We start from the raw sequence: 55,247 nt of genomic DNA on the forward strand, positions 1-55,247 counted from the left end.
ACAGAAGATCTGTGATTGGCAGCATCGTCCGCTACCCTCGCCTACAACGCGGCGCTACTTAACGTGCAAAGCTGAGTCAAGAGATGCACTCGTGGCTCGACCGTCCGGATTTCACCGACCAGCTATCGAGCATCGACGTCCCTGTGCTCTCGGTTCACGGCGAGGAAGACATCTCGCTCGAACCCGAACGCACCGAATCGATGCTCGACGAACTCCCGGACGCCCGTCAGGAGCTGATTCCCGAGGCCGGCCACAGCTCGAATACGGAGAACCCCGAGGCGGCGACCGCGGCCATCCGGGAGTTCCTCGACGAGGTGTACTGAGAGTCAGTCGCTCACTACTGGGCGGCTGACGTCGCGGTCGGTCGTCTCGCCATCGATATCGTAGGGGTATTTTCCGGTCACACAACCCATACAGAGGTCATCGGAAGCGGTGTCGAGCGCGTCGGCAATCGATGCCGGCGAGAGGTAGCCGAGGCTGTCGGCTCCCACCGCGTCCCGAACCTCTTCGATACTCTTCCCGGCGGCGATGAGTTCCTCGCGGCTTGCCATGTCGATACCCATATAGCAGGGCGCGACGATTGGCGGCGACCCGATTCGAAGGTGGACTTCCTCGGCGCCCACGTCGTGGAGGAGTTCGACCAGTTGGGTCGAAGTCGTTCCCCGAACGATGGAATCGTCGATGAGCGTGACGGTTTTGCCCTCGACGGTGGAGGTGATGGGATTGAGCTTGAGCCGGACGGCGCGCTCGCGTTCGTCCTGACTCGGCATGATGAAGGTCCGCCCCACATATCGATTTTTCATCAGCCCTTCGGCGAACTCGACGCCCTCTCCTGATTCGTTCGCGGCCTCCGCATATCCGGAAGCGAAGGCTCGCCCCGAGTCAGGAACGGGCATCACCACATCACTATTGATGCCGCTTTCGGCCCAGAGCTTCCGTCCGAGTTCGCGGCGGGCCTCGTAGACCAGCTTGCCGTCGATGGTCGAGTCCGGTCTGGCGAAGTAGACGTGTTCGAAGAAGCAGCGCGCGGTGTTGTCGAGGTCGGTGAGTCGGTAGCTCTCGTAGCCCGCACCGTCCGGTTCGAGCACGACGAGTTCGCCCGGCCGCACGTCCCTGATGAGCTGCCCGTCGAGCGCGTCGACCGCCGCGCTCTCGCTGGCGAGCACGTAGCCGTCCTCGAGCTCGCCGAGGCACAGGGGTCGGTTGCCCTCGGGGTCGCGCAGGCCGAGCACGCGGTCGTCGTGCATCACCGCCAGCGAGTACGAGCCATGCACCTTGCCCATCGTCTCCTCGACGGCCGTCACGAGGTCCGCATCGAGGAGGTTGCGTGCGAGGTCGTGGGCGATGACCTCCGTGTCGCCGTCGGAGGTGAAGGCGTGACCCAGCCCGGCGAGTTCGTCCCGGAGCGCGCCCGCGTTGACGAGGTTTCCGTTGTGGGAGAGTCCCAGCGAGCCGCTCTTGAACGACACCGAGAAGGGTTGGGCACAGGACGCATCGACGCTCCCCGAGGTCGGATAGCGAACGTGGCCGATACCATTCGAACCGTTGAGTTCGGCGATGTCCCCGGGGTCGAACGCATCGCCGACCAGTCCCATCTCGACATGACTGTGCTGTTGAAAGCCGTCGTGAGTGATGATGCCCGCCGACTCCTGACCGCGGTGCTGGAGGGCATAGAGCGCGTAGTAAAGCGGTCTCGCGGCGGCGCGGCCGGCGAGCGAGACGCCGACGACGCCGCACTTTTCGTGCATCTACTCGCCGGCTTTGTCCTGCCACTCGTAGTCGCGCCGTTTGGCGGACTTGCCGAACCCGCAGGACGCACAGACCTTCTTCGTCTTGTGGTATGAGGCCTCACCGCAGCGGCGGCATTTCACGTGGACGGTTTTGTTCTTCTTTCCTTGGCTCGGCGTTCCGGACCCGGTCATGGTGTTATCGAGACGACGTTGTCCCCGCGGATAATCGTTGTGCTCTCGACCGTCTCCGCCGCCTCGTCCTCGACCGCCGACGCGCCGCTTGCGGGGTCGAGCACGACGTTCAGATGCTGGTCGTAGCCACTCAACTCCCCGGTGTAGGTCGCACCGTCTTTCAGCCGGACGGTGACGCTGTCGCCGAGGGTCGCTTCGAGCACGTCGAGGGGGCGTCCACTCATACAGCCACTCGCCGGTTTTTACCCTTAAGCGTGCCGGCCGAGTGGTCAAATATCGACCGCGAACGTCTCCTCGACGCCGACGTTCGCCACGAACGCCCCGAGCAGGTCGGCGAGCGCATCGAGGTCGGTCGTATCGATGACCTCGACGGGCGTGTGCATGTAGCGGTTCGGCAGGCCCAGATTCAGCGATGGAATCCCGCCGCGCTCGGTGAAGATGGCGTCGGCGTCCGTGCCCGTCCGCGACCCAGTTGCCTGGAGCTGGATTGGAATGTCGGCCGCGGCGGCGCTCTCGCGCATCGACTCCACGAGTACGGGATGATTCGCCCCGCCGCGGGCGATTGCCGGCCCGTCACCGAGTTCGACGCCCGTGCTGCGGTTCGTCGGGGTCTCGGGGTCGTCGGTCGCGTGGGTCACGTCGACGACGATTGCCGCATCCGGCGCGAGGTCGAAGCCGACCATCTTCGCACCCTGCAAGCCGACCTCCTCCTGGACGGTGCTCACGGCGTATATCGTCGCGTCGACACCGGCCTCGCTCGCACGGCGCAACCCCTCGGCGGCGGCCCACGTGCCGATGCGGTTGTCCATCCCGCGGGCGGCGAGCCGGCTTCCGTCGAGTTCTCTTACTCTTCCCTCGACGGTCATCGGGTCGCCGACCGCGACCAGTTCTCGCGCTCGCTCCTCGCTTTCGACACCGATATCGACGTGTTGCTCGTCGATGTCGGCGGTCTCGTGCTCGTCGCGGAGGTGAATCGCCGTCTGGCCGATGACACCCTGTACCGGGCCATCGGCGGCGTGTACCGTGACGTGCTGGCCGCGCGACACAGTTTTGTCCGCGCCGCCGATGCGGCCGAGCCTCAAGAATCCATTACTGTCGATGTCGCGCACCGCGAACCCGATTTCGTCGGCGTGGCCGGTCAGCGCCACGCTTGGGGCGTCATCTGCTCCCTCGTGGACGGCGATTGCGTTCCCGTACGAATCGGTGCGTACCTCGTCGGCGAACTCGCTCACGTAGTCGGCCCAGACGCGTTGGCCGCGGATTTCGAAGCCGGAGGGACTCGGCGTTTCGAGCAGGTCGTCGAGAAACGCGCGTTGGCGTTCGTTCACGCTCGCTGGTCGTGGTTCCGGCGTGATGAACCCCGCGAACAGGACCGGCACTCGAAGCCCAAACGAATAAGGTGACTCGAAGCGAACCCGGCGGCATGGCAGACAAACTGACCCTGCTCGAACTCCACCTGCACGCCGAAGACAACGAGTTCACGAGCGACATGGAACTCAGCTCGGACGTCGGTGGCATCGTCCGCGACCGGCTCGGTCTCGGCGACGAGGACGAACAGTCGACCTTCGGCGAGACCGACTTCGGCGAGTCGAGCGATTCGGAAGCGAGCGCCGACGGCGGCAACACGGTACAGGTCGGCGAGAACGACGAGGACGACGAGGACCATGGCGCTGTCGTCGAGATCGACGAGGCCGCCGACGAGGACGAACCCAGCGACTCCGGCGGCCGAAGCAAGACCAAGGCGCTGTTCATGCTGGTGTTGCTGGTCGGCTTCACGCTGCTCGCCCGTCATTATCTCGGCGATGACGACGAGTTCGAAGACGAGTTCGAGGAACTGTAAGGCCAAAGCGCTTTGGCCGGTCGGCGCTACTTCTTCGTGTGACCCTCTCCGATAGCGTTCGTGCGATCACGGCGGCCTCCGGCGACGGTCTCATCGACTGGGCGGCCGTCACCGAGGCCGCCAAGGCCGCCGTCGACCCCGGCGAACTGTCCCTTTCCGAGACGGCGCGCGCCGGCTATGCCCGCGATGTCCGCGACGCGCGAACGCGCGTCCGTGAGGTCGCCGGCGTCGACTTCGACGTGCCGGACACCATCGAGGTGCAGAACCGCCATCACTGGATAGATGCCAACGTGGCGACCTTCGAGCGCGTGATGGGTACGCTTGAGGTGAGTGGTCTCGGACTGACGGGTCTCGCGCGCGTGCTCAACACCGGCTCGATGAGCGTCGCGCTCGCCTTCCTCGCCAACAACGTCCTCGGGCAGTACGACCCGCTGTTGCTCGCCGAATCGCCCGACGAGGCGCACGCGCTGTATTTCGTCCAGCCGAACATCGCCCGCGTCGCCGACGAACTCGACGTTGCCGAAGAACGCTTTCGGCGCTGGATAGCGTTCCACGAGGTGACCCACGCCGCCGAGTTCGGCGCGGCCCCGTGGCTGCCCGAGCACCTCGAAGCCCGGATGGAGCGAAGCGTCGACGCGCTCGGCGACGGCCGGCTCGACCGCCAGTCGTTCCGCGAACTCGACGCCGCGATGACCGCCGTCGAGGGCTACGCCGAACTGCTGATGGACCGCGCGTTCGACGACGAGTACGAAGACCTACGCGAGAAAGTCGAGGCCCGCCGGCGCGGTCGCGGACCCGTTGCCCAACTGCTCCGCCGACTGCTCGGTCTCGGAATGAAGCGCCGCCAGTACGAGCGCGGCAAGGCCTTCTTCGAACACGTCGTCGAGGCACGCGACATCGAGACGGCGAGTGCCGTCTGGGACCGTCCCGAAAACCTGCCGAGCGATGCCGAACTCGACGCGCCCGAGACGTGGCTCGCCCGTATCGACTAATTCCCACGGAGACCGCTCGGGAAGGCGAGCGCGACGATGACGACACCGACGAGCAGGCCGACGAGCACCGCGAGAAGGGTGAGGAGGAGCGGGACGTCGCCCTGTAGCGTGATGAGACCGCCGGAAATCCCGACGAGGGCGACGAAGCCGAGTTTGAGCCGGCGGGAAGCGCTGCGACGCTCCTCGCGCGTGGTCGGCCCGACCATCAGGGCTCCTCGGGAACGCTGACGTGCATGCCGACGAATTCCCAGTCTTCCTCGCGGCGGAGCGCGCCGCTCCACCGCGTCCGGTGGTCGTGGCGTTCGCTTTCTCCTGTCCACGCCATCCGCACGTCGTCGACGAACCACGCGAAATCACCCTCTTCTGTGACTCGCAGGTCGTGGCTCTCGACCGTCCACTCCTCGGTCGTTTGGGTCTGCTCGCGGAGACCCTCGGCGATGTCGTCATAGCCCACTAAGCGCTCGCCGATGCCGAACTTGGCGAGCGCGTCGGCGGCGAAAAACGGGGCGAGCGGCTCGCCAGCCCGGAGTGCGTCGTAGTAGGCTTCGATGGTGGCTTCTGCGCTCATACCCGGTGGAGGAAACGGGCCGGTTTACGCTTACTGGAAGCCGCGATTCGTTTCGTCCTCCGCGACGAGGTCGTCGAGTTCGGTGTTCAGCAGGCGTTCGGCCTCCTCGAACTCCCCCGAGAGGTCATCGAGCCCATTGGGTCGACCATACCCATCGTGTTCGATTGGCCCGTAGGCGGGGCTGTCGAGCGCGCCCATCACGTCCTCGAAGAGGTCGTTCGAGTTCGTCGGGGCCTCCGAGTGGGCTTCGAGCACACCCTCCAGTCGGTTTGCGGCGGCCTCGGCCTCCCGTTCGTCCTCGACGGGCGACTGGACGCCGAAGCGGCCCGCCTCCTCGTCGGGAAAGAGCGGGTCAAGGTCGTCGTCGATGCGGCGGGCGACTTGCGTCCCGACGCCATGCACCTCGAAGGGGTTCTTCGCGTAGGTCTTGAGCTGGAAGACGCCGGCGGCGGGGTGACCGATGTACATGTCCTCACCGATTCCCTGTTGGCGGTTGCCCGCGACCGCCCGCCAGTCGCCCGCGTCGGCTCCCGAATCGACGACTTCTTCCAGAATGTCCTGCCAGTCACGAACGCGCATACCAACCATACCGGTGCGGTCGTCATCAACCCACCGCTCGCGGCGCTCGGCGTCTCCCGTCCATGTGTGCCGAACGGTTGCTACAACGGTCGGTCCTCGCCGGCCGCAAAGCGAGAGCGAAGACGTAGCGGGATTTTACGCCGCGACGGCCGCCTCGACTTCCCGTACTGTGCGTTCGACGAGCGCGTCGACCCGCTCGCTTTCCGCATAGACCCTGACTTTGGGTTCGGTCCCGCTGGGCCGGACGAGCACCCACCCCTCGTCGAGTTCGACGCGCACCCCGTGAGCGGTCGAGCGCTCGCCGTCGGGAAACGCCTCGCCGAGAGTCGCTTCCAACTCCGCCATCACCACCTCCTTTTGGTCGTCGGGACAGTCGACGCTCACCTTCCGGTAGGGGCGTTCGCTCACGGGTTCGCGGAGCGCGTCGAGACCCCTGTCGGCGACCAGTCGGGCGAGGACGGCGGCGCTCGTCACACCGTCGATCCACGGGCCGAGGTCGGGATGGATGTGTTTCCACGGCTCGGCCGCAAAGACGACCTCCGTGTCCTCCTCGCCGCTCTCGCGTGCCGCACGGATGCCCTCGTGGAGCGCGCCGAGTCGCACCCGCTCGACACGGCCGCCGGCCGCGGCCACGCGCTCGTCGATGCGCGAGGAGGCGTTCGGCGTCGTCACCACCACGGGGTCGCCGGCATCGCTCGCACGGACGTAGTGTTCGGCGAGCACCGCCACGACCGTGTCCTCGTGGACGATTTTCCCCTCATCATCGAGAAATACCACCCGGTCGGCGTCGCCGTCGTGGGCAATCCCGAGTTCCGTCTCACTATCCGCGGCGAACTCCCGGAACTCCGCGAGCGTCTCCGGGGTCGGCTTCGACCCGCGGGCGGGGAAGTATCCGTCGACGTTCGCGTTGACTCCCGTGACGTCGGCTCCGAGCGCCGAGAGCACCTGCGGGGTCGCCCGGCTCGCCATGCCGTTGCCGCAGTCCACACTCATGTTCATGCCGGCGAGCGCGTCGCCGTGCTCGCGGGCGTACGCCGCCACTCGTTTGCGGTAGGCCGCGAGCGGCTCGATGCGCTCGGCGCTGCCCCATTCGTCCCAGTCCGCCAGCGCGCTTTCGGCTTCGACGCGCTCGGCGATGCGTGTCTCGTCGTCGTCGCCGTACTCCTGTCCGTCGACGAACAGTTTGAGACCGTTGTCCGTCGGCGGGTTGTGACTCGCCGTGACCATGATGCCATGCCGGCCGCGCGAGGCGAAGGCCAGCGCCGGCGTCGGGAGCACCCCGGCACGGCGAACGTCCGCGCCGACGCTTTCGAGACCGGCTTCGAGCGCCGCGAGGAGTGCGGGACCCGTCTCGCGACCGTCACGGGCGATGACGAACTCGGTAGTCAAGGCGTCCGCGCCGGCCGCACGACCGACCGCGAGCGCGAGGCTCGGGGTCACGCGCTCGGTGGCACTGCCGCGGATGCCCGCGGTGCCGAAGAGGTTCATGGGCGACCCTCGGGTAGCGCCCTATTTAGTGCGGACGGTTCAGAGTTCGACGCCGCCGGGAATCAGGCTGTGCTGGCGGACGAGGTTGCCCTCGTCGTTGTAGACGAGAAACGTCGATTTCTCGTGGGCGAGCAGCTGCTCGCCGTCCTGTCCGACCGTGATGCGATACCGGCCGTCCTCGTCGGTGTGGTCGCCGTAGGCCCGCGCCGCACGGATGAATTCGAGGACGCCCTCGCCGTCGGCGTTCAGTTCGAGCACGAAATCGCCGGTGATGCGGTTGGTGACCGAGAGCACGCCGTCGCCATCGGGTCCATCGGAGTGAAAGCGGTAGTTGACGTCGGTCTCGTCGGCATCGATGACGGTTCCCTCCGTGCCGGCGAGGCGCGACCGAAGTCGTTCGCTCGGCCCGTCGAACTCGATGGCGACCGTCGGCTTGCTGGGTTCGCCCCCGGCCGCGACCCACTCGGTGTTGCTGACGTGAATGTCGAAGTTCTCGCGCCTCATTCGGTTCTACCCCGCCTATGTCCCCTGCCGTCATGAACGTAACGCCGGTCCGCGCTCGTGGCCCGATACGGATTCGAGTACTGCACTCACCGATAGGTTTTACCGGTCGCCGCCGATACCCCCAGTGAGTTTCGATATCATGGACCGCGCACCCGAAGTCGCCGCGTTCGCGGCGTTCGTCGCCGCGCTGGTCCCGTGGTCGGTGTCGTTTTCCGGCGGCGGGTTCGCCGAGTCGGTCATCCTCCGCTTCGTCTTCGGCTCGCTCGAACTCTCCTTCGGCGCGCGCTCAACCGACATGACCCACACGGCGCTTTCGATCACCGACGTCGGCTCGCAGTACGGTGGCGACCTCGCCCAGGTAGGGACGCTCTGGCTCGTCGCCGCGGCGTTGCTCGCCGTCGCGCTGGCGTTGGCGCTCGCGCTCGTCGTGGCCGGCGAACGGCTGGTGGTGGGCGGGTTCGATCCGGTGCGAGCGATGGGCGCGCTCTGTCTCGGGATGGCGCTGTGTCTCTCGGGGGCGGCGTGGCTGCTGTGGCGGAACACCCCCGAAGTGCCGGTTCCGGTCGGGCTGGTCGTGTGCTATCTCTTCGGGGCGGGACTGCTCACCATCGACCGCGCCCGCGCGGGTCGCGCAAGCACCGAGGCGAGCGGGTAGCGACAGGTTCAATCCACCGGCGGCGAACCATTCCGGGATGGGTGACCCGACCCGGCGCGACGTGCGCGAGACCTACGACCGCATCGGCGGCCATTTCGCCAAGACGCGCGCACACCCGTGGCCGGCCGTCGAGCGCTTCGTCGAAAACAGCGAGCGGGTGGCGCTCGGACTCGATCTCGGCTGTGGCAACGCTCGCCACGCCACAGTGCTCGCAACCCGTACCGAGCAGGTGGTTGGAATCGACGCGAGCCGGACGGTGCTCGATGCGGCCCGCGAGCGCCGCGCGGAGAGCGATTTCTCGGTGGCGCTCTGTCAGGCCGACGCGACCCACCTCCCGCTCGCTTCTCGTACTGTGGACCTCGCAGTGTATGTCGCCACCATCCATCACCTCCCCTCCCGTGCGACACGCGTCGACAGCCTCGACGAACTCGCGCGCGTCCTCGCACCGGGTGGGCGGGCGCTCGTGAGCGCGTGGAGCGTGACCCACGACCGATTCGAGGCGGACGACGGGTTCGATACGACTGTCGATTGGACGCTGCCCGGCGGCGAGATCGTTCCTCGCTACTACCACATCTACGACCCGACGGAGTTCGCGTCCGACCTGCGAGCGAGTGCGTTGGCCGTCGAGCGAGTCTTCGAGGAGCGGGGCAACTGCTACGGCGTGGTCGGCATCGAAGGGAAACGGACTTAATCGACGCGAAGATACGGACGTGTGAGCGCCAGTGGTCTAATGGTAGGACAAGGGCCTTCCAAGCCCTCGGTCGGGGTTCGATTCCCCGCTGGCGCATCGCAAGCCTACTCGTACTCAGCGCTTGACCCTCTCTTCTGGGAGCCATCGCAGCTCGATGCCGACGCCCGTCGCATCGACTCCGTCCCCTTCGTCGGTCTCGACCGTCGTGCGATGGGGTGCCGGCAGGTGAATCTCCGAGCCATCGCTCGTGAGAAGGAGTTCGGTCCCGCTATCGGCGCTTGCGGCTACCTTTTCGAGCTCCACCACGAGCCGATTGTGGTCTATCGTCTCGGTGTACGTTCCGACGACCGGGGCGATGTCGATGTCCCGGCTCCGATTCGAGAGGACGGCGTTGACCGCCGCCCCGACGAGGACGATGAGACCGCTGAAATACAGCCACGTGAGCAACACGAGGATGCCGACGATGACGCTGCCGCCGTCGCCAGCCTTGTAGGCGGCGTAGAACTGGAAGACCGAGACGAACGCCACGAGTCCGACGGCGGCCACCCCCAGTCCGGGGAGGGTTTCCCGAACCGAGACGTCGGCGTCGGGGAAGATGTAGTACATCGGAAAGAGCGTGACCGAAAGCCCACAGACCAACACCACGCGCTCGACGAGCCACGCGGCCGGACCGCCACCGAGGGCGGTGAGGAGACCCTCGATGCCCCACGCCGCCCCGATGGCCAGCCCGAAGGTGACGAAGACGACGGCGGCGTCGCCGAACTGGTCGCCGATGCTGTTCCGCGACTCGGTGTCGTAGATGGCCGAAAACGCCGTGTCGAGACCACGGAAGATGCGGAGCGCACCCCAGACGAGGACGACGCCACCGAGCAGCGAGACGCCGCTGGTCGCCTCGGCGGCGGTGAGCTGGGTGAGCAACGCCTCGCTCGCGTTCTCGGTGAGCACTGCCCCAGCGAGGTCGACGAAAACTTCCTCGGGTGGGTTGCCAACGGTCGAGAGGACTGCGAGCACCAACACCAAAAGCGGCAACAGCGAGACGAAGGCGTGATAGGCGATGCTGCCGGCGATGAACGTCACCTTCTCAGTCCTGAGTTCGTGAACGAGCGCGCGGGCCACCGAGACGGCGCGCTTTCGAGTCGGTCCCATGCGACGCCCATCGCTCGCGGCTGCAAAAACCATGCGACAGGCCTGTGCCTTCGAGAGCGACCATATGCATCGAGTGTCGCGGTGACTCCATCGCCCGACAGCGCCGTGGCCCGCTCGCATCAGCCGTTCCACAATACTTATGGCCGCCGCTGGCACTGGTTTATCCGACTCGCTCGTTCAGCATGGAACCCAACACAGGACGGCGGTATCGCGTCACGAGCAGCCTCGGCGCGAGCGTTCTCGTCGCCTGTTCGGTTCTGCTGGCGAACCACCCGTTCGCACAGGCCGTGCTGACGATTTTCCCGCCGTTCGACCGCCTCAGCCCGACGGTTCTCACGAACGGGCGGCTGGTGGTGGCGATGTTGACGGCGCTCGTGGTGATGCTCGCCGCGCTGCTGGCGCTGTTCAAGCCCCATCCGCGGCGGATTCTCGATACAGTGTCGCTCACGCTCCGGCGCGTGTTCGGTGGCGCGCTCGCGCTCGCCGCAATCGGCTACTTCGATTACACCTATCGGCTCCCACGGACGACCCTGTTGCTGACGACGCTGTTTCTCGCCATCGCGCTACCGACGTGGTTCGTCGTCATCCGTCGTCGGCCGGCGGCGACGGTCGAACGGGCGGTGTTGGTCGGCGACGATCCGGCGTCGATGGCCGAACTGCTCGGCACGACCGACCTGCCAATCATCGGCTACATCGCCCCGGCGATCCGCTACGACGCCGCCGAAGCGCCAGCGGGGTTAGAGGTCGCCGACGGCGGGACGCACGTCCACACACGACTCGACGACATCGAGCGGCTGGGCGGCCTCTCGCGGCTCGACGAACTGCTCGTCGAGAACGACATCGACACGGCGGTACTCACCTTCGAGCGCTCGGACCGTGCGGAGTTCTTCGGCGCGCTCGCCACCTGTAGCAGCCACGGCGTCACCGCGAAGGTCCACCGCAAACACGCAGACAGCGTACTCACGAGCGGGACGGCCGTCGGCGACCTCATCGACACCGAACTCGAACCGTGGGACTGGCAGGACCGCCTCATCAAACGGGGATTCGACATCGCCTTCGCGCTCGCGGGACTGGTGGTGCTCTCACCGATCATCCTCGTCATCGCGGTAGCCATCAAACTCGATGACGGCGGCCCGCTGCTGTACGGACAGGAACGGACCGCCGAGTTCGGCCGGACGTTTCGAGTGTTCAAGTTCCGCAGCATGATACCCGACGCGGAGGCGGCGACCGGCGCGACGCTCAGCGAGGAGGACGCCGGCGGCGTCGATTCGCGCGTCACGCGCGTCGGGCGGCTCCTTCGACGGACGCACCTCGACGAAATCCCGCAGCTGTGGTCGATTCTGGCCGGGAACATGAGCGTCGTCGGTCCGCGACCGGAACGACCCGAACTCGACGACGATATCGAGACGAACCTCATCGAGTGGCGGCGGCGCTGGTTCGTGAAACCGGGATTGACGGGACTCGCACAGATACACGAGGTCACCGGCTACGACCCGGAACGAAAACTCCAGTACGACGTACAGTACATCAACGAACAGTCGTTCTGGTTCGACCTCCGGATCGTCGTCCGGCAGGTGTGGCTCGTGCTGAGTGACCTCTACGAGACGGTCGGCACTCGTTGACCGCTGGCTCGTGGTCTTCGATGTCGAACCGCACTAACCTGGTCTCGACATCGTTCGAACCGTCATCATCGATTGGGAATATATACCAAACCCACATGATAGACTAGTATTGATACACCGGAAACCCTTTTATAACGGCCTCACGAAGCCGGAGTAGGCGGTTCGTCTAAGCCATGACAGAACACGAACTCATCTGGCGGATCGCAGGCGGTTCCGGCGACGGAATCGACTCGACCAGCCAGAACTTCACCAAGGCACTGATGCGCACGGGACTCGACGTCTTCACACACAGACACTATCCGTCACGGATTCGCGGTGGCCATACCTACGTCGAGGTGCGCGCCGCCGACCACGCGGTGAAATCCCGCGGCGACGGCTACAACTTTCTGCTCGCGCTCGGGGACAGTTTCGCGCGCAACCCACAGGAAAGCGGCGAGGCTTATTATGGCAACGAGGAGGTCAAACCGCTCACCGAGAACTTGGACGAGCTTCGAGAGGGCGGGGTCATCGTCTACGACAAGGGCCTGCTCGACACCGACGAAATCGACGAGTTCGACGAGCGCGTCGCGGAAAACGACTGGCACGTCTATCCGCTCGACCTCAGAGGGCTGGCCCGCGAGCACGGCCGCGAAATCATGCGCAACACGGCCGGTGTGGCGGCGACGGCCGCGCTCATCGGGATGAGCACTGATATATTCGAGGAGTTGATGGGCGAGTCGATGAGCGGCGAGATGTTCGACACCAACGTCGAGGTGCTCGAACAGGCCTACGAGCAGGTGGACGACATGGAGTTCACCCACGACATCGAAGTCCCGACGGGCAGCCACGACGAGGAGCAGGTCCTGCTCAACGGGAGCCACGCGGTCGCCTACGGCGCGCTCGACGAGGGCTGTCGGTTCATCGCGGGCTATCCGATGACGCCGTGGACGGACGTGTTTACCATCATGACCCAGCACCTCCCCGCGGTGGGCGGCATCTCCGAGCAGGTCGAAGACGAGATCGCGGCGGCGTCGCTCGCCATCGGCGCTTCTCACGCCGGCGTCAAAGCCATGTCCGGTTCCTCGGGCGGTGGCTTCGCGCTCATGTCCGAACCGCTCGGACTCGCCGAGATGACCGAAACGCCGCTGGTGCTCGTCGAGGCGATGCGAGCAGGTCCCTCGACGGGGATGCCGACCAAGCCAGAGCAGGCGGACTTGGAGCACATCCTCTATACGAGTCAGGGCGACTCGAACAGAGTGGTCTTTGCGCCCGGCACAGTACGGGAGGCCTACGAACAGTCCCGCGAAGCGTTCAGGGTCGCCTACGAGTACCAAATCCCCACCGTCATCGTCATCGACCAGAAGCTCTCGGGGGAGTTGGCGAGCCTGCCCGCAAGTCACTTCGACCGCGAGCCGAACGCCGACCTCGGGAGCGTCCTCACCGAAGAGGAAATCCAGGAGGCCGCCCACCACGCCTCGGGGACGTTCAACCGCTTCCAGCACGACTCCGAAAACGGCGTCAGCCCGCGCACGATTCCGGGCCAGAAGGACGGACGCTTCCTCGCCTCGGGCAACGAACACACCCCACAAGGCCACATCGAGGAGGACCCCGACAACCGGGTCGCGCAGGTCGACCGCCGCACCCGCAAACTCGACGCCATCCGCGAGGACCTCGATGAAAGCGACCGCTCCAACCAGACCCCGTATGGCCCGGAGGAGGCCGACGATGGGATTTTGGTCTGGGGTAGCCAACAGGGGACCGTCGAGGAGGCCGTCGACAGGCTGAACGACCAGGGATATTCGGTGAAGGCCCTCGGCGTGAGCGACCTCATGCCGTACCCGAAAGCCGACGTGACCGAATTCCTCGAATCGGTCGACGACTGTCTGGTGGTCGAGATGAACATCACCGCACAGTTCCGCGGGCTGACACAGAAGGAACTGGGACGGTTCGGCGAGAAGCTGTCGAGCCTCCTCAAATACAACGGCAACCCCTTCGAACCCGCAGAAATCGTCGAGGGGTTCGAGATTCAGGTCAACGGCGGCGACGAACCACCGACCGCACAGACGCGCATCGAACCGGCGGCAGGTGATTAATCCATGAGCAAATCATTCAGTGCAATCGGCGCGGCGGCACAGGACGACGACATCGACCGCGAGGCGTTCACGCCGGGCATCGAGCCACAGGCGACGTGGTGTCCGGGCTGTGGCGACTTCGGCGTTCTCAAGGCGCTCAAGGGCGCGATGCCCGAAGTCGGCCGAACGCCCGATGAAACCCTCTTGGTGACGGGCATCGGCTGCTCGGGCAAGCTGTCGAGTTACTTCGAATCCTATGGGTTCCACTCGATTCACGGGCGCTCGCTGCCCGTGGCACGGGCGGCGAAACTCGCCAACCCAGGATTGGAGGTCATCGCGGCGGGCGGCGACGGTGATGGCTACGGAATCGGTGGCAATCACTTCATGCACACCGCCCGCGAGAACCACGACATGACCTACATCGTCTTCAACAACGAAATCTTCGGGCTGACGAAAGGGCAGACCTCCCCGACCAGCCCGAAAGGTCACGAGTCGAAGACCCAGCCCCACGGCTCGGCCAAAGACCCCGTGCGGCCGCTCTCGATGGCGCTTTCCGCGGGAGCCTCCTATATCGCCCGCACCGCGGCAGTGAATCCCCGACAGGCGACCGAAATCCTGACCGAAGCGATGGAACACGACGGGTTCGCCCACGTCGATTTCCTCACGCAGTGTCCGACGTGGAACAAGGACGCCAAACAGTACGTCCCCTACACCGACGTGCAGGACTCCGAGGACTTCGACTTCGACATTCACGACCGCCGGGAGGCAGCGGAGATAATGCACGAAACCGAGGACAAACTCTACGAGGGTGAGGTGCTCACAGGCCGGTTCTACGTCGACGAGGACCGTCGTTCCTACGGCGAGGAGAAGCGTGCGACGGGCGAGATGCCAGAGGAGCCGCTGGCCGAGCGCTACTTCGACGACGACTACGACTGGAAGCGCAGCTACGACCTCCTCGACGCCCACAAGTAGGCCCCCTGACTGGGGCAACGAGGGTTTTCCGATTCGGAAGATATTTTTTCACCGACGCCAACTAGTCGACATGAGCGCGGACTCCACCGAGGACCGCATTCTCGCCGTCTTGGAGGAGGATGCGCAGGCCTCGTATGCCGACATCGCCAACCGGGCGGAGGTATCGAAACCAACAGTTCGCAAGTACATCGACAAACTCGAACGCGACGGCGTCATCACCGGATATTCGGCCGACATCGACCCGAAGAAGCTCTCCGGACGCTCGATAGCGCTCGTCGGCATCGAGGTCGAGAGCGGCCGCTACGTCGAGGCGACGCGTGCCATCGGGGACCTCGACGAGATCGAGACGCTCTACAGTTCGAGTGGCGACCACATGCTGATGGCCGAACTCCGTGCCGAAGACGGCAACGCCGTCGGTACCGTCATCGCCGACGACATCCTCTCCATCGAGGGTGTCACCGCCGCCCATCCCTCCTTTCTGCAAGAACGGCTCAAATAGTAGCTTTTTACTGTGCTACGGGACGGCGAAGCCGTCCCGGCATCCTCAAAAGAGCCGACGGCTCTTTTGGACGGGGCGATTCCGAAGGAATCGCTTGCAGTCGGCGCGACGCGCCGACGACCTCGCGGGACCTTCGGTCCCGCTCAGTGACGAAAGACGCTTCGCGTCTTTCGAACCACGTCGGGTGGTCTCCCTGCGGTCGGCCACCGCTCTCTGCTCGCGGGCCGAAGACCCGCTCGCACGGTACGAGGGACCGGAGGTCCCTCGCTACTTGCAAAAAGCTACGCTAAAAACTTCCCGCTCACTCACTCGCTCCGCTCGTTCGCTCACGGAGAACCGCGCTCGTTTCGCTCGCGCGGATGGCTACGTCAACCGCCCGCACAACACCGCACCGCAGAAGCCCTCACTCCCCTCCGGTCGTTCGCCCTTCATCCGCCGAGGGACCGCGACCGCCAACCACCGCAACCACACCGCCGGCGGCCGCCGGCCACAACCGCCCTCTCAGCGCTGGGTCGTCACTTCACACCCATTTTCGGTGACGATGACGGTGTGTTCTTTCTGGCTGACGAGATTTCCCGCGTCCTCCTTGAGTACGGGGTAGCTGTGAACGACGTTCTGGCGTTCGAGCCGGCGCAGCGCCATCTCCGGCCTGTCGACATCGAGCCAGCGGGTAGCGAAGGGCAGCGTGCGGAACTGCTCGGTTATCTGGTCGAGCGCTTCGCGCGCGTCACGGTTTCTGACCGAGCGCTCGTTTTCGAGCGCGAAGATTTCGGTCTCGTTGCCCTCGCCGACCTTGCCGCTGCCATCGGTTGCGAACGGCTCGATAGCCACGACATCACCGGCTTCGAGTTCGACGCTCTGACTCACCGCGCGATTCGGGATGTTTGGCGGGGTGTGCTGCTCCCAGCGTGCCAGCCCGTGACCGGTGAGATTCACCACCGGGTTGTAACCGTAGTCGTCGATGACCTCTTCGATGCGCGCGCCGATATCGCCCGTGCTGACGCCCGCCTCGACGAGTTCGAGTGCGGCATCCAGCGCTGCTTCGGGCGCTTCGGCGAGGTCCGGGGTGTCCGAAAGGTCGACGGTGATGGCGGTATCGGCCAGCCAGCCGTCGACGTGGACGCCGATGTCGAGGTTCACCATCTCCTCGCCGAAGGTGGTCTCGTCGTCGATGCTCGGCGTGGCGTGGGCGGCCTCCTCGTCGATAGAGATATTGACGGGGAAGGCCGGCTCGCCGCCCAGCTCCCGCGTGCGCTGTTCGGCCCATTCGGCTATCTCCAGATGGCTCGCACCGACCTCGACGCGCTCGGCGGTCTCCTCGCGCACCTGTGCGAGGATTTCGCCCGCCTCACGACAGTTCTCGTACTGCTCCTCGGAGAGGTCCACGTCGCTCATAGGGAGCGTTAGGCGGATAGTGCAAAGCGCTTGCGACTACGGACTCCCACTCGGTCTGGTGGAACACGGATCGAGCGGTAGTGATGCGTCTCATACTTTCTTCCTTTTTTCTTTTTTAATAACGAACAAAACGATATGATACGCCGAAACGGCCACGAAAATGGGAGCTTCGGCGTGTCGAACGACAGCGCAAGCAATCGAACGACGGACGCCAATCTCGGTGATGCGACGATGAATAGGTCCTATCGGCCTGTACGGTGGGAGAAAATGTTACAATTTGCACAGTGGGATTGAAGACCCCGGACATATTGGACGGGATGTAGAAGAATGATATTCAAACTGAGCCGGTCAAGGTTGGTTCCATCGAGACGCACAGCTATGGTGGCGCTCGTCAGCCTCATGCTACTGTTCGCCGGTTGCTCCGGTGGTGGTAATGGTGGCGATAACGGCACTGGAACCGCCGGAGGGGCGCAGACGACTGACAGCGATATGCAGATGACGACTGCCGGTGATGCTGCCGAGATGCAGGAGACGACAATGGCCGATGGCATGCAGGAGACGACAATGATTGGAGGCATGCAGGGCACAACGATGGTGGGCAATCAAACCACGGAGACGAACGCAAGCGCGGGTGTTCGCGGCACTAACACCGGTCCCATCATCGGAAGTGGCGGCACTCCCCTCGGTACTGTTGGGTCACTACTTCCTAACGGAAGCGTCGTCACCGACAATGGAACGAACCTCGGGAATGGAACCATGCTTGAGAACGGAACGATACAGCTCAACGAGACCACCGCCGGAAATATGACGACAGCGATGAGCGGCTGAAGGACTCTACATCGAGGGGACGTACTATCGGGAAACCACCGCACGGCGCTACCGAATCGAGTCCTCCAGTCATTCGACGCGCGGTCGACCATCCAGCGCGTGATGCGCGCGATAGTGAGTGTGAGCGCTCAAGGGTCGTATTCCGGCAGAGGAGACTCAACCGAGCGTCGTGTTTCCTCCACTCGTCTGCATCGCCGCCGAGTTGTACGCGCTGCCCGCCCGTCCTGATTCGTCGAGAACGATGATGCCAGCCGTTGAGGCGGTCTGCTCCTCGAACGCTTCGAGGACGTTTTCTGCGGCCTCGGTGGGTCCCTCGCCGTCTTCGAGCCGTCGCACCGCCTCGCGGGCGAGCGTCGAACGGGCGATGTCCTCGCCGGCACCGGTCGCGCTCGCACCGCCAGCGGGTGATGCGTAGAACCCACAGCCGACTTGTGGTACGTCGCCGACCCGCCCGGCGAGGGCGTACCACCGCCCGCCGGTCGAGGTCGCGGCCGCGACGCTCCCCTCCTCGACCGCGACCGCACCGACCGTATCCGCCCCCGAAAAGTGCTCGCGAACCCACTCGATGCGCTCGTGGACATTCGTCGTTTCGGGCGGGTCGGCATCCCCGAACCGTTCGCGCGTCCGTTCAGTCGTGAGGTCCTCTCGTTCGATACCGAACCCCTCGGCGAGCGCGACGGCGTGCTCGCCCGAAACGAGGACGTGCGGCGTGTCTGCCATGACGTGGCGAGCGACGCCGACGGCGTGGCGGACGCCGGGCATCGAACAGGCCGCGCCCACCCTGCGCTCGTCGGTCATCATCCCGGCGTCGGTTCTGACGATTCCATCCGATTGAATCGCCCCGCCGACGCCGGCGTTGAATCGCCGGTCGGATTCGAGGACATCGATTGCATTGACGACCGCTTCGACGGGCGTCGCCGCGTCCGCGCCGCTCGCGGCGGCTTCGTCGAGGACTGCCTGTCGTTTTCCGGGGTGGTCCGGCTCGTCGCCCGCACCGCCGTGAACGATGAGCTGCATGGCGGTGCTGCGACAGCAATCGGCATAACCCTCCCGAACGGCTCCGTCACTGGTCGTTTGCGAAAGACAGGCCTTTTAGCGCGGCCGGGTGAACTTCGGGTATGTCTTATGAACGGGTCGAAGTTCCGAGTGCGGGTGAGCAAATAACCAGCGACAACGGCGAACTCGCCGTCCCGGACGACCCAATCGTCCCCATCATCCACGGCGACGGTATCGGTGTCGATGTCGCTCCGGCCGCCCAGCGGGTCCTCGGTGCGGCCGCCGAAGCAGTGGGAAAGGAGATTCACTGGATGCGGATCTACGCCGGCGAATCCGCCCGCGAGCAGTACGACGAAAACCTGCCCGACGACACCCTCGACGCGCTGCGTGAGTTCAAAGTCGGCATCAAGGGACCGCTGACGACCCCCGTCGGCGCGGGCTATCGCAGCCTCAACGTCGCACTGCGCAAACGGCTCGACCTCTATACGAACATGCGGCCGACCTACCACATCGAGGGAGTACCCTCACCGGTCAAGGACCCCGACGCGATGGACATGGTGAACTTCCGGGAGAACACCGAGGACGTCTATGCGGGCATCGAGTGGGAGGCCGGCAGCGACGAGGCAGAGCGAGTCAGGGAGTTCGTCGAGGAGGAGATGGGCTTCACCGAGTCGATTCACGATGGACCTGTGGGCATCGGCATCAAACCCATCTCGGAGTTCGGCACGAAACGACTGGTCCGCCAGGCCATCGACTACGCGCTCGCAAACGACCGCGAGTCCGTCACCTTGGTCCACAAGGGCAACATCATGAAGTTCACCGAGGGTACCTTCCGTGACTGGGGTTACGAGGTCGCCCGCGAGGAGTACGACGACAACGTCATCACCGAGGACACCCTCTGGGACGAGCGCGACGGCGAAGCACCCGACGCCGACGTGGTGGTCAACGACCGCATCGCCGACAACATGCTCCAGCAGATCCTCACCCGCACCGACGAGTACAGCGTCCTCGCCATGCCGAATCTGAATGGGGACTACCTCTCGGATGCCGCTGGCGCACAGATCGGTGGGTTGGGAATCGCCCCCGGCGCGAACATCGGCGACGGCCGCCTCCTCGCCGAACCCGTCCACGGCAGCGCACCGAAATACGCCGGTCAGGACAAGGTGAACCCCACGGCGATGATTCTCTCGGGACGCATCATGCTCGACCAGCTCGGTTGGAGCGACGCCGCCGACCTGATCTACGACGGCGTCGAGGACGCCATCTCATCGAAGAAAGTCACCTACGACATCCACAGACAGATCGAGGGCGGCGAGAAACTCGCCACCAGCGAGTTCGCCGATGTCGTCGTCGACAGCATCGAAGACAACGCCTGAATACCACGCAAAATTTATTTCGGCGGTCGTCGATAATCGGTCGTGACGGGACGTTCGGCCCACGGCGCGGTTGAGCCGCGAAGCGTTCTCGTCGTTCTCGTTGCCTTCGTCTTCGCAGCTGTGGTGATCTCGGTCGTGGTTCCCAACTCCCCGTACGATGCGGACATCGCCGTCGAACGGGATCCGTTCGCTCCAGAGCGACCGGTCGAGTTGAACCGAACGATGGCGAGTTCACATGCTGTGGCATACGAAGAGCAGGTGCTTCGGAACCACGTCCTCGGCTCGCGCGGGTTCTCTCTCGACAAGCACGACGAGGTTCGAACGCGTTGTGCCGCAGCCAGCGTCCAACGACGCCGCGGTACTGACGAAAGATTTCGCGTTCGCCTCCAGTGTCGTGGTGACATCGCCGACGTGAATCGACCAGTACAGCCATCAGGTTTCGAGTACGTGGCAACGTACGCCGTCACCACGAACGAAACACGACGGGTTAGCGTCGACGGGTATCCATACGAAGGCGACGATACCCTCGCCACGGCGATACCCGACGATGCTTATTCACCGGCACCGGAGCAGACGACAAATCACTCCGCCCAGTCGGGATTCTCCCGCGGCGGACTGAAGACGTCGATGCCGCGGACGATATCCTCGCCGCGGTTTTCGACGCCGTGGGACTCCCCACCGGGAATCACATAGCTATCGCCCGTCCGGAGTTCACGCTCCTCGTCATCGAGAACGAATGTCAGGGTTCCCATGACGAGATAGCCGGCCTGTTCGTGAGGATGGCTGTGTGTCGGGACAGTGGCCCCGGGTTCGATCTCGAACCGTTGGACGTTCATTGCCTCGCCGCCGGCCAGCATGGCGAGATGGACGCCCTCGATGGCTTCGGTCGATTCGCTGTCGGTGCCGAGTGATTCCATGCATTACCCACCGTCCGTGGCCACCTAAAGGTTCAACAGGATTCAAGCCCCACATGAGCCATGTACGCGGTGGTCGGCTGTGGCGACTGCGGGAGCTTCTGGGTCGTCGAGGGCCATCCAGAGACGACGACCTGTCCCTCCTGTCGAACGCGCCATCGCTTCGAGAGTCTCAAAAAGTTCGCCGAGACCGACGCCGCAGACGCTGCCCGCGAGGCGCGCACCGCGCTGCTCACAGGGCAAAGCGAGCACGCACCCGATGAACTGGATTCGTTCGCCGAACTCGAATCCCGGGCCGAAGCGAGCGGGATGACTGATGACGAATATCTCGAACGGGCGGGTCTCGATGCCGAGCGCGTGCGCGAGGCGGGCGAGCGCACGACCGGGAGCCAAAGCCGGATGGACGTCGTTCGTGAGGCACTTACCGAACTCGATACACCGACCGAAGACGACGTCGTCACCTACGCACGCGAACGTGACGTTCCGGCGGATTTCACCGAACGTACACTCGAAAAACTCGTTCGGCGGGGTGAGGTGAGCGAACACCGCGGCCGGTATCGCTCGCTCTGAGTATCACTCGACCGTTTCGGCGAGCGCGACCGCCTCGTCGGTCGAGTGCTCAGCCACGACCGCAGCGGAGGTTTTCGTCGGTCCAGACGACCACCCCCTGCATCGTCGCTGCGGTCAGCGTCGACCCTATCGACGCTTTCGCTACGAGTAGCTACGGGTCGTTTTTGGGGTATTCGACCGGCACCACATGTTCGTCGCCCTCACGGTCGGCGTTCAGGTCGATTTCCTCAACGAGTTCCGGGCGGACTTCCGAGCCGAGGCGCTCGGCGAGTTTCTCGATTTCCTCGTCGTCCAACTCCGCGTCGGGGTCGGGCAGGTCGAGGTCGCCGACGAACCGCTCGGGTTTGAGCGAGACGCCCGTTTCTGGCTGTTCGAACCCCTCGTCATAGATAATCATCTCCGCCTCGCCGTCCGGCATGACCCGAATCGCCGGCTCGCCGGGAATCGATTCGACGTACTTCTGCTGAAGTGCCGTGACGACCATGTCCGGGTCGATGACGACGCGCTCGATGTCTGTCATACGTCGTGTTCTCGCTCGCGGTTTATGTCGGCACCGGTAGCGACCCGACCTACCGACCGAGTTCTTCGTGTGCGCTCGACAGATGTCGAGAGGCGAGCGCACCCAGCAGGGAGAGTTCGCCCGCGAGCGCGCCCGCAGCGATGACCTCGGCGAGACGGTCGGCGTTCGCGCCGGGCGGGTCGCCGCCGCCACGCAGGCCGAGCATCGAGAGCGCTTCCGATTGAGTGGGCAGTTTCGTGCCACCGCCCACTGTTCCGACTTCGAGACTCGCAAGCGAGACGCTCGCGTACAACTCATTCTCGCGGACCTCCACGGTCGTGATGGCGTTCGCTCCCTCGACGACCTGCGCGGCGTCCTGTCCGGTGGCGAGGAAGGCAGCGGCGACGACGTTCGCGGCCTGTGCGTTGAAGCCCAGACTGCCGGCCTTGGCCGAGCCGAGGAGGTTCTTTCTTGTGTTGATTTCGGCAATCGCGTCGGGCGTGGCGTGCAGGCGCTCCTCGACCACCTCGTTCGGAATCCGCACGTCGGCGGTGACGCTCCTGCCTCGCCCCTCGATGGCGTTCATCGCGGCGGGTTTCTTGTCGGTACAGAGATTGCCCGAGAGCGCGACGAGTTCGGCGGCAGTCTCGTCTTCGACGACCTCGCAGGCCTCGCCGGTGGCGATGGTCGCCATGTTCATCCCCATCGCGTCCTTGGTGTCGTAGCCAAAGCGGAGGAAGACGGAATCGCCGACGGCATAGGGTGTCACCTCGACGAGTTCGCCGTGGCTCGTGGTCGATTCGGCGGCCGCGGCGAGCGCGTCGCGGTTGTCGCGCACCCACTCGACGACCGCCTCTGCCTCCACCACGTCGGCCACGCGGAAGACCGGCGCGCGCGTCATCGCGCGTTTCAGTACCCTAGAATTCGCGCCGTCGGCCGCTCGAATCACCGCACAGCCGCGATTGACCGAGGCGACGAGCGCGCCCTCGGTGGTGGCAAGCGGCAGGTACGCCTCGCCCTCCGCGCGCTCGCCAGCGACCGGCAGCGGGCCGGCGACGCCCAGCGGAATTTGTACCGTGCCAATCATGTTCTCGATGTTCGGGTCGGCGTCGGCGGCGTCGATGCCGTACTCGCCGACCGTGTCGAGGGTCGCGCCCGTTTCGCCCTCGACGAATCGACGTCGTGCGTCGGCGGCGGTGTCGGCGTCGGCGTGGTCTTCGAGTTCGTGGAGCGCGAGGTCGCCTGCGCGGACGCGCTCGGCGAGGTCCGTGGCGTCGCTCATGGCTCACCCCTCGGCGGGGGTGGCTCTAACCAGTTCCGCTCTCCCGAAGCGTTTTCGCGCCCGCCGTGCCTTGCGAAATCATGACCGAGCCTGCCGACCTCGTGCTCACGAACGCGGAGGTCCATTCCCTCGCCGACCCCGACGAGACCGCCGAAGCACTCGCGGTGCGCGACGGGGAGGTCGCCCGCGTGGACTCAACCTATGAAATCGACTTCCTCGATGGCGTCGATACGACGACTGTAGACCTCGCCGGTCGCGTGCTCCTGCCGGGGTTCATCGACGCCCACACCCACATGGTCGCGGTCGGCAAGCGCCTCGTCCACGCCGACCTCGCCGGGGCCGATTCGCCCGCCGAAGCGATTTCACGACTCACCGCTCGCGCTGACGACACCGACCACGAGTGGATTTTGGGGTATGGCTACGACGAGAGCGAGTGGGACGACTCACGCTATCTCACTCGTGCGGATTTGGACGGTGTGAGTACCGACCGGCCAGTCGTGGCGTTCCGCGAGGACATGCACACCGCCGGCGTCAACAGCGTCGTCCTCGACCGACTCGGCGAGCGGATGCCCGACGGGGACGTCCGATGCGAGAACGGCGACCCCACAGGCGTCATCGTCGAGGATGCACTCGGGCCGGTTCGAGACGCCATCGCACCCGACCGAAGTGAGACGCGCGAGTTGCTACTCGCTGCCCAAGAGCGCGCCCACGAGCTGGGTATCACGGGCGTTCACGACATGGTTCGCCAGTCACACGCCCCCCGGGTCTATCGCGACCTCGATCTGGATGGTGACCTCGCGTTGCGCGTGCGCATCAACTACTGGGCCGACCACCTCGATGCGGTGGCGGAGGCGGGGCTGGCGACCGGCCACGGCAGCGAGTTCGTCCGCACGGGCGGAATCAAGACTTTCACCGATGGGAGCTTCGGCGGCCGGACGGCGAAACTCGGCCAGTCGTACGCCGACGGCGACGAAACCGGCCAGTGGGTCGTCCCGCCGGCCGAACTCCACGACCTCGCCGCGCGCGTCGATGAGGAAGGATTGCAGATGAGCGCCCACGCAATCGGTGACGCGGCCATCGACGCGGTGCTCGACGCGTACGCCGACCTCGACCCGGATATGCGCCATCGCATCGAACACGCCGAACTCCCTTCCAAGGGGGCAATCGAGCACCTCGCAGCGATGGACGTCGTGGCGTCGGTCCAGCCGAACTTCCTCAGATGGGCCGACGAGGGCGGGCTGTACGACACTCGCCTCGGCACCGAGCGCCGAAAGCGGTCGAACCCCTACCGGGAGCTGCTCGATTCGGACGTCCGGCTCGCCTTCGGCAGCGACTGCATGCCGCTCGACCCGCTGTTCGGAATTCACGAGGCGGTGAACGCCCCAGTCGAACGCCAGCGACTGTCGACCACTGAGGCGCTCCGTGCGTACACGTCGGGCGCGGCCTATGCAGGGTTCGACGAGGATCGATTGGGAACCATCGAGCCCGGAAAGGAGGCCGATTTCGTCGTGCTCGACGGCTCGCCGTGGGAGACCTCCGACATCGCCGACATCGATGTGGCGATGACGGTCGTCGATGGCGAGGTCGTCCACGATGCGCGCTGATTACTCCAGCAACGAGCGGCCGGTCATCGCGTCGGGAACGTCGATGCCACAGCGTTCGAGGACGGTCGGCGCGAGGTCCGACAGCTCGCCACCGTCTCGAATCCGTTCGTCGCCATCGTCGTCGGCCGCGAGATAGACGATTGGAACCGGATTCGTGGTGTGGGTCGTATCGGGGTCCGCTTCCGTTCCCATGTCGTCGGCGTTGCCGTGGTCGGCGGTCACGAGCACGTCGCCACCCGCCCCGCGACAGGTCTCGACCAGTCTCGCCAACTGGCTATCGACGGCTTCGACCGCCGCGACGGCCGCCGCGAAATCACCCGTGTGCCCCACCATGTCCGCGTTCGCGTAGTTGCAAACCAGCACGTCCGGGTCCTCGGATTCGATGGTCTCGATGGCCACATCCGTCACTGCCGCGGCGCTCATTGCGGGCTGGTGGTCGTATGTCGGCACGTCGGGACTGTCGACGATTTCCCGATGTTCGCCGTCGAATTCGATTTCGCGGCCACCGTTGAGAAAGTACGTCACGTGGGGGTATTTCTCGGATTCGGCGATGCGAAGCTGGGTCTTCCCGTGGGCTGCGAGCACCTCACCGAGGGTGTTTTCGGGTTCGTGCGAGGCGAACGCCACCGAAAAGTCGAACGTCTCGTCGTATTCGGTCATCGTTGCGAGTTCGATGTCGGGTGGGGTCGTCTCGACGCCCCATGCGGGGCGAGTACCGGTAAGCATGCGGACGAGTTGGCGCGCGCGGTCGGCGCGGAAATTGAAGAAGAGGACGCTGTCGCCCTCGTCGAGCGCCGACCCACCCGCGATGAGTGTCGGTTCGACGAACTCGTCGCTGTCGCCACGCTCGTATGATTCCTCGACGGCTTCGACGGCCGTCGCGGCGGTGTGCTCGCCCTCGTGTCCGACGATGGCGTCGTAGGTACGTTTCGTCCGTTCCCAGTTTTCGTCCCTGTCCATCGCGTAGTAGCGCCCCGACACGGTGGCCACCTCGCCCGTTCCACACCGCTCGACGACCGATTCGAGGTCCGCAAGGTACTCGACGGCGCTTTTCGGAGGGGTGTCCCGCCCGTCGGTGAAGGCGTGTGTGACCGCCTCGACGCCCCGGTCGGCGGCGACCTCGACGAGCGCGTGGAGATGGCGCTGGTCGGAATGGACGCCGCCGTCGCTCACCAGTCCCATGAAATGCACGCGCCCGTCGTTTTCCTCGGCGTGGGCGAACACCGATTCGATGGCCTCGTTCTCGGCAAGCTCGCCGTTCTCGACCGCCCGCATGATGCGGGTATAGCTCTGGTCGATAACTCTCCCTGCGCCGATGGTGAGGTGGCCGACCTCGCTGTTGCCCATCTGACCCGCCGGGAGACCGACCGCCCGCCCCGAGGTATCGAGGGTGCCGCTCGCGCCGCGTTCGGTGAGGTCGTCCATCGTCGGCGTGTCGGCCTCTCGAACTGCATCTAACCGGTCGTGGTCGCCGAGTCCCCAGCCGTCGAGCACGACGAGTGCCGCCTGCATGCCCCGATTTTCGCCAGCGATGCGTAACTACCCTTCGCACTCGCCGGTCGCTCGCTCGGCCGTCGAGTCGGCCTTTTGCACCTCGATATCCACCTCGGATTCGGCGACGCCGACGCGGGCGAACTGCGTGCGGAGGTGTTCTTTCGCGCCCGCGACGGCCTGCTCGCGCGTCTCGAAGCCGTGGGCGACAGGCGACTCGAAGGCGACGTTCACGGTCGCGCCGTCTATCTGCTGGCGCTGGCCACCGGACTCGACCTCGTAGAAGGAATCACAGACCCAGATATAGGGTGCATCCTCGTCGGGCGCGCCGCTGAAGGAGGGCGCACTCTCCCCGCGCTCGTAGAGCGTGCCGGTGAGTCCAGTGCCGCCGGCACGCCCTCGAATCAGGAGCATACCGTCGATAGCCACCGGGCGACCAAAACGTCGATGTTCAGAGGACGGGCGGAGAGCTTAACCGCCGCTGTGTGGTATGTGTCCATATGGCCAAGCGTGTGCTCGTTCCAATCGACGGCTCCGAGCAGGCCTGGAACGCGCTCGACCACGCCACGGCCGAGCACTCGACGGCCGCGTTCGTCCTGTTGCACGTCATCAACCCCGTGGGGGCCGGGACCGGCGCGCAGGTCGCCGACGTGGGCTACGGCGAGGAGTGGTACGCGGCCGCCGAACGCCGCGCCGAGAGTCTCTTCGAGACCGCCCGCGAGCGCGTCGGCGACCGTCCCGTCGAAACCGAGACGACCGTCGGGCGACCCGCCCGCGCCATCGTGGCCGTCGCCGAGGAGAACGACGTCGACGGCATCGTCATGGGGAGCCACGGCCGCGACGGCGTCTCGCGGGTCGTCCTCGGCAGCGTCGCCGAGACTGTCGTCCGGCGCTCGCCCGTCCCGGTCACGGTCGTCCGCTGACTGCCGTTCACGTTCGTCCGGTGGTCGTCACGGGGTCAGTCGGCGAGCCAGTCGGCGAAGCTACTGTCGCCGATGAAGGTTGCGGACTGGCGGTCGATGTACGCCCGCTGCATGCCGTGGACGGCCTCGGCGAACTCCGCGCCGTCGTCGAGGCGGTCTTTGACTTCGTGGCGCTTCCAGCGCGCGGGCGTCACCTTGCGGCGGGCGCGCTGGCGCAGCGGCCAGAGATATTTGGCGGCCTCGCTCTCGGAGAGGCCGCGCGATTCGAGGCCGTCCTTCGCGTGGGCGAAGATGTCCGCATAGATGTCGTCGTACGAATGGGTCTCACGGCCGTCGTTGGTAATCCAGACGAGGTCGGCGGCGAGACCGTTGTGCATCGCCGCATAGAAGTTCTCGTGGGCGTCCTGCCAGTCGAGGCTCGCCACCGGGTGTTCGCGGCGGGTGAGGCTCTCCATCAGGCCGGCGAAGGTCGCCTGAAACGAGATGGCGTCCCTGACGGTGGGCTGGCCGCCGATGGGGCGGAACTCGATGCGGGCGTTCGCCGAGGACCTGCTCGCACCCTCGAACACAGGTCTCACCCAGCGCCAGTAGGTGCCGTGTTTCACCCGGAAGGTGGCGAAGGCGTCGTCGAAGCGGCTCGTCTCCTCGATTGGCATCGGCACGATGGTGTCGTCGGCCGCGATGCGGTCGACGGCTTGTTCCGTGGAATCGAGGTCGTGGGGGAACCTGACCTTGCCCATGCCGCCGTCGGGATTGAGTATCGCCTCGAAGACGTGGATGCGGTGGCTCATCCACCCATTATTCAGGATTTCTTCGGGGGTGGCGTCGTCGTAGAGGTCCGGCGGGAAGAACGGCGAGTTGACGCCGAGTGCGAGCAGCGGTCCGGCGATGCGTAGCGCGTAGGTGAAGTATTCGGGGAGGTCCGCGGCGTGGGCCACCTGATAGTGGGGTTGTATCGAGGTGATGAGGCTCTCGGGCATCACCGTGTCCGCCGACAGCGAGACGTGTGGCGCGCCGATGTTCATCCCGACGGCGTCCGCACCGGCGGTGTTGGCCATCGCGTGATAGCGCACGGAATCGCTCATGTTCGAGGCGATACGCACCTCGCGGTCGGTGATCGAACCGGTGAGGTACTCCCGGGCCGGCTCGCCCTCGGGCGGGATGGTCCACATCCCGTCGCTGACCAGCCGGAGGTCGGCCGAGGCCACGCAGTCGAGGGCGGTCCGGAGCCGGGCGTTCACCTCGGCCTCCTGAGCGGCGAGTCCGTCGGGGTTGAGCGGCTGTGGGCTGGTGCGCATCTCGGCGTTGTGCAGCCCGAGTTCCTTCTCAAAGCCGATGTATTCGAGCAGGCGGCGCGGCACCCGCGCCAGCGCGCTCGACTCGCGGTCCACGCCATAGAACTCGTATTCGAGACCGATGATGGCCTGTGGGTTGTCGAAGGTGCCGTCGTCGAGTTCGCGCTTTATCACCTCTGCCTCTTCCTCGGCGCGGGCGTGAAAGTCCTCGCCGTCGACGGTGAGCACGTCCTCGACCCGCCCCGCGAGGTCTGAGCCAGACATGAATCGCCGTGTGCGAGCGAACGCCTTTAACCTCGCGGCTGACGGTGAGTCCGGTGTCGCCCGCCCCGTGACTACAGCACGCCCATCGCGGTCAGTCGCTCGGGCAGATAGGTCTCGGTCACGAAGTCCAGCCCGCGCGAGGCGAGCGCCTGCTGTTCGGCCTTCTTCCCGATGTCTAGTTGGAGTTCGATCTGTTCGCGCCAGTACTCCGTCTGGAAGCGGGGGTCGGTGAGTTCGCTTTCGAGGGCGTTGATATCCGAGTCGCCGAGTGGGTCGGTCGGCAGGTCGTATTCGACGATATCGGTCGGCTGAATCCCGATGAATCGCGCTTCGGGCGTGGCGAGATAGTCGGAGAGATGTGCCGATTTGATGGAGCCGTAGGCCACCGAGCCGTAGATGCGATAGGACCACGGGTCACCGTCAGTGAAGACTACCACTGGAAGGTCGAGTTCGTCGTGGAGACGCTTGGTGATGCGCCGTGTCGCACGGGCGGGCTGACCTTTGAGGTGGACGACGATGGTACCGTACTCGTCGTCGAAGCCGTTCTCGACCAGCCTGTCGCGCATCCCGCCGGTCTCGACACAGAGGATGAACTCGGCGTCGTGGTCGAGGAACTCGATGGTGTCGGGATTGTTTGGAATCTGATAGCCGCCCTCGCCGACGTCCTTCTGACAGTGGATATCGCGCTCGCCTCTCCGGGTCTGCTCGCGGAGGTGGAGCGGTCCCATCAGTGTCGCACCCGACTCCTCCGGGCGCATGTGGAAGTCCTCGCGGGTGACTTCCGAGACGATTTCGAGGTCCTCGACGAGCTGGTTCGACTCGTCCTGGTCGGAAAACTGCGCCTCCTCGTTGTCCCAGCTCTCGGAGAGATAGTAGAGTTCACGCAGCGTCGACGAGCGGTCCTCGTCGAGCTGGTCGGCGAGGAAGTCGATGGTGTAGATGGCCTTCAGGAGCTTGCGCGCGCCCCGCACCGAGTTCGCGCTGCGCGTACTCGTCCGGTCGCCGTAGACCCATACATTACTGTCCTCGTCGTATTCGATGTTCGATTTCGTCCGCGTCGGGAGCTGCATTTCGGGTATCTCGCCGCCCGCGAACTGGTCGTAGAAGTCGGCCGCGAGGTCGATGAGTCGCTCGCGCGCCGACGTGTCGAGGTCGGTGTGGTTGTCGGTACTCATTGGGAATCGGCGTTCACGGTGAGTTTTTCCTGCTCGATGCCCGCCACGTCGAGGTCGAAGTCGCTATCGTCGGCGAGTTCGTACTGCAATACTTTGTCGCCATCGCTTTTCACCTCCGGCGACCACTTGATGAACCACTCGCCGTCCATCTCGACGACCCGCGCGCCATCGGAGACGGCCGTGGGTTCGGCGGCGACGATTTCGGTCAACTCCGGCGATTCGTTCGTTCCCGAGTTGTTCTCGACGATGAGTTTCACATGGGAATCCTCGACGTGGCGCTCGACGAGGACGTTGTTCATGATGCGCGCGAGCGAGTCGTCGATTTGCAACTCGTCGCGCTCGGTCACGTCGGCGAGCTTGTCGGCCATCTCCGGGAGAATCGACCCGAGAACGTCCTGTTTCTCTTGGCGCTGTTGCATCGAGCGACGCTTGTTCAGGTAGCTCTTCAGCTCGCGGGCGGCCTCGCGGACGGCGAGTTCGATCTCGTCTTCGATTGCAGGAACGTTGGCGACCGCGTCCTTCGACTCGCTGGTGAAGGGCACGTTCGTCGAGGCGACGTGAATCATGATGACGGCGGGGCCGTTCGGCATGCCCGACCCGCCGGGCTGGTCCAGCCCATAGTTTCGCCAGCCGATTCCCTTCAGCACATCAGTCGTGGCACACGCCCCGCGCTGATAGACCAGCGGAACGCGGTTCGCAAAGCGGAGGAGTTCGACCCCTCCCTCCGCGGGGAGCTCCCCTCCATAAGCGATGCCCGCCTCGACGATGAACGGGTCGCCGCCGTGGACGCCGGCATCTCGCGTTGCGGAGGCGTAGAAATCGGCGTCGAACTCCTTTTCGAGGCCCGAGCGCACGAGGTCAGCGGTGATGGGCGAGAGACAATCGGTCGGCGGCGCGATGATGTCGGTCGCGCGCATTGCATCCAACAGCGCGCTCGCGGTGTCGCGGTCGCCGGCGACGGTCGTGACGTTCGGCGGGTCGTCAGGCACCGGGCGCGCCGTCTCCCAGAGCGCGTCAACGACGTTCTCGCGGGCGGTTTCGCCGAATGAAACCTCCTCGCGCTCTGCAGTCATCTCGGCGGCGCGGTCGACGTAATCGTCGAGCGTTGCCCGTCGCAGTCGGTCGCGCGTTCGGCCCTCGCCGTCGAACTTCACCGCCAGCCGCTCGGCGAACGATTCGATGACGCCGTCGTCCTTCCGCGTGCTCGTTGCCTCCTCGGCCAGCGCATAGAGGTCCGCCGTCCGGTCGGTGCGGACCGTCTCCCACGCCGCGGCGATGGCCTTCTCCTGTACTGTGTCGCCGAAGGTCGTTCCTGTCGCTTCCGTCGTCGCCTCGGCGGCGCGTTCGACGAGCGAAGCGAGTTCGTGGTGGGCGAGACGGTCGCGCTCGGCGATGGCGTCGGCAATGCGGCCGGCGAACTCATCAGTGGCTTCGCGGCCCTTGTTCGCCACCGCTTCCGCGACCGCCTCCTCGATGTCCGTTTCGTGGGGTTGAGGCGCTCGCCACGCCATCTCACGGCCGTAGTGGCGGTCGGTGAACGCCGCGATGACGTTCGTCGCCGTCTTCTGGCCGACGCGGGTGAACTCGTTCTGAAGAAACCCGGAAATGCTGTACGAATCGGTCGATTCGAGCATTTTGAGGAGCGCTCCGAGTTCGACGCCGTGCGGGTGCGGGCGGATTTCCTCGGTCTCTTCGGGGAGTTGGTCGGTCGCTCGTTCGGCTTTGAACTCGCCGTTCGGCTCGCGCAACTCGATACGGGCGTGGGGGTTGACGACCGCAGTGTGTTTGATGTAGTCCCTGAGCTGTGAGCGTGCGCGCATGTTCGCCTCCATCTCCAGTTCGATGCGCGTGCCGTGCGTCCGCTCCCACGTGGTCGACTCCTCGACCGAGACCGCGGGTTCGTTCGTATCGGTGTCGATGATGAGTTCGAAGTATTTCGCCTCACCGCCCTGCGTGCGGCTGGTGATCTTCGCGGGTTTGCCGCTGGTGAGTTGCGAGTAGAGTACCGCCGCCGAGATGCCGATGCCCTGCTGGCCGCGAGCCTGCTCGCGTTTGTGGAATCGGGAGCCATACAGCAGTTTGCCGAACACTTTCGGGAGCTCTTCAGCAGTGATGCCGGGACCGTTGTCCTCGACGACCAGTCGGTAGTAATCACCCGCTTCCTCGATTTCGACGTAGATATCGGGGAGGTGGCCGGCTTCCTCGGTCGCGTCGAGGGCGTTGTCGACGGCCTCTTTGACTGCTGTCACGAGTCCTCGGGCACCGCTGTCGAACCCGAGCATGTGCTTGTTCTTCTCGAAGAACTCGGCGATGGAGATCGCGCGCTGGCCCGCCGCCAGCTCGTCGGCGACCCCCTCGTCGTCGAGCGTCGACTGGAGGGATGGCATTACCCGTGGTATTCAAGCGATGGTTAAAACGAATACGGTAGTAGGGTGGAAGTGGAACTGCAACTGTGCTGAGGGGGAGCGGAAATCGTGGCTTTCAGGCCGCGATTGGCACGAAATCACACGACCTCGGGTACTCGTCTGACGCGCGCGTGCGGGAGACTTATGCCGACGGGAACGCTAGCGATAGATAGCTTATATGCCCCAGGACGAGTACGGAGCCGGACAGATTCAGGTTCTCGAAGGATTGCAGGCCGTCCGCAAACGGCCGGCGATGTATATCGGCTCGACGGACGCTCGCGGTCTCCATCATCTCGTGTACGAGGTCGTCGACAACGCCATCGACGAGGCGCTCGCCGGCCACTGCGATTCGATTTCGGTCACGATTCACGACGGCGAGCACCCCTCGGTGAGCGTGACCGACGACGGCCGGGGAATCCCGGTCGACGAACACGGAGACGGCAAGTCCGCCCTCGAAGTCATCATGACGGTGCTCCACGCCGGCGGGAAGTTCGACAAGGAGTCCTATCAGGTCTCGGGTGGCCTGCACGGAGTGGGCATCTCGGTGGTGAACGCGCTCTCGAAGTGGGTCGAGGTGACGGTGAAACGCGACGGGGCGAAGTGGGTCCAGCGATTCGACCACGGCGAACCTGAAGGCGATATCGAGCGGGTTCGTGACCTCCACGAGGGAGAAGAGACCGGCACGAAGCTCCAATTCTGGCCCGACGAGGCGGTCTTCGCCGACACGACGTTCGACGCCTCGACGCTCGCCAACCGCCTGCGCGAGCTTGCCTTCCTCAACTCCGGCGTCGAGATCGAACTCGACGACGAGCGTGACGGCACCCGCGAGCGATTCCGCTACGACGGCGGCATCCGCGAGTTCGTCGTCTATCTCAACGAGACGAAAAGCGCCCTCCACGAGGACGTCATCTACTTCGAGGACGCCGCAACGGCCGACGACGGCGAGGTCACCGTCGAGATGGCGCTGCAAGCCACCGACGAACTTCAGGGGTCGATTCACGCCTTCGCCAACAACATCAGCACCCGTGAAGGCGGAACCCACCTCACCGGGTTCAAGACCGCCCTGACGCGGGTCGTCAACGACTACGCCAGCGAGAACGGTCTCCTCCAACCGCTCGACGACGAGAACCTCAAAGGGAGCGACATCCGCGAGGGACTCACGGCGGTGATTTCGGTCAAACATCCCGACCCGCAGTTCGAGGGCCAGACCAAGACCAAACTCGGCAACAGCGAGGTCCGCGGCATCGTCGAGAGCGCCGTTCACGAGCAACTCGGCACCTACTTCGAGGAGCATCCCGACACCGCCGAGGCGGTCATCGGCAAGGCCGTCGAGGCCGCGAAGGCCCGCCGCGCCGCGAAGAAGGCAGAAGAACTCACTCGCCGGAAGTCGGCGCTCGAATCCACCGCCCTTCCCGGTAAACTGGCTGACTGCCAGAGCCGCGATCCGAAGGACTCGGAACTGTTCATCGTCGAGGGCGACTCGGCCGGCGGCAGCGCCAAACAGGGCCGCGACCGCGAGTTTCAGGCCATTCTCCCCCTGTTCGGCAAGGTGCTCAACGTCGAGAAACACAGGCTTGACAGGATTCTTGAAAACGAGAAGATTCGCAATCTCATCACCGCCATCGGCGCGGGCGTTGGCGAGGAGTTCGACATCGAGGAGGCGCGCTATCACAAGATCATCATCATGACCGACGCCGACGTCGACGGCGCTCACATCCGGACGCTCTATCTCACCCTGCTCTATCGACATCTCACGCCGCTCATCGAGGCCGGCTACGTCTACGCTGCCCAACCGCCGCTGTATCGCATCCGCAACGGTGGCGAGACCTACGACGCGATGACCGAGGCAGAACGCGACCGCATCGTCGAAGGGCAGTGTGGCGGCACGCCCGACCAAGTCCAGCGGTTCAAAGGGCTGGGCGAGATGAACCCCGAACAGCTCTGGGAGACGACGATGAACCCCGAAAACCGGATTCTGAAGCAGATAACTCTGGAGGACGCCGCCGCCGCGGACAAGATGTTCAGCGTCCTGATGGGCGACGCCGTCGAGCCCCGCCGGGAGTTCATCAAGAGCCACGCGACCGACGCCGACTGGGTCGATATCTAGTGACCCCACCTTTTTTCACCGGGGAATCGCGTTCCCTTCGGTCGCGCTCAACCCCGGCCAAAAAATCTGGACCAAAAAAGGCCGCTCGCTCACTGCGTTCGCTCGCGGTAGAACTGCTGGCGCTACCGCGACCGCCCCGCACAGCACCGCCGAAGCCCTCACGCCTGCGGCGCTCGCCCTTCATCCGCCAGGAACCGTACTGCCACAGCAGCCGCACCGCCACGGCAGCCGTCCCGCAACCGCGCCGCCACAGCGCGGCGACCGCGCCACAACCCCGTTTCAGTACCCAATGAAACCCAATCCATGAGTTCAGACATCCCCCAATCCGGGCCGAACGCGGCCGCGAACGTCGATTCGGTCCGCATCGAAGACGAGATGGAACAGTCCTACATCGACTACGCGATGAGCGTCATCGCCGGGCGCGCGCTGCCGGACGTCCGCGACGGGCTGAAACCCGTCCACCGGCGCATCCTCTACGCGATGCACGAGGAGGGCGTCACCAGCAGCGCGGGCCACCGGAAATCCTCCTCGGTCGTGGGCGACACGATGGGCGACTATCACCCGCACGGCGATTCGGCCATCTACGACGCGCTCGCCCGGCTGGCACAGGACTTCTCGATGCGCGCGCCGCTCGTGGACGGACAGGGCAACTTCGGTTCGGTCGATGGCGACCCGCCGGCCGCGATGCGCTACACCGAGGCCCGAATGAGCGCAATCGCCGGAGAACTGCTCGAAGACATCGAGAAGGACACCGTCGACTTCCAGTCGAACTACGACGACCGCCTCGAAGAGCCGGCGGTCCTCCCGTCGGCCTTCCCGAACCTGCTCGTGAATGGCTCCTCGGGCATCGCCGTCGGGATGAGCACCAACGTTCCACCGCACAATCTCGGCGAGGTCATCGATGCCACCATCCATCTCATCGAGAATCCGAACTGTGCCGTCGAGGACCTGATGGAACACGTCAAGGGCCCGGACTTCCCGACGGGCGCGGAAATCGTCGGCCGCGAGGCCATTCATTCGGCGTACACCACCGGCCGCGGGCGCGTGCGGATGCGCGCGAGCTACGAGACCGAGGAGGCAGGTACCCACGAGCGCATCGTCGTCACCGAACTCCCCTATCAGCAGAACAAGGCCAAACTCGTCGAGCATATCGCCGATTTGGTCAACGACGGCACGCTCGACGGCGTTTCCGACCTCCGGGACGAATCGGACAGGGACGGCATCCGTATCGTCATCGAACTCAAGCAAGGCGCGCTCGTCGATGTGGTCGAGAACCAACTGCTCGAACACTGCCTCGAAAAGACCTTCGGAGTCATCAACCTCGCGCTGGTCGACGGCGAACCGCAGGTGCTCGACCTCAAGGAACTCCTCGGCCATTACCTAGAGCATCGCCGCGAAGTCGTCCGCCGACGCTCCGAACACGACCTCGCCGAAGCCGAGGAGCGCGCCCACATCCTCTCCGGGCGGCTGACGGCGCTCGAAAACGCCGACGACGTGGTCGAGCTGATTCAAGCGGCCGACGACCGCGATGCGGCCAAAAGCGCCCTCAGCGAGACCTACGACTTCTCGGAGCGACAGGCCGACCACATCGTGCGGATGCAACTCGGGAGTCTGACGGCACTCGAAGCCGAGGAAATCGAAGCCGAGTATGGGAATGTGGAACGCGAAATCGAGCGCCTCGAAACCATCCTCGGCAGCGATAGCGAACTCGACCGAGTCATCACCGACGAACTACGGGCGGTCAAGGAGGAATACGCCGACGACCGTCGGACCCGCATCGTCGAGGACTACGGCACCGTGACGCGTGAGGACCTCATCCCCGACGAGGAGGTCGTCGTGGTGATGACCGAAAACGACTACATCAAGCGGATGCCGGCGGCGAACTTCGACCCGCAGGGCCGCGGCGGGAAGGGAATCATCGGCACGAAACTCAAAGACGGCGACCGGGTTTCATCGGTCTTCCGGGCGAACACCCACGATTACCTGCTCGCGTTCACCAACCGGGGCTACGTCCATCGCCTCAAGGTCTACGAGGTGCCCGAAATGGGCCGCACCGCCCGCGGGAAGTCGGCAATAAATCTCGTGAACCTCGACGACGGCGAGGACATCACTGCGGTGGTGGCGACCGACGACCTCACCGAGGAGGAATGTCTCACGATGGTCACGCGCGAGGGCTACGTCAAGCGGACCTGCGCGAGCGACTTCGCAAACATCCACTCGGGCGGACTCATCGCCACCAGATTGGAAGACGGCGACGAACTCGTCGACGTCACGGTAACGAACGACGGCGGCGACCTGCTCATCGGCACCGAGCAAGGGATGGCGATTCGCTTTCCGAAGGACGAAGCCAGAGAGATGGGCCGGAGCGCGCGCGGCGTGAACGCCATCAAACTCGAAGGGGAGGATGCGGTCGCAGGGTTGGTCGCCGCCACGGACGACGCGGACCTGCTGACCGTCACTGAGAACGGCTACGGCAAGCGCACGCCGATGGAGGAGTATCGCACGCAGTCGCGCTACGGGAAGGGACTGAAGGACATCAAGACCAACGAGCGAAACGGCCGTGTCACCGCCATCGAGAGCGCCACCGCAGCGGACGACCTCGTGGTGATGAGCGAGGGCGGTCAGATAATCCGCACGCGCGTCGGCGACATCTCGACCGTGGGCCGGAACACGATGGGTGTGAAAATCATGACCCTCGACGACGACCGCGTGGCCTGTATCGACGTGCTCGGGGACTGATTAGACGATATCGTTGTCACGCAACAAGTCGGCAAGGACGTGCACGTAGAGCACTGCCGCGGTCAGTGTTCCGACCGGACGACTCACGCGCCGTGCGAGCGCGACCAGCACGCCGCCGACGAGGACGTGACTCAGAACCCTGAGGCTGGCCATTCCACCCGTCCCGTCGAAGAGATGCTCCTGGTCGGTGAACACGCGCTTTGGGTTCCGAAGACAACCGACGAGATGTCGCCAGTCGCCGACGCGCAGTCGGGCAAGGACGAAGTGGTCGAGGTCGATGAACACGCCGAGTCCCAGCCCATAGGCCGCGAGTGCTGCCAGCCGACGGGGCGAGCGCTCGTCCAACCGCGCGAGAACACACCCGACGACGGGGACGCTGAGCAGGAAGTGCTCGCCGGATTTCATTCGGTTGCCCCCAAGCGGTAGGTCGGCCCGTCGTCGGTGTCCTGCACTTCGACGCCGAGCGCCTCCAGTTCGGCCCGCAGCTCGTCCGCGCGGTCGTACTCGCCCGCCTCGCGGGCCGACTCGCGCACGTCGAGCAGGAGTTCGACCAGTTCGTCGGCCACGCCGACCTCGCCCGTCGGTTCACCCGCAAAGTTCAGACCGAGCACACCCTCGCCGAATTCCTCGAACGTCTCGACGGCGTTCTTCAGTCCACGATAGTCGTACGTTTCCTGTGCGTCGAGCCGGGAGTTGACGACCGTCGCGAGTTCGAGCAGCGCCGCGAGCGCGCCCCTGGTGTTGAAGTCGTCGTTCATTGCCGTCGTGAACGCCTCGTGCGTGTCTGCGGTCGCATCGCGCAGTCGTTCGTCCTCGACGGTCGTCCGTGCGTCGGGACCATCGAGCGCCGCGACCGCCCGCTCGTGGGTGCGTTCGAGGCGCTTGGCGCGCTCCGTGGCCTCCTCGATGGCCGCCTCGCTGTAGGTCTGAGTGCTGTTGTAGGTGCCCGACAGCAGGAAGGTCCGAATCGGGTTCAGGCCGTATTCGTCGAGGGCCTCGTCGACGGTGATGAAGTTGCCGAGGCTCGAACTCATCTTCTCGTCGTCGAACTCGAAGAGGTCCGCGTGGAGCCAGTAGCGACTGAACTCCTGTCCTGTGGCGGCCTCGCTCTGGGCGATTTCGTTCTCGTGGTGGGGGAAGACGAGGTCGCGCCCACCCACATGAATGTCGATTGTCTCGCCGAGATGGGCCATGCTCATCGCCGAGCACTCGATGTGCCAGCCCGGCCGGCCCTCGCTCCACGGCGACTCCCACGTCTGTCCGGGCGATGGCTCCACGCTCTCGTCGTGGCGGTGTTCGGCGACGGCCTCGGGCGCGACGCCGCCGGCCTTCCAGAGGGCGAAATCCGCTGGACTATGTTTTTCGCTCCGCTCGTCGGGGTCGCCTTGCGCCTCGATGTCGTCGAGACGCTGGTTCGAGAGCGCGCCATACGATTCGAAACTGTCCACGTCGAAATACACGGAGCCGTTCGATTCGTAGGCATAGCCACCTTCGACCAGCCGCTCGATGAGGTCGATGATGTCGGAGATATGCTCCGAGACGCGCGGATAGACTTCCGCACGCTTGAGATTAAGCGCACGCATGTCGTCGAGGGTCTTCCCGATGAACCCGCGCGCGACCGCGCTCTCGGAATCACCGAGGTCGTCCTCGCCCACGCGGGCAACGATCTTCTCGTTCACGTCGGTGAAGTTCTCGACGTGGCGTACATCGTAGCCAAGGTGTTCGAGCCAGCGGTGCATGACGTCCACATGGACCCACGTGCGCGCGTGACCGAGGTGAGCGCGGTCCGAGACCGTCAGCCCACAGTAATAGAGCAAAACTGACTCGGAGTCCTGTGGCTCGAACGGTTCGCGCTCGCCGGTGAGGGTGTTCTCCACGCGCAGCGTCATCGTCCCACCTACGGGAGCCAGCGCTTCAATCCGTCGGAGTCGTCACAACCCCCGCGAGCGCCTCTTCGATGGTGCGCACCGCGTCGGGACCGTCCCGCCGACCCACAGCGACCACGAGTCCGTCGCCCGCGACACCCGCAGCAGCCACCTCGACATCCTCGACGGCCAACCGGTCGAGGACCTGCGCGAGCGCCCGAGCATCGACTTCCCCGGTGGCGAGCACGCCCGTCAGCGACCCTGTGTCGGGAACGAGCGCACGCCCGCCGACCGCGAGCAGCGCGTCGTTTTCGTCGTTTTTGCTGCCCATCTCGTCGGTCTCTCTCGCACCGAGACCGCTCTGCATCGTCACGCGAACGTCGCGCGAATCGGACTCGTAGGCGGACAGTTCGTCGGCGTAGCGCCGGAGTGCGGCGGCCACGGGGTCGAGGTCGCCGACGTCGAGGAACCGTGCGGCGGCGGTGTAGTTGAGCACGCCCGCCCGAAGCGCCTCGAACACGAACGGATTTCGACGCACCGCGCGTCTGGTGTCGGCGGCGAGAGTCATACTCCAGAATGAACTGTCGAGCACGAAAAACTCGACGTACCTAAATGAGGAGCGCTGCATCTCATCGAGACCGCAAACCCTGAGTCAAATGAGTGACCGCCTCCGTACCGCCACCGCCCACATACCTCCCCAGCCGATTCGCTCACTCGCTTCGCTCGTTCGCTCATCCCTCGCGCGAGTCGTGCCTTCGGCACTTCCGCGCGCCGACCGCAACCCCCGTTCGTCGGTCCTGATGCGGTGAGGCCCGTTTCGATAACGGGGAGGCGAAGCCACTAAACCGGTCGCACTCGTCGGTTTCGGTATGCCGGCACTGGTCATCGTCGCCCACGGCTCGCACCTGAATCCCGGCTCGCACGACCCGACGTTCGCCCACGCCGACACCGTGCGCGCGGCGGGGGCCTTCGACGAGGTGCGCGAGGCGTTCTGGAAGGAAGAACCCTCCTTCCGGGAGGTCCTGCGAACCGTCGAGAGCGATGAGGTCTATGTCGTGCCGCTGTTCGTGAGCGAGGGCTACTTCACCGAGCAGGTCATCCCGCGCGAACTCCGCTTGGCAGACTGGGACGTCTCGCTGTGGGATTCGGATGGCACCGACGCAGACACGGCCACCCTGACGCCCACGGACGTCGACAAAACCGTCCACTACTGCGGCCCGGTCGGCACCCATCCTGCGATGTCCGACGTCATCGTCCAGCGCGCCGAATCGGTGACTGGAGACCCGGACGTGGGCGAAGGGGTCGGTCTCGCGGTCGTCGGCCACGGGACCAATCGCAACGAAAACTCCGCGAAGGCGATTCACTACCACGCCGAGCGCGTCCGCGGGATGAACAGGTTCGAAGAGGTTCATGCGCTGTTCATGGACGAAGAACCCGAAGTCGACGACGTGACCGAGTATTTCGACGCCGAGGACATCGTCGTCGTGCCGCTGTTCGTCGCCGACGGCTATCACACCCAAGAGGACATCCCCGAGGACATGGGCCTGACCGACGACTACCGCGAGGGGTACGATATACCAACCGACGTCGATGGCCACCGCATCTGGTACGCCGGCGCGGTCGGGACCGAGCCGCTGTTGGCCGACGTGCTCCTCGAACGCGCCGCCGACGCCGGTGCCGATGTCGACGAGGCGCTCGATATCGTGCGCAAGCGAACCGCCACGCCGGCGGCGGGTGATTGATGAACGACACACAGTTAGGGGCGCTCCGGGAAGCCGCCGCCGACGGCGTGGCCTGCGATGGGCTATCGGCCACGCGGAACGATTCGGGCTACGTCTTCACAACGCCGGAGGTGAGCCACGATGGATTGAGCGAGACCGAGTTCGACGCGCTCGCGACCGAAAACCCGTGGTTCGTCTCGAACTGGCACTACTGGCAGGAGATGAGCGAGACGAACGAATCCTTCCTCCGGTGGGTCGAACACGCCGCCGAACTCGGCGTGCGCGAGCGCTACGAGACGCTCGTCGACGGACTCACGCGCGAGTGGGGCCAACTGCTAATCACTGCGACGCTCGGCACCGATGGCGAGCGCAGCTACGAACTCCGCCATACGGCCGACGCTGGGGCCGAACGTCTCGACACCTACCACGACCCGCGTGAGGCACGCGACATCGCCACCCTCGACGACGACGGCGACTATCGCCCATTGAAGACCGCACCCACGCTTCGGGAGGGGTGGCGCTTCGCCGACCTCGACGGACGTGACCTCACCAGAACTGTGGAATTTTTCTACCCGGCGACGGTCGCGAACTGGTATCGCGAGCGCACCGGCGAATTGGACGTCACCCACTTCCGCGAGACCGCCGAGCGCCAGACCGGAATTTATGACGTGGTCGACGACCTCGATGTCGGTGGCGTCGAAAACCTCGCAGAGGCCTGCTGTGTCGACTCACAGTGTCTCAAACGCCGCGAGTGGGACGAGGACGACGAAACCGACCTCGACGTGCCCCGTGGCGACGGCGAGTTTCCCTGCCGGGAGCCGTGTTCGCTCGTCATCGCCGCCGCCCGACGCTTCGCCATTCTCGAAAGCGAGGAGACCCGGACCTACGAGCTCGAACTGACGCCGAGCGAGCGCTCGCAGTTGGGGGAGCTGGTCGATGCGGTCGCCGATGGGCGCGTCGAGGAGATTCGGGAGGCCGACGTCGGCGACGGTGCGAACCGCTACCGGGCGCGCTATCTCCGGGCGAAACGACTGGACGAAGGGGAGTTCGAGAGCCTGCGCGAAAGGAATCAGTAGAGCAGGAGATAGCCGGCGACGACGAGACCGGCCAGCACGGCGAACGCGCCGATATACAAGGCGATACCCTCGACGAACAGCAGCGCGATACCCAGAATGATGAGGAGTGCCGTGCCGCCGAGCACCACCGAACTGTCGAGACCGTCGACCGTTGCTGCCGTTCGCGTCGTTCCGCCCGTCGTCGACCGCGTCGACGTTCGCGTCCGGCCGGCATCGACAGTGTCGTCCGTGCGCTCGATGAGCGATTCGTCGATGTCGACGCGCTCCTTGCCGGCTGTCGGCTCGACGGTGATTTCGACCGCTTCGGTCTGGCTGCCGTAGGCGGTGGCGACGGTGAGATAGCCCGTGACGGGACCGGTTTCGTGCACCCGTATCGGGACGCGGGTCGTCGCGCCGGGGCGGACGTAGTGGTTGCTCGTCGGTATCGAGGCGATTGCCGAGAGCGCGTCGTCGAGGCGGAGGTGGACGTGGGTCGCCTCGCCGTGGTTGTCGAGTTCGACGACGAACGAGTCCGCACTCGCAAACGTCGTCGGCAGCTCGACGGAATGGAGGTCTTCACGGTTCAGATGAACGGCGAGCGTTCCCGAAGCGGTCGATTCCGCCATACTCAGGCCGGAGCGTCCTCGCGCATGTCCGGCGGGAGCAGGTTCGGAATGCCCTCCTCGATGGGGTACTCCTCGCCACACTCCGTGCAGACGAGTCGGCCTTCGAGCACCTCGTCGTCGGTCCGCTGGATGACCTCAAGGTCGAGTTCCTGCTTGTCCATCGGACACCGAATGATGTCCATCAGCGACTCCTTCATCGGCGCTCACCGCGATTCATGGACGACGTGACGACCGGCGGTGATAAAAGCGTGGCGCTCGCCCGCGGTTGCGGCTGCGGTGGCGCGGTCGCGGGCGGCGGCCGCGCCGCGCGCGCGGCGGCTGCGATGCGGTCGCGTCAGCGGTTGCTGGGCTGTGCAGGCCTGGCGGATGAAGGGCGAGTAAACGAAGTGAGCGAGGGCTTCGGCGGTGCTGTGCAGTGTCGTTTACGCGAACGGGTCTTCCCGGACGACCGTCTGCTCGCGGCCCGGACCGATACCGACGGCGTAGATGGACGTGTCGAGTTCCCCGCTGATGTACTCCAGATACGTGCGTGCGTTCTCCGGGAGCGCGTCGTAGCCCTCGTCGGCGACCGTATCCCAGTCGGCGTCGGCCCAGCCGTCGAAGCTTTCGAGGGTCGCCTCGCAGTCGGTCCAGCGTTCGGTGGTCGCCGGCAGCGTGAACAGCTCTTTGCCATCCAGAGCGTAGGAGTGACCCACCTGCACCGTATCGAGACCGGCGAGCGTGTCGATATGGTTGACGACGAGTCCGGTGAATCCGTTCGCACGCGTCGCGTGCCGCAGCATCGGCATATCGAGCCAGCCGATGCGTCGCGGCCGACCCGTGACGGTGCCATATTCGCCGCCGGCCTCGCGGATGTCCTCGGCGAGACCCTCGTCGCCGCGTTCGGTGTCCTCCTCGTAATCAGGTGTCTGGCCCACGACACCGCCGAGTTCCGTGGGCAGGGGACCGGTGCCGACCCGCGAGAGATATGCCTTGAGGATGCCGACGATTTCGCCGTCGCCGACGATTCCCGGACCGAGTCCGGTGCCGGTGGCCGCCCCGCCGGCGGTGGGATTCGAGGAGGTCACGTAGGGGTAGTTACCGTGGTCGATGTCGAGAATCGTGCCCTGTGCGCCCTCGAACAGTATTTCTTCGCCGTCGTCGATGCGGTCTGCGAGGAAGGTTCCGGCGTCGACGGTCATGTCCTCGCTGGCGAGTCGCTCGCCGAAAGCGGCGTACTGGTCGTACAGCGCGTCGATATCGAACGCCTCACCGGTTTCGACGCCGAAGACCTCCTCGGCGAGCGCGCGCTTCTGCGGAACGACGTATTCCAACCGTTCACGAAGGACCTCTGCGTCAAGGAGGTCGCCGACCCGAATGCCCCGCCGGCCGGCCTTGTCCTCGTAGGTCGGTCCGATGCCTCGTCCCGTCGTGGCGACGTCGAAATCGCTCTCGCTTTTGACGTCTTCTTCGATACCGTCGAGCACGCGATGGTACGGGAGGATGACGTGCGCGCGTCGGGCGACCCGCACGTCGGGGTCGATACCGCGCTCGCGAAGCGCGTCGAGTTCCTCGAAGAGCGTGTCGGGATTGACGACGCAGCCGTTGCCCAACACGTTGACTTTTCCCCGGATGGCACCGCTCGGCACCAACGAGAGTTTGTACTCCTCGCCGTCGTGGACGACGGTGTGGCCGGCGTTGTCGCCGCCCTGATACCGACAGACCACGCTTGCCGATTCGCTCCAGCGGTCGGCCATCCCGCCCTTGCCCTCGTCGCCGAGCTGTGCGCCGACGATGGTGACAGTCATACCTGCGCGTTCCGACCTTCCGGGTAAACCGATTTCGGTGTGCCTGTCGGTACGGTCCCGACAACTATCTCCATTTGATGGTATCCTTCGTCGTTTCATGCCGAAGGCCAGAAAGTATATGTGATACGCCCACCCATATCGGGATGAGCGAAACGGACGACCGAGGACGGTACTGCGGCGAATATAGCGACCACACTCGATACACCGGCAGCCGTGGCCGCTATTTCGGAGCAGTAACGTTTAAATGCCACACCCACGAGTTAACAAATGCCATGATAGACCGACTTGAGAAGGAAGTCGATATGCTCGAACGCCATCTGCAGGTGCTGCGGATGGTCATCGAGAGCGAACCCATCGGCATCGTGAAGATGTCCAACGAGACTGGCTACCCCCATCACAAGGTGCGCTACTCGCTGCGCGTGCTCGAAGAGGAATCGCTCATCGAGCCGTCGAGTCAGGGGGCCATCACGACCGACCATACCCAAGAGTTCGTCGACGAACTCGACGACAAGGTCGACAGCATCGTCGAGAAGCTCACGGGAATGAAGATCGGCGACACCGCCGAAGCCACGTCCTGACTCACTGTTCGTTCCACTCGCGGCGCAACAACCCGTACTGCACCGTATCGCGGTACTCGCCGTCGATAAATCTGGCCTCGCGCCCGCGACCTTCCTCGACGAACCCGAGCGAGTCGAGCAGTCCACGCGAGGCCGCGTTGTAATCGAAGGCATGCGCGCCGATACTGTGGACATCGAACGTCCGGAAGACGTACTTGACGACGAGTGAAACCGCTTCTTTACCGTAGCCCTCGCCGTGGTGGTCGGGCACGAGCCAGTAGGCCAGAGCGGGGCGGTCCCAATCGACGTGTGTGACGTTGACGACACCAATCGGCTCGGTTTCGTCTTCAGCCGGGTGGTCGGGACCCGCATCGTCGAGACAGACGAGGAAGCTGACGTTGTGTTCGTCCTCGATGAACTCCTCGAAGTGATCGTCCATCTGATTGCCGTTCATGTGGGTGACGGTGCCGAGCGGGTAGCGAATCTTCGGGTCGGCGTGGGCGCGCTGGAGGAACTCGCCGTCCGCGCGCTCGACCGTTCGCAGCGTGACCCGCTCGCCCTGCTCGATGCGTGCTCCCGGCATGGTCGACGCTGATTCCCCTCACGTAGTTTTCTTTCGAATCGTGGCCGTGGGCGATTCAAGGCATCGCCGTCGGGTTCACGACGCACGCTTCAGGTGCGTCGCCGCTCGCAACCGCGATGTCGGCGACGGTCCTCGAATCCGGCAGCGCAATGGTTGCGCCCGCGAGCAGCGGGGCGACGACGCCGGTCGCGACGGTCCCCGGCCGGGACAGCGACGCGCGCACTGCGATGGTTTCGCCTTCCTGCATCCCCGTTCGCTCGATAGCTCTCTCGGCGGCCGCAAGCAGCTCGGCGTGGGTACACCGTCCATCGGCAGTGGCGAGCACCGAGTCCGTGGGACCGATACCGGCCGGTGCGAGCGTCGGGTTTTCGCTCCAGACGTCGCGCTCGAAGTGTTCGATGTGGGGGTCCTCCGGCGGGTCACCGTAGGCAATCGCCGTACCGCCTGGCGGGAGGTCGAACGCTTCGATGCTCTCGGTCGGCGCGACGACAGCGCGGGCGTCGGTTGTGGTGGACGACTCGAAGTGGGCGATGGCCCCAAGCGATGCCGCACCGAGAAAACTCAAGAGCGCTTCCGGAGTCTTGCCGACGATGGCGACTTCGTGACCGTTCCGGACGCCGCAGTGGTGCAGGAAGTTGCCCGTCTTCCAGGCGTTCGTGAGGAGTCTGTGGGTGTCGTACTCGCGGCCGGTGGTGGCGTCGTGGAGGACGATTCGCTCGCCGCGGCGTTCGCGCACGAGGAGTCCGCGCAGCGTGTCCATGCCGTCATCTCGCGCTCGCGGTGTGAAAACACCGCCGGCTGGCGGCGGTGGTGAAGGTGGTTGCGGTGCGGTAGCGGGGCTGTTCCTGGCGTCTGCGGTCGCGGAGCGAGCCGAGGCTCAGGAGAGCGTGCTCTCCTGGCGGATGAAGGGCGAGGCGCACCCGTGCGCCGAGGGCTTCGGCGGTGCTGTGCGGTTTGCGGGGTGGTCGTGGCAGGCAGTCGTGTCCGCGCGAGCGAAGTGAGCGCGGTTCACGAGAGACGCTTCGCGTCTCTCTGGCTCTCGCTCACTCTCTGCGGTCGTTCACGAGAACACCGCTCGCGCGGTTTTGCGAGCGGAAGTTTTTAGCGTAGCTTTTTGCAAGCGGGGGTGCGCGACCGAGCGGCACGAGGGAGCGCATCCCCCCGCAGTAAAAAGGTACTATTGGAACATCCGTATCGGTTCGGCTTGGGAACTCTCGTCGTCGGCTTGGTGCATCCGTTCGGCGAGGCGTTCGCGTGCCTCCTGGATCTCTTCGGCCTGTTCGACGAGGTCGGACGTGTCGATGTCGATGCCGGTGAGCGGTTCGATGCCGCCGTCGAGCAGCGCGCGGGCGGCTTCGGGGTCGGGGAACTGCGGGTTGGTTTCGGCGATGAGACCGACGCTCGTGTAGTCCGCCTGCTCGGCGTGGTAGAGCAGCGCGCCGGTCGGCCCGCTCACGAGGCCGCCCTCGGCGGGTGGGACGATGCCGGCCTCGTCGAGCAGGTCGTTGCCCGCGCCCGTCGACACCCCATAGACTTCGGGCACGTCGTCCGACTGGTCGGGCAGACCGCTGAGGTACAGCGGTGTGACGTCATTGTCGGCGAGCCAGCCGGTGATGCAGTCGGCAAAGCCGGTCGCCTCGTTCGGCGAGACCGGGACGTCGCTCTGGAGGACGAGGAGGTTCCGCTCGGCGTCGGCGTGGAGACGGACGGGCGGTCTGAGTGCCGAGCGCTCGCCGCGATAGACACCGACCTGTGGGACGCCGCTGCAGTGAACGCCGGCGTAGTAGTCCATCCCGAAGCTATCGACGAGGTGGTCGGCGACGATCTTGCCCACCAGTCCCAGACCCGGCAACCCCTCGACGAGCATCGGTTCGTCGAGTTTGATATCGTCCGCAACGACGTCGATGTGTGCCATGCTCACGTCTTCGTGGCGAAGCGACTTAATACTCCCCCGACTCCGAAATCGACAAGCGACCCGACGCGAACGGTCTTCAATGGACGTGCTCGAACGATACGAACCGCTCGTCGACGATGTCGCGGCGTTCCGTGCGGCCTGCGAACGCCCCTTGCCGTCGGTCGTCCGGGTCAACTCGATTAAAGCGACGCCCGAGCGGGCAACGGCGGCGCTCGACGAGGATGATGTGGACTACGAACCCACCGAGTGGCATCCGGGTCTCCTCCGGCTCGATTCGCGGAATCCGGGCCGAACGTGGGGGACCTATCACGGCTGGCTGCACGGCCAAGAGGAAGTCTCGGCGCTGCCGGCGCTCGTCTGTGACCCCCAGCCCGGCGAGCGCGTCTGGGCTGCCTGTGCCGCACCCGGCGGGAAGGCCACCCAGCTCGCCGCGCTCGCTGACGACAGAGGGATGGTCGTTGCGAACGACAGAAATCTGGGACGGCTCTCGGCGCTGCGATTCAATGCCGAACGCCTCGGCGTCACCTCGATGGCCGTTACGAACCGCGACGCCAGAAACTACTCGCTCAAGCCCTTCGAGTTCGAGGAATTCGACCGCGCGCTCGTGGACGCGCCGTGTTCGTGTGAGGGCACGATTCGCAAGAACCCGGACGCGCTTGAGAAGTGGTCGCTCGAATACGTCGATTCCGTATCCGACGTCCAGCAGGCCATCCTTCGGCGGGCGGTGCAGGCGACCCGTGCCGGTGGTGTGGTGGTGTATTCGACGTGTACGTTCGCGCCGGAGGAGAACGAGGCGGTGCTCGACAGCGTGCTCGCCGCCGAGGACTGCCGGCTCGTCGACTTCTCCTGTGACCTCGAAACCCGGCCCGGCATCACCGAATGGCAGGGTGAGCGCTTCGACGACAGCGTACGGCGGGCCAAACGCATCTACCCCCACCTGAACGACACGGGTGGCTTCTTCTGTGCGAAAGTGGAGGTCGGCGGATGAGCGAGCGGGCGAACGACGGCTCGCGGTTCGACCGTTTGCCCGCCACCGCCGACGCGCGCGCCGTCGAAGGCCGGGCCACCCGTCGAGAAGTCCTCGATTTCTGGGACGAGCGCTACGGGATTGTCCCCGAAACCTTCGAAGACTGCTCGTTTTGGGAGAAGGGCGCGGGAAAAATCTGGGCGTTCTTTGGCGAGGTCGAGGGTCCGCTCACAATCGAGGCGCTCGGCATCACCTTCCTCCGCACGCGCCAAGAGCACTGGAAGCCCACCACCGATGGGGTCCAGCGATTCGGCCGGCACGCGGGGAAAAACGTCATCGAGTTGGATGACGGCGAGGCGCGGCGGTTCGTCGCTGGCGAGGACCAGCAGGTGGACTGGGACGGCGACTGGGGCTATCTCATCGCGGCTCACGACATCGCCGGCGAGCGCGAACCGCTCGGCGTCGGCCTGTTCATCGACGGCGAACTCCGCTCGCAGGTGCCGAAGGGTCGCCGGCGCGAACTGGTCAATGAGCCGTGAAATTCAATCCGACGACGCCGACGACGATGAGCGTGATGAACCCCACGCGGGCGGCGCTCGATGGCTCGTCGAACAGGACGACGCCGAGGGTGGCCGCGCCGACGGCCCCGATGCCGGTCCAGACCGCGTAGGCGGTGCCGATGGGCAGCGACTGCACCGCCCGCGCGAGCAGGAGCATGCTGATGGCGAGCGAGATGACGGTGAGAATGCTGGGGAGAAGCCTCGTGAACCCCTGTGAGTATTCGAGACCGATGGCCCAGCCCACCTCGAACAGACCGGCGACCGCGAGCGTGAGCCACGCGTTCATACCCGAACGCCAGCCGTGGCGGTGATAGGGGCTGCGATACGTCCCATGACGGCAGTCTTTCTGTCGAAAACCGTTGTCTGTAACAAAATATTTAATACACCTCTTCATGAGATGCTGACATGGGTGCGATATCAGCGGGACGACAGGCAGTCGGCGCAGTCACACGGAACCCGATACTCATCGTCGCCACGGTGTTGCTCGGCGTCATCCAGCTCCCACAGCTGTTCGTCCAGTCGGCCGACTCGGCCGTCATCGTGGTCGCTTCCGGAGTGCTCTCGCTGCTCTTTTTGGTGCTCTATCCGTTCCTCTTCGGCGGTATCATCGGCATGGGCAACGAGGCAGTCGAGGGGAAGACGAGCCTCGGAACGTTCGTGAGCGCCGGCAAGGCGAACTACGTCTCGCTGCTCGGCGCATTCTTCATCCTGCTGGGAATCGGCGTGGTGTACGTCATCGGGATGCTCATCGTCGGCGCTGTCGGTGGGTTCGCCGTCGTCTCGACCGGTGGTGACGCCCTCGGTGGAGCCGCGTTCCTCGGTCTCGTCGCGGTCGTGCTGGTGGCCTTCCTGCTGTATTTCGTGCTCCTCTTTTTCATCCAGTTTTTCGGACAGGCAATCGTGCTCGACGGCGTGGGTGCCGTCGATGGGTTCAGACGGAGTATCGGGGCGGTCCGCGGCCACAAACTCAGTACGCTCGGCTATTCGCTCGTTCTCGCGCTCATCGGCGGCGTCTTCGGCGTGTTCGGGGCGGTGTTCGGACTGCTCGGGACGCCGCAGGCCGCCGGCGGTTTCCCGACGCCGTCGCTGGGTGTAGTAGCCGTGGCCGCCGTCGTGTTCGTTGCGCTCACCGGTGTCGTCGGCGCGTTCTCGATGACCTACGGGGTCGCGTTCTACCGTGACATCCGCCCCGCCGAGCCAAGCGCGCCATAGCTCGCTCACTCCTTTTTCTGAATCGTGCCGCCGCTCAGACCCTCCCACTCGACGCGGTAGCCGAGCTTCGAGAGCACCGCGCTCGTGTCGTCGATGTCTTCGGCGGCGAGTCGTTCTTCGACCGCCGCGAAATCCATGCCCGGCTCGATATCGGCGTCGAGCGCCGAGAGAACGGCTGGACGGACGAGCGTCCGCCCGACCGTCTCGTGGTCGGGAAACGCCTTGTCCTCGATGGCGCTCTCGCTCACGCCGTGTTCGGCGGCGAGCGCCGAAAGTGAAATCACCCGTTCTGCGGGAACGAGTGCGTCGGGCAGCGCAGCCGCACTCGCCTCGTTCAGTCGGGTTTCGTATTCCCGGAGCGCATCACGGACATCGCGGACTCGCACCGTCTTCGAGTACGGAATGGCGCGCGCGTCGCGGGCTTCGAGTTCCTCGCCGACGCCGAGCGATTCGTCGACCGCGACCAGCAGTTCGACGTCTTCCAACTCATCTATCTGGGCGAGTTTCTTCGCGACGTACTCGGGCGTCCAGAAGCCCATGATTTCGAAGAAGACACGGAAACCACGGGAGTGCGCGGTCTTCCCTGCTCCCGAGTCGCCATCGGCGACATCGGGAATCCCATACTGCCACTCGAAGGCGAAATCGGGAATCATCACCCGCGCGCCGGTTTCGAGCGGTTCGGGTTCGCGGGTGAGCGCCCAATCGAGGTCGAGCGCCGCGAATCGCGCGGCGAAGTCCGCCTCGACGTGGCTATCGTACTCGATTTCGACCACCGGTGCGGTCCCCGGCGGCTGGAGGTCATCGTGGGTGAGGTGGAGTTCGCGCTCGGTGCCGCGGTCGTCGATGGTCGCCGTGAGGTCCCACTCGCCCGCCTTTGTGACGGTCCTGAGCAGTCTGGCGAACCGGGTGCCATAGCGTCTGGTTCGGCGAAAGAGACTGTCGGGACCCGTCACCCGCACCTCGCGTTCGGAGAGCGCCGTCCCGGAATCGCCCGTCTTCCGAATCTCGTACAGCAGTCGGAGACGCTTGACCGCCGCGACGAGCGCTTTCGGGTCGGAGCTTCGAATCCTGAGTTCGGTCGCGTCGAAGAGAACTGTTTGCGCCAACGAGAGGTCGTACTGTGCGCAGAGTTCGTCGGGGTCCCACGGTACGGTGAGGTCGGTGAGGACCTGTCGCTCGTCGAGGTCGGCGTACAGCGAGCGTGCAACGGTTTCGGCTGAGGCATCGAGTCGGTCGGCGGCCCGCGACAGCGCGCGCTCGCGGTCGTCTTCGGTCACGACGCCGACCGATTCGGCGGCTGCGAACGCCGCGCTGCGGGCACGTTCGGGGACTATCTCACTACGAGTCTCGAAGGTCGCCTCCCGCTCGACGAGTTTGGCGAACCCGCGAACGAGCTTGAAATCGTCGGCGTCGCGCTCCAGTTCCGCGAGCGCCGCGTCGAGGTCGGCCCGCGACTCGCCGACGTGGCCCTGATAGACCCCGATGACCCGTGCGGCGAGCGGACGGTCCTCGCGGGTCGAAAACTGCGGATGGTATCCTCCACCCGCCCGCGACACTCGGAGGAGGTCCTTCGTGAGCACGATTCGGATTGGGTGCCGACCGCCTAAACGCCCTCGCCCGTCATCGACGGCGCTCGGCGACCCGCTCTTCGGCGGTCCCCTCGGTGACGACCTCGTAGAGCAGTGCTCGTCCCCCACCTTCCGTCGGCCGTAGAATCCGGCCGAGGCGCTGGGTGAACTCCCGTTCGGAGCCGCTGCCCGAGAGCACCACCGCGACGTTCGCGTCCGGGACATCAACGCCCTCGTCGAGGACGTTCGCGGTGACGACCCGCGAATACTCACCCGTCCGGAACTTTTCGAGGATTGCCCGGCGCTCGTTCGCACCCGTCTGGTGGGTGATGGCGGGGACGAGAAAGCGCTCGGCAAGGCGATAGACGAGGTCGTTGTGGGCGGTGAAGACGATGAGTCGGTCCTCACGGTGGCGCTCCAGGATGTCGGCGAGCGTTTTCACCTTGGCGTCGGCGTTCAGCATCACTTCGCGGGCGCGCTGGTTCGCGAGCAGCGCCGCGCGCGCTTTCGGGTCGCTACCCGAGCGCATGACGAGCTTTCGGTAGTCGCTGCCACTTCGCATATCGAGGGTCGATTGGGCGAGGTAGTCGGTGAACACCTGCCTGTGGCGGTCGTACTCGTCGCGTTCGGCGTCGGTCAGCGAGACGTCGAGGCGCTTGATGTCGTAGGCCGCGAGGTGCTCGCCGGCGAGTTCCTCCGGTGTGATGTGGTGGACGAGCGGGCCACATAGTTCCTCGATGACCTCGTGTGCGCCGTCGGGGCGCTCGAACGTTGCTGTGAGGCCCAGTCTGGCGGGCGCGGCGAGCAGGCGGGCGATGTCGCGGTAGCCCTCACCACCGAGGTGATGTACCTCGTCGAAGACGACGAGTCCGAACCGGTCACCGATGTCCTCAGCCCGCAAGTACGCCGAGTCGTAGGTCGCAACCGTGAGCGCCTCGACGCGCTGTTCACCGCCGCCGAGTTGACCCACTGGAACGTCGAGCTCGGTTTCGAGTTCGCGCCGCCACTGCTCCAGCAGGTCGATTGTGGGCACGACGACGAGCGTCGCCGTCCCCGACTCTTCGATGGCTCCGATACCGATGACGGTCTTCCCGCTGCCGGTGGGGAGTTCGAGCACTCCCCGATGGTCGTTTGCCCGCCACGCAGCGAGCGCTTTTCGTTGGTAGTCCCGGAGTTCGTAGGTGGAGGCGACATCGAGCGCCGGCGCAGCCAGCACGTGGTCGTCGTAGTCGATATCGTGGTCGTCGAGCACTGCGACCAGTGCCGCGTAGCGGAAGGCGGGCACACGAGAGGTCTTCGAGCGCGGGTCACTCTCGACGGGGAGGTCGAGGTCCGCGTCACCCTCGACGCGGATGGTGCCGTCCTCGAAGGTGAGCGTGACGGCGGTCACGGCCGTCAGTCTGCACGCGATGAAGTAATCGGTGTCCTTTCGTTCGCCGCTCGTGGCGGCCATCACGCTGTTTAAAATCCCGGCGCGGGACGGCACCATCGATATTCCGATTCGACGTCTGGAGCGGGCATGGAAGACACCGAACCGACGGCGACGCGACGGTCGGTCATCAGGGGTGCGCTCGGGGCTGGTGTCACCGCTCTGGGCCTCTCGACTGTGGGCACCGCCGCGGCCGGTGACGGGCCGCCGGCCGCAGAACCGGTCTTGCTCGTCAACGGTTACTCCGACACCGAGGACACGCCGTGGTGGGACGTCCTCGAATCGCACTTCCGCGATGTCGGCTATACCGACGACGAGGTTCACCGCGCCGACCTCGGTGACGTCCCGGGAACGACGGTGGACTCGCCAACCGAGTACGCGGAAGTGGTCGCAGACCGTCTGGCGGCCATCAGCGAGGAGTACGGGGGCGAGGTCGACGTCGTCGCCCACTCGATGGGCGGCCTCGACTCACGATGGGCCATCGAAAAGTTGGAGGCCGCGCAGTACGTCGACGACCTCGTGACGCTCGGTACGCCCCATCAGGGAACCTACGTCGCGTATCTCGGCGCGCTGACCGACGGCGGCCGCGACATGATTCCGGGCAGCGAGTTCTTGGAGGCGTTGAACGACGGTCGACTCGCCGAGAGCGTCGGGTATCTCGCGCTCTGGAGCAGCGCCGACGAACTCATCGACCCCGACGAGTACGCGAAACTCCCCGACCCGGAGGCCGCGTCGGTCGACGTGGCGCGCAGCGAGAACTCGGGCTATCAAGAACACATCCAGCTCGTCGCCGACAGGGACGTGTTCGAGCAGTATTACCGATTCCTCGGCTGACCGGCTCGCCGCCTTTCTGAATCCTTTTGTCCGTGTATCGGCTCCGTTCGACCATGAGCGACAACGACGTCGGGGTCGACGAGGCCGCCGAGGACAGTCCGGTCGAGAAAGCCGCGGCGAGCGCCGATGTCGTGGCCGACGAATCCGACGAATTCGAAAGCCTCGAAGCACGCATCGAGGCCACGCCGACGGACGAGCTGGCCGCGGAGGTCCGTGCGCTCCGTGAGCGCGCCGCGAGTGCCGAGCGGAACGTCGAAGAGCAGGGCAAGGCAATCGACGACCTCGAATCGAAACTGAAGCGCAAGCAGGCCGACTTCCAGAACTACAAACAGCGCACCGAGCGCCAACAGGAGGAGCTTCGCGAGCGCGCCACCGAAGACCTCGTAACCCGCCTGCTCGACGTGCGCGACAACCTCTCACGGGCGCTCGAACAGGAGGAGGACGCCGGCATCCGCCCGGGCGTCGAGAGCACGCTTTCGGAGTTCGACCGGGTGCTCGATGAGGAGAACGTCACGACCATCGAACCCGATGCGGGCGATGCCGTCGACCCCGAGCGCCACGAGGTCATGCTGCGCGTCGACAGCGACCACCCCGAGGACACGGTCGCCGAACTCTATCGGCCGGGCTACGAGATGGGCGAGAAGGTGCTCCGGCCAGCGCAGGTCACCGTCAGCGAGTAGCTACCGCTTCCGACTCGGTGAGGCGACGATTTCCACGCCGGGGCTGTAATGACAGACCGGCTCGCCAGCCGGGTCGGCGAAGCCGTTCGCCCGGAAAATCGTGTTCTCGGCTATCGTCACGTCGGCGGGATACAGCGGCCAGCGGTCGTGGTTCACGTTCGAGTAGCGCACCGTGCCGTCGGGCGCTTCGGTATAAAACCGGTAGCGCTCGGTGAGAAACGCCGCCAGCGAGCCGGGAGCGGGGTCGAGGCGCTCGCCCGCCCGTTCGTAGCCAGCGCGGAAGTGGACGGGTCTTGCTCCCGGATGGGCGCGCCGAGAGGCGAAGCGAACGCGACCGTCCGCGCCCCGCTCGTGGCGCATGCGCGTGTAGTAATAGGGGAGGTGATGGAACAGGCGCGCGCCAACCACGCCCAACACGCCCTCGGCGTCGAGGCTGAAGAAATAGACGCTCGGGGTGTCGCCAACCGTGACGTAGGTCCGGAGGTTGAGTTCCGGG

The 55,247-nt window shown here is 65.2% G+C and carries 56 protein-coding genes, 1 tRNA gene and 1 pseudogene (1 of these 58 running past the window's edge); 25 read left to right on the forward strand and 33 right to left on the reverse strand.

Annotated features, from left to right (window positions below; all coding sequences use genetic code 11):
• Positions 1-80: 80 nt before the first annotated feature.
• Positions 81-323 (forward strand): annotated as a pseudogene (locus ACQUQO_RS07190) (alpha/beta fold hydrolase); the annotation flags it as partial.
• A gap of 3 nt (positions 324-326) precedes the next feature.
• On the opposite strand, the gene purF reads toward ACQUQO_RS07190, so the two are convergent.
• Genes purF through ACQUQO_RS07210 form a run of 4 tightly spaced genes read right to left on the reverse strand, consistent with a single transcriptional unit; the run spans position 327 to position 3,250 of the window.
• Positions 327-1,748 (reverse strand): amidophosphoribosyltransferase, encoded by a 1,422-nt coding sequence (purF, locus tag ACQUQO_RS07195; RefSeq protein WP_435077294.1) that lies wholly within the window; start codon positions 1,746-1,748, stop codon positions 327-329.
• Positions 1,749-1,922, reverse strand: coding sequence for a 50S ribosomal protein L37e (locus ACQUQO_RS07200; protein ID WP_435077295.1), 174 nt, complete (start codon positions 1,920-1,922; stop codon positions 1,749-1,751).
• Positions 1,919-2,146 (reverse strand): LSM domain-containing protein, encoded by a 228-nt coding sequence (locus ACQUQO_RS07205; protein WP_435077296.1) that lies wholly within the window; start codon positions 2,144-2,146, stop codon positions 1,919-1,921. Before ACQUQO_RS07205 ends, ACQUQO_RS07200 begins: the two co-directional genes overlap by 4 nt.
• A 45-nt stretch (positions 2,147-2,191) precedes the next feature.
• On the reverse strand, positions 2,192-3,250 hold the full coding sequence (locus ACQUQO_RS07210) for a M42 family peptidase (RefSeq protein ID WP_435077297.1): 1,059 nt from the start codon (positions 3,248-3,250) through the stop codon (positions 2,192-2,194).
• 95 nt (positions 3,251-3,345) lie between these two features.
• Between ACQUQO_RS07210 and ACQUQO_RS07215 the strand changes: the two genes are divergently transcribed.
• Both ACQUQO_RS07215 and ACQUQO_RS07220 read left to right on the forward strand, forming a co-directional pair.
• Complete coding sequence (locus tag ACQUQO_RS07215) at positions 3,346-3,762, forward strand: hypothetical protein (protein ID WP_435077298.1); 417 nt, start codon at positions 3,346-3,348, stop codon at positions 3,760-3,762.
• A gap of 38 nt (positions 3,763-3,800) precedes the next feature.
• Positions 3,801-4,754, forward strand: coding sequence for a zinc-dependent metalloprotease (locus ACQUQO_RS07220; RefSeq protein ID WP_435077299.1), 954 nt, complete (start codon positions 3,801-3,803; stop codon positions 4,752-4,754).
• On the opposite strand, the gene ACQUQO_RS07225 is transcribed toward ACQUQO_RS07220, so the two are convergent.
• The 5 genes from ACQUQO_RS07225 to ACQUQO_RS07245 form a co-directional block, all read right to left on the reverse strand.
• Positions 4,751-4,960 (reverse strand): hypothetical protein, encoded by a 210-nt coding sequence (locus ACQUQO_RS07225; RefSeq protein ID WP_435077300.1) that lies wholly within the window; start codon positions 4,958-4,960, stop codon positions 4,751-4,753. The genes ACQUQO_RS07220 and ACQUQO_RS07225 overlap by 4 nt on opposite strands.
• Complete coding sequence (locus ACQUQO_RS07230) at positions 4,960-5,322, reverse strand: YybH family protein (RefSeq protein WP_435077301.1); 363 nt, start codon at positions 5,320-5,322, stop codon at positions 4,960-4,962. Before ACQUQO_RS07230 ends, ACQUQO_RS07225 begins: the two co-directional genes overlap by 1 nt.
• Positions 5,323-5,352: 30 nt before the next feature.
• On the reverse strand, positions 5,353-5,901 hold the full coding sequence (locus ACQUQO_RS07235) for a hypothetical protein (protein ID WP_435077302.1): 549 nt from the start codon (positions 5,899-5,901) through the stop codon (positions 5,353-5,355).
• A gap of 135 nt (positions 5,902-6,036) precedes the next feature.
• Positions 6,037-7,389, reverse strand: coding sequence for a phosphomannomutase (locus tag ACQUQO_RS07240; RefSeq protein WP_435077303.1), 1,353 nt, complete (start codon positions 7,387-7,389; stop codon positions 6,037-6,039).
• Positions 7,390-7,428: 39 nt separating this feature from the next.
• Complete coding sequence (locus ACQUQO_RS07245) at positions 7,429-7,893, reverse strand: DUF5793 family protein (RefSeq protein WP_435077304.1); 465 nt, start codon at positions 7,891-7,893, stop codon at positions 7,429-7,431.
• A 124-nt stretch (positions 7,894-8,017) separates the two neighbouring features.
• Between ACQUQO_RS07245 and ACQUQO_RS07250 the strand changes: the two genes are divergently transcribed.
• The 3 genes from ACQUQO_RS07250 (at position 8,018) to ACQUQO_RS07260 (ending at position 9,335) form a co-directional block, all read left to right on the forward strand.
• Positions 8,018-8,548: a DUF7549 family protein gene (locus ACQUQO_RS07250; RefSeq protein ID WP_435077305.1), complete on the forward strand. Its 531-nt coding sequence runs from the start codon at positions 8,018-8,020 to the stop codon at positions 8,546-8,548.
• Positions 8,549-8,585: 37 nt separating this feature from the next.
• Positions 8,586-9,239 carry a class I SAM-dependent methyltransferase gene (locus ACQUQO_RS07255; RefSeq protein WP_435077306.1) on the forward strand — a complete coding sequence of 218 codons (654 nt, stop codon included), beginning with the start codon at positions 8,586-8,588 and terminating at the stop codon, positions 9,237-9,239.
• Between the two features lie 25 nt (positions 9,240-9,264).
• A tRNA-Gly gene (locus ACQUQO_RS07260) sits at positions 9,265-9,335 on the forward strand.
• 18 nt (positions 9,336-9,353) lie between these two features.
• On the opposite strand, the gene ACQUQO_RS07265 is transcribed toward ACQUQO_RS07260, so the two are convergent.
• On the reverse strand, positions 9,354-10,385 hold the full coding sequence (locus ACQUQO_RS07265) for a YihY/virulence factor BrkB family protein (RefSeq protein ID WP_435077307.1): 1,032 nt from the start codon (positions 10,383-10,385) through the stop codon (positions 9,354-9,356).
• A 182-nt stretch (positions 10,386-10,567) separates the two neighbouring features.
• On the opposite strand from ACQUQO_RS07265, the gene ACQUQO_RS07270 reads away from it, so the two are divergent.
• The 4 genes from ACQUQO_RS07270 (at position 10,568) to lrpA1 (ending at position 15,529) form a co-directional block, all read left to right on the forward strand.
• A complete protein-coding gene (locus ACQUQO_RS07270) occupies positions 10,568-12,007 on the forward strand; it encodes a sugar transferase (protein WP_435077308.1) in 1,440 nt (479 codons plus the stop codon).
• A gap of 173 nt (positions 12,008-12,180) precedes the next feature.
• Positions 12,181-14,079: a 2-oxoacid:acceptor oxidoreductase subunit alpha gene (locus tag ACQUQO_RS07275; RefSeq protein WP_435077309.1), complete on the forward strand. Its 1,899-nt coding sequence runs from the start codon at positions 12,181-12,183 to the stop codon at positions 14,077-14,079.
• Between the two features lie 3 nt (positions 14,080-14,082).
• Complete coding sequence (locus tag ACQUQO_RS07280; RefSeq protein ID WP_435077310.1) at positions 14,083-15,030, forward strand: thiamine pyrophosphate-dependent enzyme; 948 nt, start codon at positions 14,083-14,085, stop codon at positions 15,028-15,030.
• 70 nt (positions 15,031-15,100) lie between these two features.
• Positions 15,101-15,529, forward strand: coding sequence for an HTH-type transcriptional regulator LrpA1 (gene lrpA1 / locus ACQUQO_RS07285; RefSeq protein ID WP_435077311.1), 429 nt, complete (start codon positions 15,101-15,103; stop codon positions 15,527-15,529).
• A 501-nt stretch (positions 15,530-16,030) separates the two neighbouring features.
• Here lrpA1 and map read toward each other — a convergent pair.
• Positions 16,031-16,924, reverse strand: coding sequence for a type II methionyl aminopeptidase (map, locus tag ACQUQO_RS07290; protein WP_435077312.1), 894 nt, complete (start codon positions 16,922-16,924; stop codon positions 16,031-16,033).
• A gap of 378 nt (positions 16,925-17,302) precedes the next feature.
• Here map and ACQUQO_RS07295 point away from each other — a divergent pair, with 378 nt between their 5' ends.
• Entirely contained in the window at positions 17,303-17,752 is a 450-nt protein-coding gene (locus ACQUQO_RS07295) for a hypothetical protein (RefSeq protein ID WP_435077313.1), read from the forward strand.
• Positions 17,753-17,908: 156 nt separating this feature from the next.
• Here the strand turns inward: ACQUQO_RS07295 and ACQUQO_RS07300 are convergent, their stop codons facing one another.
• Complete coding sequence (locus ACQUQO_RS07300; protein WP_435077314.1) at positions 17,909-18,769, reverse strand: isoaspartyl peptidase/L-asparaginase; 861 nt, start codon at positions 18,767-18,769, stop codon at positions 17,909-17,911.
• A 101-nt stretch (positions 18,770-18,870) separates the two neighbouring features.
• On the opposite strand from ACQUQO_RS07300, the gene icd reads away from it, so the two are divergent.
• Positions 18,871-20,124 carry an isocitrate dehydrogenase (NADP(+)) gene (icd, locus tag ACQUQO_RS07305; RefSeq protein ID WP_435077315.1) on the forward strand — a complete coding sequence of 418 codons (1,254 nt, stop codon included), beginning with the start codon at positions 18,871-18,873 and terminating at the stop codon, positions 20,122-20,124.
• A 581-nt stretch (positions 20,125-20,705) separates the two neighbouring features.
• Here icd and ACQUQO_RS07310 read toward each other — a convergent pair.
• A complete protein-coding gene (locus ACQUQO_RS07310) occupies positions 20,706-21,041 on the reverse strand; it encodes a cupin domain-containing protein (protein WP_435077316.1) in 336 nt (111 codons plus the stop codon).
• Between the two features lie 60 nt (positions 21,042-21,101).
• Between ACQUQO_RS07310 and ACQUQO_RS07315 the strand changes: the two genes are divergently transcribed.
• Positions 21,102-21,608, forward strand: coding sequence for a DUF5817 domain-containing protein (locus ACQUQO_RS07315; protein ID WP_435077317.1), 507 nt, complete (start codon positions 21,102-21,104; stop codon positions 21,606-21,608).
• 151 nt (positions 21,609-21,759) lie between these two features.
• On the opposite strand, the gene ACQUQO_RS07320 is transcribed toward ACQUQO_RS07315, so the two are convergent.
• Both ACQUQO_RS07320 and hmgA read right to left on the reverse strand, forming a co-directional pair.
• Positions 21,760-22,128, reverse strand: coding sequence for a hypothetical protein (locus tag ACQUQO_RS07320; RefSeq protein WP_435077318.1), 369 nt, complete (start codon positions 22,126-22,128; stop codon positions 21,760-21,762).
• 49 nt (positions 22,129-22,177) lie between these two features.
• Entirely contained in the window at positions 22,178-23,389 is a 1,212-nt protein-coding gene (gene hmgA / locus ACQUQO_RS07325) for a hydroxymethylglutaryl-CoA reductase (NADPH) (RefSeq protein ID WP_435077319.1), read from the reverse strand.
• 80 nt (positions 23,390-23,469) lie between these two features.
• On the opposite strand from hmgA, the gene ACQUQO_RS07330 reads away from it, so the two are divergent.
• Positions 23,470-24,993, forward strand: coding sequence for an amidohydrolase (locus ACQUQO_RS07330; protein WP_435077320.1), 1,524 nt, complete (start codon positions 23,470-23,472; stop codon positions 24,991-24,993).
• Here the strand turns inward: ACQUQO_RS07330 and gpmI are convergent, their stop codons facing one another.
• Both gpmI and ACQUQO_RS07340 read right to left on the reverse strand, forming a co-directional pair.
• Positions 24,994-26,505, reverse strand: a complete 1,512-nt coding sequence (gene gpmI / locus ACQUQO_RS07335) for a 2,3-bisphosphoglycerate-independent phosphoglycerate mutase (RefSeq protein WP_435077321.1) — start codon at positions 26,503-26,505, stop codon at positions 24,994-24,996.
• Positions 26,506-26,532: 27 nt separating this feature from the next.
• Complete coding sequence (locus ACQUQO_RS07340) at positions 26,533-26,898, reverse strand: DUF7113 family protein (RefSeq protein ID WP_435077466.1); 366 nt, start codon at positions 26,896-26,898, stop codon at positions 26,533-26,535.
• 86 nt (positions 26,899-26,984) lie between these two features.
• Here ACQUQO_RS07340 and ACQUQO_RS07345 point away from each other — a divergent pair, with 86 nt between their 5' ends.
• Entirely contained in the window at positions 26,985-27,407 is a 423-nt protein-coding gene (locus ACQUQO_RS07345) for a universal stress protein (RefSeq protein WP_435077322.1), read from the forward strand.
• Between the two features lie 35 nt (positions 27,408-27,442).
• Here ACQUQO_RS07345 and ACQUQO_RS07350 read toward each other — a convergent pair whose 3' ends face one another.
• The 3 genes from ACQUQO_RS07350 to ACQUQO_RS07360 all read right to left on the reverse strand — a co-directional run bounded on the left by ACQUQO_RS07350 (position 27,443) and on the right by ACQUQO_RS07360 (position 32,528).
• On the reverse strand, positions 27,443-28,966 hold the full coding sequence (locus ACQUQO_RS07350; protein ID WP_435077323.1) for a hypothetical protein: 1,524 nt from the start codon (positions 28,964-28,966) through the stop codon (positions 27,443-27,445).
• A 71-nt stretch (positions 28,967-29,037) separates the two neighbouring features.
• A complete protein-coding gene (locus ACQUQO_RS07355; protein ID WP_435077324.1) occupies positions 29,038-30,141 on the reverse strand; it encodes a DNA topoisomerase IV subunit A in 1,104 nt (367 codons plus the stop codon).
• Complete coding sequence (locus tag ACQUQO_RS07360) at positions 30,138-32,528, reverse strand: DNA topoisomerase VI subunit B (RefSeq protein ID WP_435077325.1); 2,391 nt, start codon at positions 32,526-32,528, stop codon at positions 30,138-30,140. Before ACQUQO_RS07360 ends, ACQUQO_RS07355 begins: the two co-directional genes overlap by 4 nt.
• A gap of 196 nt (positions 32,529-32,724) precedes the next feature.
• Between ACQUQO_RS07360 and gyrB the strand changes: the two genes are divergently transcribed.
• Positions 32,725-34,653 (forward strand): DNA topoisomerase (ATP-hydrolyzing) subunit B, encoded by a 1,929-nt coding sequence (gyrB, locus tag ACQUQO_RS07365; RefSeq protein WP_435077326.1) that lies wholly within the window; start codon positions 32,725-32,727, stop codon positions 34,651-34,653.
• A 303-nt stretch (positions 34,654-34,956) separates the two neighbouring features.
• Positions 34,957-37,392: a DNA gyrase subunit A gene (gene gyrA / locus ACQUQO_RS07370; RefSeq protein WP_435077327.1), complete on the forward strand. Its 2,436-nt coding sequence runs from the start codon at positions 34,957-34,959 to the stop codon at positions 37,390-37,392.
• Here the strand turns inward: gyrA and ACQUQO_RS07375 are convergent, their stop codons facing one another.
• Genes ACQUQO_RS07375 through ACQUQO_RS07385 form a run of 3 tightly spaced genes read right to left on the reverse strand, consistent with a single transcriptional unit; the run spans position 37,393 to position 39,825 of the window.
• Complete coding sequence (locus tag ACQUQO_RS07375) at positions 37,393-37,797, reverse strand: hypothetical protein (RefSeq protein WP_435077328.1); 405 nt, start codon at positions 37,795-37,797, stop codon at positions 37,393-37,395.
• Complete coding sequence (gene cysS / locus ACQUQO_RS07380; protein WP_435077329.1) at positions 37,794-39,281, reverse strand: cysteine--tRNA ligase; 1,488 nt, start codon at positions 39,279-39,281, stop codon at positions 37,794-37,796. The genes ACQUQO_RS07375 and cysS overlap by 4 nt, the downstream gene beginning before the upstream one ends.
• Before the next feature lie 25 nt (positions 39,282-39,306).
• On the reverse strand, positions 39,307-39,825 hold the full coding sequence (locus tag ACQUQO_RS07385) for a DUF7523 family protein (RefSeq protein WP_435077330.1): 519 nt from the start codon (positions 39,823-39,825) through the stop codon (positions 39,307-39,309).
• A gap of 301 nt (positions 39,826-40,126) precedes the next feature.
• On the opposite strand from ACQUQO_RS07385, the gene ACQUQO_RS07390 reads away from it, so the two are divergent.
• Together ACQUQO_RS07390 and ACQUQO_RS07395 are read left to right on the forward strand one after the other, a co-directional pair.
• Positions 40,127-40,999 (forward strand): CbiX/SirB N-terminal domain-containing protein, encoded by an 873-nt coding sequence (locus tag ACQUQO_RS07390; RefSeq protein WP_435077331.1) that lies wholly within the window; start codon positions 40,127-40,129, stop codon positions 40,997-40,999.
• Complete coding sequence (locus ACQUQO_RS07395; protein ID WP_435077332.1) at positions 40,999-42,054, forward strand: DR2241 family protein; 1,056 nt, start codon at positions 40,999-41,001, stop codon at positions 42,052-42,054. Before ACQUQO_RS07390 ends, ACQUQO_RS07395 begins: the two co-directional genes overlap by 1 nt.
• Here the strand turns inward: ACQUQO_RS07395 and ACQUQO_RS07400 are convergent.
• The 3 genes from ACQUQO_RS07400 to ACQUQO_RS07410 all read right to left on the reverse strand — a co-directional run bounded on the left by ACQUQO_RS07400 (position 42,048) and on the right by ACQUQO_RS07410 (position 44,446).
• A complete protein-coding gene (locus ACQUQO_RS07400) occupies positions 42,048-42,659 on the reverse strand; it encodes a DUF7524 family protein (RefSeq protein WP_435077333.1) in 612 nt (203 codons plus the stop codon). The genes ACQUQO_RS07395 and ACQUQO_RS07400 overlap by 7 nt on opposite strands.
• A 2-nt stretch (positions 42,660-42,661) precedes the next feature.
• Complete coding sequence (locus ACQUQO_RS07405) at positions 42,662-42,856, reverse strand: methytransferase partner Trm112 (protein ID WP_435077334.1); 195 nt, start codon at positions 42,854-42,856, stop codon at positions 42,662-42,664.
• A gap of 225 nt (positions 42,857-43,081) precedes the next feature.
• A complete protein-coding gene (locus tag ACQUQO_RS07410; protein WP_435077335.1) occupies positions 43,082-44,446 on the reverse strand; it encodes an adenylosuccinate synthase in 1,365 nt (454 codons plus the stop codon).
• Between the two features lie 272 nt (positions 44,447-44,718).
• Here ACQUQO_RS07410 and ACQUQO_RS07415 point away from each other — a divergent pair, with 272 nt between their 5' ends.
• Positions 44,719-45,024: a hypothetical protein gene (locus ACQUQO_RS07415; protein WP_435077336.1), complete on the forward strand. Its 306-nt coding sequence runs from the start codon at positions 44,719-44,721 to the stop codon at positions 45,022-45,024.
• A gap of 1 nt (position 45,025) precedes the next feature.
• Here the strand turns inward: ACQUQO_RS07415 and ACQUQO_RS07420 are convergent, their stop codons facing one another.
• From ACQUQO_RS07420 to ACQUQO_RS07430, 3 genes are all read right to left on the reverse strand, one after another.
• Positions 45,026-45,586 carry a GNAT family N-acetyltransferase gene (locus tag ACQUQO_RS07420; protein ID WP_435077337.1) on the reverse strand — a complete coding sequence of 187 codons (561 nt, stop codon included), beginning with the start codon at positions 45,584-45,586 and terminating at the stop codon, positions 45,026-45,028.
• Between the two features lie 55 nt (positions 45,587-45,641).
• A complete protein-coding gene (locus ACQUQO_RS07425; protein ID WP_435077338.1) occupies positions 45,642-46,346 on the reverse strand; it encodes a hypothetical protein in 705 nt (234 codons plus the stop codon).
• 417 nt (positions 46,347-46,763) lie between these two features.
• Positions 46,764-47,501, reverse strand: a complete 738-nt coding sequence (locus tag ACQUQO_RS07430) for a proteasome assembly chaperone family protein (protein WP_435077339.1) — start codon at positions 47,499-47,501, stop codon at positions 46,764-46,766.
• 79 nt (positions 47,502-47,580) lie between these two features.
• Between ACQUQO_RS07430 and ACQUQO_RS07435 the strand changes: the two genes are divergently transcribed.
• A complete protein-coding gene (locus ACQUQO_RS07435) occupies positions 47,581-48,489 on the forward strand; it encodes an RsmB/NOP family class I SAM-dependent RNA methyltransferase (RefSeq protein ID WP_435077340.1) in 909 nt (302 codons plus the stop codon).
• On the forward strand, positions 48,486-49,007 hold the full coding sequence (locus ACQUQO_RS07440; protein WP_435077341.1) for a DUF7122 family protein: 522 nt from the start codon (positions 48,486-48,488) through the stop codon (positions 49,005-49,007). Before ACQUQO_RS07435 ends, ACQUQO_RS07440 begins: the two co-directional genes overlap by 4 nt.
• Here the strand turns inward: ACQUQO_RS07440 and sugE are convergent.
• Complete coding sequence (gene sugE, locus ACQUQO_RS07445) at positions 48,994-49,314, reverse strand: quaternary ammonium compound efflux SMR transporter SugE (protein WP_435077342.1); 321 nt, start codon at positions 49,312-49,314, stop codon at positions 48,994-48,996. The genes ACQUQO_RS07440 and sugE overlap by 14 nt on opposite strands.
• A 119-nt stretch (positions 49,315-49,433) precedes the next feature.
• On the opposite strand from sugE, the gene ACQUQO_RS07450 reads away from it, so the two are divergent.
• Positions 49,434-50,240 (forward strand): hypothetical protein, encoded by an 807-nt coding sequence (locus ACQUQO_RS07450; protein ID WP_435077343.1) that lies wholly within the window; start codon positions 49,434-49,436, stop codon positions 50,238-50,240.
• 5 nt (positions 50,241-50,245) lie between these two features.
• Here ACQUQO_RS07450 and ACQUQO_RS07455 read toward each other — a convergent pair whose 3' ends face one another.
• Both ACQUQO_RS07455 and ACQUQO_RS07460 read right to left on the reverse strand, forming a co-directional pair.
• Positions 50,246-51,820 (reverse strand): DUF790 family protein, encoded by a 1,575-nt coding sequence (locus ACQUQO_RS07455; RefSeq protein ID WP_435077344.1) that lies wholly within the window; start codon positions 51,818-51,820, stop codon positions 50,246-50,248.
• Between the two features lie 40 nt (positions 51,821-51,860).
• Positions 51,861-53,198 (reverse strand): DEAD/DEAH box helicase family protein, encoded by a 1,338-nt coding sequence (locus ACQUQO_RS07460; protein WP_435077467.1) that lies wholly within the window; start codon positions 53,196-53,198, stop codon positions 51,861-51,863.
• 129 nt (positions 53,199-53,327) lie between these two features.
• Here ACQUQO_RS07460 and ACQUQO_RS07465 point away from each other — a divergent pair, with 129 nt between their 5' ends.
• On the forward strand, positions 53,328-54,071 hold the full coding sequence (locus ACQUQO_RS07465) for an esterase/lipase family protein (protein WP_435077345.1): 744 nt from the start codon (positions 53,328-53,330) through the stop codon (positions 54,069-54,071).
• Positions 54,072-54,124: 53 nt separating this feature from the next.
• On the forward strand, positions 54,125-54,751 hold the full coding sequence (locus tag ACQUQO_RS07470; RefSeq protein ID WP_435077346.1) for a nucleotide exchange factor GrpE: 627 nt from the start codon (positions 54,125-54,127) through the stop codon (positions 54,749-54,751).
• Here the strand turns inward: ACQUQO_RS07470 and ACQUQO_RS07475 are convergent, their stop codons facing one another.
• Positions 54,752-55,247 carry the 3' portion of a YqjF family protein gene (locus ACQUQO_RS07475; protein WP_435077347.1) on the reverse strand. Its footprint extends 200 nt past the window's final position, so 496 of the gene's 696 nt are visible here — the last part of the coding sequence; its start codon lies beyond the right edge, outside the window; it ends in the stop codon at positions 54,752-54,754. It abuts the gene before it with no gap.

It is taken from the genome of Halococcus sp. AFM35, from assembly GCF_051195015.1.
GTDB lineage: Archaea > Halobacteriota > Halobacteria > Halobacteriales > Halococcaceae > Halococcus.

Coding starts and splice junctions, on each gene's coding strand:
- purF (WP_435077294.1), bottom strand. CDS start 1,748: ATGCACGAAAAGTGCGGCGTCGTCGGCGTCTCGCTCGCCGGCCGCGCC.
- ACQUQO_RS07200 (WP_435077295.1), bottom strand. CDS start 1,922: ATGACCGGGTCCGGAACGCCGAGCCAAGGAAAGAAGAACAAAACCGTC.
- ACQUQO_RS07205 (WP_435077296.1), bottom strand. CDS start 2,146: ATGAGTGGACGCCCCCTCGACGTGCTCGAAGCGACCCTCGGCGACAGC.
- ACQUQO_RS07215 (WP_435077298.1), top strand. CDS start 3,346: ATGGCAGACAAACTGACCCTGCTCGAACTCCACCTGCACGCCGAAGAC.
- ACQUQO_RS07225 (WP_435077300.1), bottom strand. CDS start 4,960: ATGGTCGGGCCGACCACGCGCGAGGAGCGTCGCAGCGCTTCCCGCCGG.
- ACQUQO_RS07230 (WP_435077301.1), bottom strand. CDS start 5,322: ATGAGCGCAGAAGCCACCATCGAAGCCTACTACGACGCACTCCGGGCT.
- ACQUQO_RS07235 (WP_435077302.1), bottom strand. CDS start 5,901: ATGCGCGTTCGTGACTGGCAGGACATTCTGGAAGAAGTCGTCGATTCG.
- ACQUQO_RS07240 (WP_435077303.1), bottom strand. CDS start 7,389: ATGAACCTCTTCGGCACCGCGGGCATCCGCGGCAGTGCCACCGAGCGC.
- ACQUQO_RS07245 (WP_435077304.1), bottom strand. CDS start 7,893: ATGAGGCGCGAGAACTTCGACATTCACGTCAGCAACACCGAGTGGGTC.
- ACQUQO_RS07255 (WP_435077306.1), top strand. CDS start 8,586: ATGGGTGACCCGACCCGGCGCGACGTGCGCGAGACCTACGACCGCATC.
- ACQUQO_RS07265 (WP_435077307.1), bottom strand. CDS start 10,385: ATGGGACCGACTCGAAAGCGCGCCGTCTCGGTGGCCCGCGCGCTCGTT.
- ACQUQO_RS07270 (WP_435077308.1), top strand. CDS start 10,568: ATGGAACCCAACACAGGACGGCGGTATCGCGTCACGAGCAGCCTCGGC.
- ACQUQO_RS07275 (WP_435077309.1), top strand. CDS start 12,181: ATGACAGAACACGAACTCATCTGGCGGATCGCAGGCGGTTCCGGCGAC.
- ACQUQO_RS07280 (WP_435077310.1), top strand. CDS start 14,083: ATGAGCAAATCATTCAGTGCAATCGGCGCGGCGGCACAGGACGACGAC.
- lrpA1 (WP_435077311.1), top strand. CDS start 15,101: ATGAGCGCGGACTCCACCGAGGACCGCATTCTCGCCGTCTTGGAGGAG.
- map (WP_435077312.1), bottom strand. CDS start 16,924: ATGAGCGACGTGGACCTCTCCGAGGAGCAGTACGAGAACTGTCGTGAG.
- ACQUQO_RS07295 (WP_435077313.1), top strand. CDS start 17,303: ATGGTGGCGCTCGTCAGCCTCATGCTACTGTTCGCCGGTTGCTCCGGT.
- ACQUQO_RS07300 (WP_435077314.1), bottom strand. CDS start 18,769: ATGCAGCTCATCGTTCACGGCGGTGCGGGCGACGAGCCGGACCACCCC.
- icd (WP_435077315.1), top strand. CDS start 18,871: ATGTCTTATGAACGGGTCGAAGTTCCGAGTGCGGGTGAGCAAATAACC.
- ACQUQO_RS07310 (WP_435077316.1), bottom strand. CDS start 21,041: ATGGAATCACTCGGCACCGACAGCGAATCGACCGAAGCCATCGAGGGC.
- ACQUQO_RS07315 (WP_435077317.1), top strand. CDS start 21,102: ATGTACGCGGTGGTCGGCTGTGGCGACTGCGGGAGCTTCTGGGTCGTC.
- ACQUQO_RS07320 (WP_435077318.1), bottom strand. CDS start 22,128: ATGACAGACATCGAGCGCGTCGTCATCGACCCGGACATGGTCGTCACG.
- hmgA (WP_435077319.1), bottom strand. CDS start 23,389: ATGAGCGACGCCACGGACCTCGCCGAGCGCGTCCGCGCAGGCGACCTC.
- ACQUQO_RS07330 (WP_435077320.1), top strand. CDS start 23,470: ATGACCGAGCCTGCCGACCTCGTGCTCACGAACGCGGAGGTCCATTCC.
- gpmI (WP_435077321.1), bottom strand. CDS start 26,505: ATGCAGGCGGCACTCGTCGTGCTCGACGGCTGGGGACTCGGCGACCAC.
- ACQUQO_RS07340 (WP_435077466.1), bottom strand. CDS start 26,898: ATGCTCCTGATTCGAGGGCGTGCCGGCGGCACTGGACTCACCGGCACG.
- ACQUQO_RS07345 (WP_435077322.1), top strand. CDS start 26,985: ATGGCCAAGCGTGTGCTCGTTCCAATCGACGGCTCCGAGCAGGCCTGG.
- ACQUQO_RS07350 (WP_435077323.1), bottom strand. CDS start 28,966: ATGTCTGGCTCAGACCTCGCGGGGCGGGTCGAGGACGTGCTCACCGTC.
- ACQUQO_RS07355 (WP_435077324.1), bottom strand. CDS start 30,141: ATGAGTACCGACAACCACACCGACCTCGACACGTCGGCGCGCGAGCGA.
- ACQUQO_RS07360 (WP_435077325.1), bottom strand. CDS start 32,528: ATGCCATCCCTCCAGTCGACGCTCGACGACGAGGGGGTCGCCGACGAG.
- gyrB (WP_435077326.1), top strand. CDS start 32,725: ATGCCCCAGGACGAGTACGGAGCCGGACAGATTCAGGTTCTCGAAGGA.
- gyrA (WP_435077327.1), top strand. CDS start 34,957: ATGAGTTCAGACATCCCCCAATCCGGGCCGAACGCGGCCGCGAACGTC.
- ACQUQO_RS07375 (WP_435077328.1), bottom strand. CDS start 37,797: ATGAAATCCGGCGAGCACTTCCTGCTCAGCGTCCCCGTCGTCGGGTGT.
- cysS (WP_435077329.1), bottom strand. CDS start 39,281: ATGACGCTGCGCGTGGAGAACACCCTCACCGGCGAGCGCGAACCGTTC.
- ACQUQO_RS07385 (WP_435077330.1), bottom strand. CDS start 39,825: ATGACTCTCGCCGCCGACACCAGACGCGCGGTGCGTCGAAATCCGTTC.
- ACQUQO_RS07390 (WP_435077331.1), top strand. CDS start 40,127: ATGCCGGCACTGGTCATCGTCGCCCACGGCTCGCACCTGAATCCCGGC.
- ACQUQO_RS07395 (WP_435077332.1), top strand. CDS start 40,999: ATGAACGACACACAGTTAGGGGCGCTCCGGGAAGCCGCCGCCGACGGC.
- ACQUQO_RS07400 (WP_435077333.1), bottom strand. CDS start 42,659: ATGGCGGAATCGACCGCTTCGGGAACGCTCGCCGTTCATCTGAACCGT.
- ACQUQO_RS07405 (WP_435077334.1), bottom strand. CDS start 42,856: ATGAAGGAGTCGCTGATGGACATCATTCGGTGTCCGATGGACAAGCAG.
- ACQUQO_RS07410 (WP_435077335.1), bottom strand. CDS start 44,446: ATGACTGTCACCATCGTCGGCGCACAGCTCGGCGACGAGGGCAAGGGC.
- ACQUQO_RS07415 (WP_435077336.1), top strand. CDS start 44,719: ATGATAGACCGACTTGAGAAGGAAGTCGATATGCTCGAACGCCATCTG.
- ACQUQO_RS07420 (WP_435077337.1), bottom strand. CDS start 45,586: ATGCCGGGAGCACGCATCGAGCAGGGCGAGCGGGTCACGCTGCGAACG.
- ACQUQO_RS07425 (WP_435077338.1), bottom strand. CDS start 46,346: ATGGACACGCTGCGCGGACTCCTCGTGCGCGAACGCCGCGGCGAGCGA.
- ACQUQO_RS07430 (WP_435077339.1), bottom strand. CDS start 47,501: ATGGCACACATCGACGTCGTTGCGGACGATATCAAACTCGACGAACCG.
- ACQUQO_RS07435 (WP_435077340.1), top strand. CDS start 47,581: ATGGACGTGCTCGAACGATACGAACCGCTCGTCGACGATGTCGCGGCG.
- ACQUQO_RS07440 (WP_435077341.1), top strand. CDS start 48,486: ATGAGCGAGCGGGCGAACGACGGCTCGCGGTTCGACCGTTTGCCCGCC.
- sugE (WP_435077342.1), bottom strand. CDS start 49,314: ATGAACGCGTGGCTCACGCTCGCGGTCGCCGGTCTGTTCGAGGTGGGC.
- ACQUQO_RS07450 (WP_435077343.1), top strand. CDS start 49,434: ATGGGTGCGATATCAGCGGGACGACAGGCAGTCGGCGCAGTCACACGG.
- ACQUQO_RS07465 (WP_435077345.1), top strand. CDS start 53,328: ATGGAAGACACCGAACCGACGGCGACGCGACGGTCGGTCATCAGGGGT.
- ACQUQO_RS07470 (WP_435077346.1), top strand. CDS start 54,125: ATGAGCGACAACGACGTCGGGGTCGACGAGGCCGCCGAGGACAGTCCG.